44 protein-coding genes, 2 tRNA genes and 1 riboswitch are annotated in these 49,225 nt (G+C 69.4%); of the genes, 23 read left to right on the forward strand and 23 right to left on the reverse strand.

Annotated elements, in window-relative coordinates:
* Positions 1-54 precede the first annotated feature (54 nt).
* Positions 55-498 carry a hypothetical protein gene (locus ABT004_RS20880; protein WP_351338932.1) on the reverse strand — a complete coding sequence of 148 codons (444 nt, stop codon included), beginning with the start codon at positions 496-498 and terminating at the stop codon, positions 55-57.
* 128 nt (positions 499-626) lie between these two features.
* Between ABT004_RS20880 and ABT004_RS20885 the strand changes: the two genes are divergently transcribed.
* Positions 627-1,595 carry a diacylglycerol/lipid kinase family protein gene (locus ABT004_RS20885; RefSeq protein WP_351338935.1) on the forward strand — a complete coding sequence of 323 codons (969 nt, stop codon included), beginning with the start codon at positions 627-629 and terminating at the stop codon, positions 1,593-1,595.
* A 319-nt stretch (positions 1,596-1,914) separates the two neighbouring features.
* On the forward strand, positions 1,915-2,172 hold the full coding sequence (locus ABT004_RS20890) for a WhiB family transcriptional regulator (protein WP_016639615.1): 258 nt from the start codon (positions 1,915-1,917) through the stop codon (positions 2,170-2,172).
* A gap of 206 nt (positions 2,173-2,378) precedes the next feature.
* Here the strand turns inward: ABT004_RS20890 and ABT004_RS20895 are convergent, their stop codons facing one another.
* A complete protein-coding gene (locus tag ABT004_RS20895) occupies positions 2,379-3,845 on the reverse strand; it encodes a sensor histidine kinase (RefSeq protein ID WP_351339033.1) in 1,467 nt (488 codons plus the stop codon).
* Between the two features lie 481 nt (positions 3,846-4,326).
* Between ABT004_RS20895 and nagB the strand changes: the two genes are divergently transcribed.
* A complete protein-coding gene (gene nagB / locus ABT004_RS20900; RefSeq protein ID WP_351338938.1) occupies positions 4,327-5,112 on the forward strand; it encodes a glucosamine-6-phosphate deaminase in 786 nt (261 codons plus the stop codon).
* Between the two features lie 109 nt (positions 5,113-5,221).
* Here nagB and ABT004_RS20905 read toward each other — a convergent pair whose 3' ends face one another.
* From ABT004_RS20905 to ABT004_RS20920, 4 genes are all read right to left on the reverse strand, one after another.
* A complete protein-coding gene (locus ABT004_RS20905; protein WP_351338941.1) occupies positions 5,222-6,712 on the reverse strand; it encodes a glycoside hydrolase family 3 protein in 1,491 nt (496 codons plus the stop codon).
* Positions 6,713-6,721: 9 nt separating this feature from the next.
* Entirely contained in the window at positions 6,722-7,609 is an 888-nt protein-coding gene (locus ABT004_RS20910) for a carbohydrate ABC transporter permease (RefSeq protein ID WP_351338944.1), read from the reverse strand.
* A complete protein-coding gene (locus tag ABT004_RS20915) occupies positions 7,606-8,604 on the reverse strand; it encodes a carbohydrate ABC transporter permease (RefSeq protein ID WP_351338947.1) in 999 nt (332 codons plus the stop codon). The genes ABT004_RS20910 and ABT004_RS20915 overlap by 4 nt, the downstream gene beginning before the upstream one ends.
* Positions 8,605-8,689: 85 nt before the next feature.
* Positions 8,690-9,994, reverse strand: coding sequence for an extracellular solute-binding protein (locus ABT004_RS20920; protein WP_351338950.1), 1,305 nt, complete (start codon positions 9,992-9,994; stop codon positions 8,690-8,692).
* Between the two features lie 341 nt (positions 9,995-10,335).
* On the opposite strand from ABT004_RS20920, the gene ABT004_RS20925 reads away from it, so the two are divergent.
* The 8 genes from ABT004_RS20925 to ABT004_RS20960 all read left to right on the forward strand — a co-directional run bounded on the left by ABT004_RS20925 (position 10,336) and on the right by ABT004_RS20960 (position 20,039).
* Complete coding sequence (locus tag ABT004_RS20925; protein WP_351338953.1) at positions 10,336-11,100, forward strand: GntR family transcriptional regulator; 765 nt, start codon at positions 10,336-10,338, stop codon at positions 11,098-11,100.
* 129 nt (positions 11,101-11,229) lie between these two features.
* Positions 11,230-13,371: a carbon starvation CstA family protein gene (locus ABT004_RS20930; RefSeq protein WP_351339035.1), complete on the forward strand. Its 2,142-nt coding sequence runs from the start codon at positions 11,230-11,232 to the stop codon at positions 13,369-13,371.
* Complete coding sequence (locus ABT004_RS20935; protein WP_351338955.1) at positions 13,340-13,543, forward strand: YbdD/YjiX family protein; 204 nt, start codon at positions 13,340-13,342, stop codon at positions 13,541-13,543. The genes ABT004_RS20930 and ABT004_RS20935 overlap by 32 nt, the downstream gene beginning before the upstream one ends.
* 126 nt (positions 13,544-13,669) lie before the next feature.
* Complete coding sequence (locus ABT004_RS20940) at positions 13,670-13,945, forward strand: DUF3311 domain-containing protein (protein ID WP_351338958.1); 276 nt, start codon at positions 13,670-13,672, stop codon at positions 13,943-13,945.
* Positions 13,942-15,570 carry a monocarboxylate uptake permease MctP gene (gene mctP / locus ABT004_RS20945; RefSeq protein WP_351338961.1) on the forward strand — a complete coding sequence of 543 codons (1,629 nt, stop codon included), beginning with the start codon at positions 13,942-13,944 and terminating at the stop codon, positions 15,568-15,570. The genes ABT004_RS20940 and mctP overlap by 4 nt, the downstream gene beginning before the upstream one ends.
* 105 nt (positions 15,571-15,675) lie before the next feature.
* On the forward strand, positions 15,676-16,176 hold the full coding sequence (locus tag ABT004_RS20950) for a GNAT family N-acetyltransferase (protein WP_351338964.1): 501 nt from the start codon (positions 15,676-15,678) through the stop codon (positions 16,174-16,176).
* Between the two features lie 51 nt (positions 16,177-16,227).
* Positions 16,228-16,358: riboswitch (cobalamin riboswitch) on the forward strand.
* A gap of 307 nt (positions 16,359-16,665) precedes the next feature.
* Positions 16,666-19,023, forward strand: coding sequence for a ribonucleoside-diphosphate reductase subunit alpha (locus ABT004_RS20955; RefSeq protein WP_351338966.1), 2,358 nt, complete (start codon positions 16,666-16,668; stop codon positions 19,021-19,023).
* Positions 19,023-20,039 (forward strand): ribonucleotide-diphosphate reductase subunit beta, encoded by a 1,017-nt coding sequence (locus tag ABT004_RS20960; protein ID WP_351338968.1) that lies wholly within the window; start codon positions 19,023-19,025, stop codon positions 20,037-20,039. Before ABT004_RS20955 ends, ABT004_RS20960 begins: the two co-directional genes overlap by 1 nt.
* Here the strand turns inward: ABT004_RS20960 and ABT004_RS20965 are convergent.
* Entirely contained in the window at positions 20,036-20,203 is a 168-nt protein-coding gene (locus ABT004_RS20965) for a hypothetical protein (protein WP_351338971.1), read from the reverse strand. The two genes, ABT004_RS20960 and ABT004_RS20965, sit on opposite strands and share 4 nt — an antisense overlap.
* Positions 20,204-20,297: 94 nt before the next feature.
* Here ABT004_RS20965 and ABT004_RS20970 point away from each other — a divergent pair, with 94 nt between their 5' ends.
* Positions 20,298-21,260 (forward strand): GlxA family transcriptional regulator, encoded by a 963-nt coding sequence (locus tag ABT004_RS20970; RefSeq protein WP_351338974.1) that lies wholly within the window; start codon positions 20,298-20,300, stop codon positions 21,258-21,260.
* A gap of 17 nt (positions 21,261-21,277) precedes the next feature.
* On the opposite strand, the gene ABT004_RS20975 is transcribed toward ABT004_RS20970, so the two are convergent.
* The 10 genes from ABT004_RS20975 to ABT004_RS21020 form a co-directional block, all read right to left on the reverse strand.
* Positions 21,278-22,663, reverse strand: a complete 1,386-nt coding sequence (locus tag ABT004_RS20975; RefSeq protein WP_351338977.1) for a cytochrome P450 — start codon at positions 22,661-22,663, stop codon at positions 21,278-21,280.
* Positions 22,660-23,805: a terpene synthase family protein gene (locus ABT004_RS20980; protein WP_351338980.1), complete on the reverse strand. Its 1,146-nt coding sequence runs from the start codon at positions 23,803-23,805 to the stop codon at positions 22,660-22,662. The genes ABT004_RS20975 and ABT004_RS20980 overlap by 4 nt, the downstream gene beginning before the upstream one ends.
* Positions 23,806-24,097: 292 nt before the next feature.
* Positions 24,098-24,757, reverse strand: a complete 660-nt coding sequence (gene def, locus ABT004_RS20985) for a peptide deformylase (protein WP_351338982.1) — start codon at positions 24,755-24,757, stop codon at positions 24,098-24,100.
* Between the two features lie 73 nt (positions 24,758-24,830).
* Positions 24,831-25,811: a tetratricopeptide repeat protein gene (locus ABT004_RS20990; RefSeq protein WP_351338985.1), complete on the reverse strand. Its 981-nt coding sequence runs from the start codon at positions 25,809-25,811 to the stop codon at positions 24,831-24,833.
* A 141-nt stretch (positions 25,812-25,952) separates the two neighbouring features.
* The gene (locus ABT004_RS20995) at positions 25,953-27,191 is read right to left on the reverse strand and encodes an HD-GYP domain-containing protein (RefSeq protein WP_351339038.1); all 1,239 of its coding nucleotides are present in this window, start codon (positions 27,189-27,191) and stop codon (positions 25,953-25,955) included.
* Between the two features lie 56 nt (positions 27,192-27,247).
* Entirely contained in the window at positions 27,248-28,579 is a 1,332-nt protein-coding gene (locus ABT004_RS21000; RefSeq protein ID WP_351338988.1) for an HD-GYP domain-containing protein, read from the reverse strand.
* A 132-nt stretch (positions 28,580-28,711) separates the two neighbouring features.
* Complete coding sequence (rsrA, locus tag ABT004_RS21005; RefSeq protein ID WP_351338991.1) at positions 28,712-29,008, reverse strand: mycothiol system anti-sigma-R factor; 297 nt, start codon at positions 29,006-29,008, stop codon at positions 28,712-28,714.
* Entirely contained in the window at positions 29,005-29,679 is a 675-nt protein-coding gene (gene sigR, locus ABT004_RS21010) for an RNA polymerase sigma factor SigR (RefSeq protein ID WP_351338994.1), read from the reverse strand. Before sigR ends, rsrA begins: the two co-directional genes overlap by 4 nt.
* Before the next feature lie 244 nt (positions 29,680-29,923).
* Entirely contained in the window at positions 29,924-30,562 is a 639-nt protein-coding gene (locus ABT004_RS21015; protein WP_351338997.1) for an alpha/beta hydrolase family protein, read from the reverse strand.
* 91 nt (positions 30,563-30,653) lie between these two features.
* A complete protein-coding gene (locus tag ABT004_RS21020) occupies positions 30,654-31,469 on the reverse strand; it encodes an SOS response-associated peptidase (protein ID WP_351338999.1) in 816 nt (271 codons plus the stop codon).
* Between the two features lie 60 nt (positions 31,470-31,529).
* Between ABT004_RS21020 and ABT004_RS21025 the strand changes: the two genes are divergently transcribed.
* From ABT004_RS21025 to ABT004_RS21040, 4 genes are all read left to right on the forward strand, one after another.
* On the forward strand, positions 31,530-32,231 hold the full coding sequence (locus ABT004_RS21025; RefSeq protein ID WP_351339002.1) for a M50 family metallopeptidase: 702 nt from the start codon (positions 31,530-31,532) through the stop codon (positions 32,229-32,231).
* A gap of 36 nt (positions 32,232-32,267) precedes the next feature.
* The gene (aroA, locus tag ABT004_RS21030; protein ID WP_351339004.1) at positions 32,268-33,608 is read left to right on the forward strand and encodes a 3-phosphoshikimate 1-carboxyvinyltransferase; all 1,341 of its coding nucleotides are present in this window, start codon (positions 32,268-32,270) and stop codon (positions 33,606-33,608) included.
* A gap of 12 nt (positions 33,609-33,620) precedes the next feature.
* Complete coding sequence (gene rsgA / locus ABT004_RS21035) at positions 33,621-34,631, forward strand: ribosome small subunit-dependent GTPase A (protein WP_351339006.1); 1,011 nt, start codon at positions 33,621-33,623, stop codon at positions 34,629-34,631.
* A 109-nt stretch (positions 34,632-34,740) separates the two neighbouring features.
* Complete coding sequence (locus tag ABT004_RS21040; protein WP_351339008.1) at positions 34,741-35,064, forward strand: DMT family transporter; 324 nt, start codon at positions 34,741-34,743, stop codon at positions 35,062-35,064.
* A gap of 9 nt (positions 35,065-35,073) precedes the next feature.
* Here the strand turns inward: ABT004_RS21040 and ABT004_RS21045 are convergent, their stop codons facing one another.
* A complete protein-coding gene (locus ABT004_RS21045) occupies positions 35,074-35,655 on the reverse strand; it encodes a TetR/AcrR family transcriptional regulator (protein WP_351339011.1) in 582 nt (193 codons plus the stop codon).
* A 154-nt stretch (positions 35,656-35,809) separates the two neighbouring features.
* Here ABT004_RS21045 and hisN point away from each other — a divergent pair, with 154 nt between their 5' ends.
* Complete coding sequence (hisN, locus tag ABT004_RS21050; protein WP_351339014.1) at positions 35,810-36,610, forward strand: histidinol-phosphatase; 801 nt, start codon at positions 35,810-35,812, stop codon at positions 36,608-36,610.
* Positions 36,611-36,784: 174 nt separating this feature from the next.
* The gene (locus ABT004_RS21055) at positions 36,785-37,186 is read left to right on the forward strand and encodes a CBS domain-containing protein (RefSeq protein ID WP_351339017.1); all 402 of its coding nucleotides are present in this window, start codon (positions 36,785-36,787) and stop codon (positions 37,184-37,186) included.
* Between the two features lie 88 nt (positions 37,187-37,274).
* Here the strand turns inward: ABT004_RS21055 and katG are convergent, their stop codons facing one another.
* Positions 37,275-39,488 carry a catalase/peroxidase HPI gene (gene katG / locus ABT004_RS21060; protein ID WP_351339019.1) on the reverse strand — a complete coding sequence of 738 codons (2,214 nt, stop codon included), beginning with the start codon at positions 39,486-39,488 and terminating at the stop codon, positions 37,275-37,277.
* A gap of 136 nt (positions 39,489-39,624) precedes the next feature.
* Between katG and ABT004_RS21065 the strand changes: the two genes are divergently transcribed.
* The 4 genes from ABT004_RS21065 to ABT004_RS21080 all read left to right on the forward strand — a co-directional run bounded on the left by ABT004_RS21065 (position 39,625) and on the right by ABT004_RS21080 (position 43,031).
* On the forward strand, positions 39,625-40,044 hold the full coding sequence (locus tag ABT004_RS21065; RefSeq protein ID WP_351339021.1) for a Fur family transcriptional regulator: 420 nt from the start codon (positions 39,625-39,627) through the stop codon (positions 40,042-40,044).
* A 180-nt stretch (positions 40,045-40,224) separates the two neighbouring features.
* The gene (locus ABT004_RS21070; RefSeq protein ID WP_351339024.1) at positions 40,225-40,983 is read left to right on the forward strand and encodes an ABC transporter ATP-binding protein; all 759 of its coding nucleotides are present in this window, start codon (positions 40,225-40,227) and stop codon (positions 40,981-40,983) included.
* Complete coding sequence (locus ABT004_RS21075; RefSeq protein ID WP_351339026.1) at positions 40,980-41,846, forward strand: ABC transporter permease; 867 nt, start codon at positions 40,980-40,982, stop codon at positions 41,844-41,846. Before ABT004_RS21070 ends, ABT004_RS21075 begins: the two co-directional genes overlap by 4 nt.
* Before the next feature lie 33 nt (positions 41,847-41,879).
* Positions 41,880-43,031: an ABC transporter substrate-binding protein gene (locus ABT004_RS21080; RefSeq protein WP_351339028.1), complete on the forward strand. Its 1,152-nt coding sequence runs from the start codon at positions 41,880-41,882 to the stop codon at positions 43,029-43,031.
* A 69-nt stretch (positions 43,032-43,100) separates the two neighbouring features.
* Here ABT004_RS21080 and ABT004_RS21085 read toward each other — a convergent pair.
* From ABT004_RS21085 to ABT004_RS21100, 4 genes are all read right to left on the reverse strand, one after another.
* Positions 43,101-43,174: transfer RNA gene (locus ABT004_RS21085), tRNA-Met, on the reverse strand.
* 207 nt (positions 43,175-43,381) lie between these two features.
* Positions 43,382-45,178: a tetratricopeptide repeat protein gene (locus ABT004_RS21090; protein ID WP_351339029.1), complete on the reverse strand. Its 1,797-nt coding sequence runs from the start codon at positions 45,176-45,178 to the stop codon at positions 43,382-43,384.
* A gap of 228 nt (positions 45,179-45,406) precedes the next feature.
* Positions 45,407-45,480: transfer RNA gene (locus ABT004_RS21095), tRNA-Met, on the reverse strand.
* A gap of 47 nt (positions 45,481-45,527) precedes the next feature.
* Positions 45,528-48,431: a UPF0182 family membrane protein gene (locus ABT004_RS21100; RefSeq protein WP_351339040.1), complete on the reverse strand. Its 2,904-nt coding sequence runs from the start codon at positions 48,429-48,431 to the stop codon at positions 45,528-45,530.
* Positions 48,432-48,577: 146 nt separating this feature from the next.
* Here ABT004_RS21100 and ABT004_RS21105 point away from each other — a divergent pair, with 146 nt between their 5' ends.
* Positions 48,578-49,120, forward strand: coding sequence for a PPA1309 family protein (locus tag ABT004_RS21105; RefSeq protein WP_351339031.1), 543 nt, complete (start codon positions 48,578-48,580; stop codon positions 49,118-49,120).
* Positions 49,121-49,225: the final 105 nt, after the last annotated feature.

The following is a 49,225-nucleotide window of genomic DNA, read 5'->3' on the forward strand; positions in this document are numbered from 1 at the left end:
CCCTACGCGGATCCGCGTAGGGCGCCTTCCCGTTACGGGCTTGCGGCTTGCGGGCTACTGCGAGGAACCCGGCGTACGGATGCCCAGCGCGCGCGTGGTCTCTTGGTTGACGAGCAGCACCAGCGAGGCGATCGACACGGCGGCGAGCGCGATGCCGCCCCCGATGGCCATGCTGTCGGCCTGCAGCAGCGTGTAGGCGACCGGCAGCGCCATGATCTGCGTGATGATCGCGGGGCCGCGGCTCCAGCGCTTGAGGGCGAGCAGTCCGCGCGCGGCGAACAGCGGCAGCAGCGCGAGGACGATGAGCGTGACACCACCGGTGGCGGCCTGCTCCGGGTTGTCGGGGTGCCCGGCCAGGCCGGCGACCAGCATGTAGGCACCGCCCACGACGAGCGCGAGCCCTTCGAGTCCGGCCAGGGCCGCGGCGGCGGTCAGCCGGCCGGGTCGCGGGCCGTTTTCTTCGGCGGGTTCGGGGGCGGGGTTCTGCTCTGAGGTCACCTTTGCAGAGTAACCGCCTGCCGACGCCGCCCCGAAGCCCGGACCCCGCGGGCGGAATGCGTGCGAACCCTTACCCGATGCCCACCTCGGCCTGGGCCCGATCAAGGGCGCTGGGTACGCTGCCTTGCATGCGTGCACTTCTCGTCATCAATCCGGCGGCAACCACCACCAGCGCGCGCACGCGTGATGTGCTGATCCACGCCTTGGCGAGCGAGATGAAGCTCGAGGCCGTCACCACCGAGTACCGGGGCCACGCGCGCGACCTCGCCCGGCAGGCCGCGGAGAGCAAGGACATCGAGATGGTCGTCGCCCTCGGCGGCGACGGCACGGTCAACGAGGTCGTGAACGGCCTGCTGTACCACGGCCCCGACCTCGACCGGCTGCCCGGCCTCGCCGTCGTCCCCGGCGGCTCCACGAACGTCTTCGCGCGCGCCCTCGGCCTGCCGAACCACCCCGTGGAGGCCACAGGGCAGCTCCTGGACGCCCTGCGCGAGGGCCGGCAGCGCACGGTGGGCCTCGGCCTCGCCTCGGGCACCGCGGGCACGGAGGACGAGGGCGTGCCGTCCCGCTGGTTCACGTTCGCCTCGGGCCTCGGCTTCGACGCGGGCGTGGTGGGCCGGGTGGAGCAGCAGCGGGAGCGCGGCAAGCGTTCGACACATGCCCTGTACGTGCGACAGGTGGTGCGCCAGTTCCTCGGCGAGGCCGACCGCCGGCACGGCACGATCACGCTCGAACGGCCGGGCGAGGATTCGGTCACCGATCTCGTCGTCTCCATAGTCAGCAACACGTCGCCGTGGTCCTTCCTGGGCAACAGGCCGCTGTATCCGACGCCCCAGGCGTCCTTCGACACCGGCCTTGACGTGCTGGGACTCAAGAAACTCTCCACTCCCGCGGTGGCCCGTTACGGCTCCCAGCTGCTCGCCTCGTCGCCCGAGCGCGGTCCGCACGGCAAGAACGCGGTCACGCTCCATGACCTGACCGACTTCACCTTGCATTCCAAGGCTCCGCTGCCCCTTCAGATGGACGGTGACCACCTGGGACTGCGAACCAGCGTGACGTTCACAGGCGTACGCCGTGCACTGCGTGTGATTGTGTGAGTGGAAGAGACTAAAGTCCTTCATCTCGAACGTTTGGGCCAGCATCCACCCCATGGAAGTACGGCTGTGACCTAGCCGACACCGAGGAATCAAAAAAAACTTTCCGGAAGGGGTTGTATCCGCCGCCGAGGTTTGCGAATCTCTACATGGCGCTCGGGACGGCCCGGAACATCGGCCCCACAGAGAGCCCGAAACCCCTCCTCAAAGCAACGGACCATCGTCGCATATGTGACGTTCGGCCCTTCACTTGTCGGGGGATTCGTGAAAGCGTTCACATTCACAAGCAACTTGCACGTAATACCAAGGAGAGGTAGCAGCCATGGACTGGCGTCACAACGCCGTTTGCCGCGAGGAAGACCCCGAGCTCTTCTTCCCCATCGGCAACACCGGTCCTGCGCTGCTGCAGATCGAGGAAGCCAAGGCCGTCTGCCGCCGCTGCCCCGTCATGGAGCAGTGCCTGCAGTGGGCGCTCGAGTCCGGCCAGGACTCCGGCGTCTGGGGTGGCCTCAGCGAGGACGAGCGCCGCGCAATGAAGCGCCGCGCCGCTCGCAACCGGGCCCGTCAGGCCTCCGCCTGATTTTCCACCCCGTTCGAGCCTGAGCCCGGCGGCGCGTACATCGAGTACGCATCTCCCGCCCCCGAGCCGCAGCGCGCAGTACCCCCGATGCTCCCCAGGCTCAGCCCGGGACACAGCCCGGGCAACGAGACGAACAGTGAGCCCCGGACCGTTCAATGGTCCGGGGCTCACTGCTGTTCGCGCACTGCCGTTCGCGCCTCGTACGGCTATTTGCTGCTGCGTACGGGAATGTCGAGGATGACCTGTGTGCCGCGCTCCGGTGCGGGCACCATGTCGAACGTTCCGCCCAACTCGCCCTCCACCAACGTACGTACGATCTGCAGACCCAGGTTCCCCGCGCGCTTCGGGTCGAAGCCCTCGGGCAGACCGACGCCGTCGTCCTGGACGGTGACCAGGAGCCGGGCCTCCTTGCTGGTGCCGCCGCGCACGGCCGAGACCTCGACCGTGCCGGTGTCGCCCTGCCGGAAGCCGTGCTCCAGCGCGTTCTGCAGCACCTCGGTGAGGACCATGGACAGCGGGGTCGCCACTTCGGCGTCCAGGATGCCGAAGTGGCCGGTGCGCCGGCCCGCCACCTGGCCCGGTGAGATCTCCGCCACCATGGCGAGCACCCGGTCGGCGATCTCGTCGAACTCCACGCGCTCGTCCAGGTTCTGGGAGAGCGTCTCGTGCACGATCGCGATGGAGCCGACGCGGCGGACCGCCTCTTCCAAGGCCTCGCGTCCCCGGTCGGAGCCGATGCGGCGGGCCTGGAGGCGGAGCAGGGCGGCGACCGTCTGCAGGTTGTTCTTCACCCGGTGGTGGATCTCCCGGATGGTCGCGTCCTTGGTGATCAACTCGCGTTCACGGCGGCGCAGTTCGGTGACGTCGCGCAGCAGGACCAACGAGCCGATGCGCGCGCCCTTGGGCTTGAGCGGGATCGCGCGCAGCTGGATCGAGCCCTCCTCGCCCTCGATCTCGAACTCGCGCGGCGCCCAGCCGCTGGCCACCTTGGCGAGCGCCTCGTCCACCGGGCCGCGCGACGGGGCGAGTTCGGCCGTCGTCGTACCGAGGTGGTGGCCGACCAGATCGGCCTGGAAGCCCAACCGGTGGTACGCGGACAGGGCGTTGGGCGAGGCGTACTGGACCACTCCGTCCGCGTCGAGCCGGATCAGGCCGTCGCCCGCGCGCGGGGAGGCGTCCATGTCGACCTGCTGGTCCGGGAACGGGAAGGTGCCGGCCGCGATCATCTGCGCGAGGTCGGAGGCCGACTGCAGATAGGTCAGCTCCAGGCGCGAGGGCGTCCGGACGGTCAGCAGGTTGGTGTTGCGCGCGATCACGCCGAGGACCCGGCCCTCCCTGCGTACGGGGATGGACTCCACCCGCACCGGGACCTCCTCGCGCCACTCGGGGTCGCCCTCGCGCACGATGCGGCCCTCGTCGAGCGCGACGTCCAGCATCGGGCGGCGGCCGCGCGGGACGAGGTGGCCGACCATGTCGTCCTGGTAGGACGTCGGTCCCGTGTTGGGCCGCATCTGGGCCACGGAGACGTATCGCGTGCCGTCGTGGGTGGGAACCCACAGGACGAGGTCGGCGAAGGAGAGGTCGGAGAGCAACTGCCACTCCGAGACCAGCAGATGGAGCCACTCGAGATCGGAGTCACCGAGGGCGGTGTGCTGGCGGACGAGATCGTTCATGGAGGGCACGAGCCGAGCTTAACCGGCGGGTGGCGCCGCCCCGAAAAGACCGACGGGCCGCGGCGCCGGGGGTCGGGACCCTCAGCCCTTTCCCTGGCACCGCAGCCCTTCAGGTGCATCGGCTTCCAGGTGTGCGGTCCCGGCTGCCGATCGAGGATCCGACGCGGTCAGGGCAGAGAGCGTCGGTTCCTCTGTCCGTCCTCCTGTGCGGGGAGGGCGGAAGCCTCAGTTACGCATTGTGGACTAGACCATTCTCCCCTGTCTATGTGTCGGCAGAGGTTACTTCTCGTATGTACCTCTGCACGAGCGCCGGAGCGGGATGGTTCATTTCGCCGCCTCGACGTGCCGAGGCCCGGCGCAGCGCCGAGCATGTACGAAAGGAGCCCGGAAGGGCCTGACCGACCGGGGTTCGCTTTGCTAGATTGGTCTAAACCACACGGCGCGTTTTCCCGTCCCCTCTGACCAGAACGGCAGGCCCAGCGTGGAAGTTGTGATCGTCCCGGACGCCAAGGCAGGCGGCGAGCTGATCGCCGAGGCCATGGCGCAGTTGCTGCGGCGCAAGCCCGACGCGCTGCTCGGTGTGGCCACCGGATCGACTCCGCTGCCCATCTATGAGGCGCTGGCGGCCCAGGTGCGCGCCGGTGCGGTCGACGCGTCGAAGGCGCGGATCGCCCAGCTCGACGAGTACGTGGGGCTGCCGACCGGACACCCGGAGTCGTACCGGGCGACGGTGCTGCGGCAGGTCGTCGAGCCGCTCGGTCTCGGCGAGGCGGCGTTCATGGGGCCGGACGGCAGCGCGGCGGACGTGCAGGCCGCGTGCGAGGCGTACGACAGCGCGCTGGTCGAGGCCGGGGGCGTGGATCTGCAACTGCTCGGGATCGGGACGGACGGGCACATCGGGTTCAACGAGCCGTGCTCCTCGATCGCCTCGCGGACCCGGATCAAGACGCTGACCGAGCAGACCATCGCGGACAACGCGCGGTTCTTCGACGGCGATCTGAGCCAGGTCCCGCGGCACGTGATCACGCAGGGCATCGGGACGATCCTGGAGGCGCGGCACGTGGTGCTGCTCGCCACCGGCGAGGGCAAGGCCGACGCCGTGGCGGCGACCGTCGAGGGCCCCGTCGCCTCCGTGGTGCCGGCCTCCGCGCTGCAACTGCACCCGCACGCGACCATCGTGGTCGACGAGGCCGCCGCCTCAAAGCTGAAACTCGCGGACTACTTCCGCCACACCTACACCAACAAGCCGGAGTGGCAGGGACTGTAGGCCCCCATCAAGCCCCTGCGGCGTTTGAGCAGGTCTTTTAAGCCCCGCTCTTGTGACGAGAGCCAGCGGGGTCCGGGGCGGAGCCCCGTGGCCCCGCCCCCGGGTGGGCTCACACCCCCGTGATCGCCTCCGCCGCAGCGACCCCACACACCCGCGCCGCCCCATACGTGGCCACGTGCAACGCCCCACGCGGCGCCGCCTGTGGCACCCCCATCTCCACGACCACCGTGTCAGGACGCGCGCGCAGCAGCTCGTCCAGGGCCCGGCCCATCCACGGATGCCGATGCTCGTCACGGACCACCGCCACCACTCGCCGCTCCTCCGCGGCAGCCAGCACGGCGGAGCCCGCGTCCGGCCCGGTGTACGAACCCGTGGTGGTTCCGGGCAGCAGGCGTTCGAGCTCGGCGGCGACACCCCAGGGCGTCTCGTCGCCGACCGCGATGTTGGCGACGGCCGAGAAGGCGGCCACGTGCACGGGGCCCGTCACCGGGGTCGCGTGCTCCCCGCGCGTCACCGTGACCGCGCGTCGCGCCGCCACCAGGCCGACCTCCGGGTCCCGCGCCACCGCTCCCGCACCGCCGCGGCCCGACGCCGCCGTCCACTTCGACAGCGCCCGCACCCGCGCTGCCGCGTCCGCGAGCCGCTCCTCCGGAAGTTCGCCGGCGCGCACCGCCCCCACGAGGGCGTCGCGCAGCCGCAGCACCGTGTCGTCGTCGGCGAGCCCGCCGCCCACGCAGATGGCGTCGGCGCCGGCCGCGATGGCGAGGACGCTGCCGCGCTCGATGCCGTACGTACCGGAGATCGCCTTCATCTCCATGCCGTCCGTGACGATCAGGCCCTCGTAGCCGAACTCCTCGCGGAGCAGACCCGTGAGGATGCGACGCGACAACGTTGCCGGGTACTCCGGGTCGAGCGCGGGCACCAGGATGTGCGCGCTCATCACGGCCCGCGAGCCCGCCGCGATCGCCGCCCGGAACGGCGCGAGGTCCCGGGCGTGCAGCACGTCCAGGTCGACGTCGATGCGCGGCACGTCGTGGTGCGAGTCGACCGCCGTGTCGCCGTGTCCCGGGAAGTGCTTCGTGCAGGCGGCGACGCCGGCGGACTGCAGGCCCTCGACGTACGCGGCGGTGTGCCGGGCCACCAGCGTGGTGTCGGCGCCGAAGGAACGCACGCCGATCACCGGGTTGTCCGGGTTGGCGTTGACGTCCGCGGACGGCGCCCAGTTGAGGTTGACCCCGCACTCGGCGAGGCGGCGGCCCAGCTCGGCGGCGACCGAGCGGGTCAGCGCCGCGTCGTCGACCGCGCCGAGCGCGTGGTTGCCGGGGAAGGAGGAGCCGGTGCGGACCTCGAGGCGGGTGACGTCGCCGCCCTCCTCGTCGATGGCGACCAGGACGTCGCCGCGCTCGGCGCGCAACTGGGCGGTGAGGGCGGCCAGTTGCTCGGGGCCCTCGATGTTGCGGCCGAAGAGACCCACCGAGGCGAGCCCCTCGTCGAGGCGTCGCAACAGCCAGTCGGGGGCCGTCGTCCCGGTGAAGCCGGGTTGCAGCACCGTGAGGGCGTCCCGTGTGAGGGTGTCGGTTCCACGTGTCAGTGTCGTCATCGTGCGGCGTTATCCCTTCACGGCGCCGGAAGTGAGACCTGTGGCCATCTTCTTCTGAATGAACATGAAGAAGACCACCACCGGCAGAGCGATCATCGTGGACGCGGCCATCAACGCGCCGTAGTCGGTGCCTCGTTCGGTCGTGAACGTCATCAGCCACACGTTGAGTGTGTACTTCGAGTCCTCGTTCATCAGGATGTACGCGAACAGGTACTCGTTCCACGCGTTGACCAGGGCGAAGATCGAGGAGGCCGCGAGGCCGGGGGCGAGCAGCGGGAAGACGACGCGGCGGAACGCGCCCATCCGCGTACAGCCGTCGACCATCGCCGACTCCTCCAGTTCCACGGGGATGTTGACCACGAAGCCGCGGATCATCACCGTGGCGAAGGGCAGCGTGGAGACGAGGTAGACGACGATGACGCCCCAGTACTCGTTCAGTCCGCCCATCGCGTTGAGCTGGGTGTAGATGGGGATGAGCATCGCGGTCGGCGGCAGCATCTGGACGAGGATCAGCACCATCAGGAGTGCGCGCCGGCCGGTGAAGCGGAAGCGCCCGACGGCGAGCGCCGCGAGGGTCGCGATGATCATGCCGCCGACGACGGCGGTGATCGAGATGATGAGGCTGGACTGGATCGCGGTGCCGAAGTTCGGCTGCTTCACCGCGCGGGCGAAGTTGTCGAAGGTGATCGACGACGGCCACAGCGTCTGGTCGTAGGAGCGGATCTCGTGGTTGGGCCGCAGCGCCGAGATGATCAGCCAGTAGACCGGGAAGGCCATCACGACGGCGATGACGAGCCCGAGGACGTTGTAGCCGAGCCTGGTCTTCTTGCGGTCGGGGCGCAGGTCGGGGCGCAGCCCCTGCTTCACCGGGGTGACCGGAGCTGTGGAGGCGCTCATTCGACCTCTCCTGTCTTCATGAGCTGACGCAGGTAGTACACGGCCACCCCGGAGAGCAGCACCACGGTGACCAGGGCGATCGCGGTGCCCTGGCTGAAGGACGTCGACGTGAACGCCTTGGAGAAGGAGTACAGGCCGAGCGTCTCGTAGTCCGGTTCCGGCTTGTTGCCGCGCAGCAGCCAGATCTGCCCGAAGACGTTGAAGTCCCAGATCACCGAGAGCGTGGTGACCATGATGAAGACGGGCTTGACGACCGGCCAGGTGACGAAGCGGAAGACGCCGAACGCGCTGGCGCCGTCGAGCTGGGCGGCCTCCTCCAGCTCCGCGGGCACCTGGGTGAGGGCCGCGTACAGGGTGATGACGACGAAGGGGACGGCTCCCCAGATGACGAGCGCGGCGATGACCGCGAAGCCCTGCATCGGGTCGAGGAACCAGTTGTGCCCGAGGAAGTCGTCGCCCGCCACCTTGGCGATGAGCGTGTTGATCAGGCCGTAGTCGGAGTCGGCCAGCCACCGGAAGATCGACGCGGCGACGAGCAGCGGCATCGACCAGGCGGCGATCAGCGCCGTGGTGAGCGTGAGCCGCACCCACGTCGTCAGGCGCATCATCAGCAGCGAGATCAGCAGGCCGACCGCCATGGTGAGCGAGACGCAGACCACCATGAAGACCACCGTGCGGACGGTGACCTGCCAGAACTCCGCGTCGCCGAGGATGTTGGTGAACTGGTCGAAGCCGACCCACGGCGGGCTCTCCCCCGTCCACAGCTCGCGGCGCCCCATGTCCTGGAAGGACATGATCACGGTCTTGACCAGGGGGTACGCATAGACGGCGGCCAGCGCGACGATCGCCGGCAGGATCAGGAGATAAGGGAGCGTCGCCCCCTTCTTCCGCTTCGGGCGGCCGGCGCCCGGGGGCTGCTGCGCGGGTGGTCCCCCTTCCGGGGTGTCCGCTGCGCTGAGCGGCGGCCCGGCGGCCTTGGTGTCGGCGGCAGTCACGTGGCTGACCTTTCTCGTTCTCGGCGAACGTTGGTGAGGCGGGGCCGCTCGATGCCGGCCCCGCCCTCCCCGGAGCCCGTCAGGCTCAGGACTCCTTGTTGATCAGCTCGTCGATCTTGGCGTCGGCCGTCTTGGCGGCCGTGGCCACGGACTTGCCCTTGAGGATGTCGAGAAGCATGTTCTTCAGGACCTCCTCCTTCTCGATCGCGGTCCAGCCCGGTGCGATCGGCGTGAACCAGGCGCTCTCCACCGCGTTCGCCGCGGCCTCCGTCTCCGCCTTCTCCTTCAGCGGCTGCAGCTGCTTGGTGTTGCTGGGCAGCACGTTCTTGGAGGTGAGGACCTCCTGGGACTTCTCGCTCGTGAACATGGAGATCCAGTCCTCGGCGAGGTCCGCGTTCTTCGACTTCTGCGTCACCGCGAGGTCGGAGCCGCCGACGAAGGACGGCAGGGTCTTGCCGTTCGGGCCCGGCATGGAGGCGACGGCGATCTTGTCCTTCAGCTTCGGGTTGCCGTTGGCCTTGCCGTCGATGACGGAGCCGGCCTCCCAGCCGTTGCCGTACAGGACGCCGGCCTTCTCGTTGGCCATCACATTGGCGTGGTCCTGCTCGTCCTTGGTGATGTCGCCCTTGTTGTACTTCTTCACCAGGTCGATGAAGTGCTGGATGCCTTCCTGCGACTTGGCGTCGGAGAGGGTGCCCTTCCACTTCTTGGTGCCGTCGTCGTACGACGCGATCTGACCGCCGTACGCCTTGACGTAGGACATGGCGGCGTACCAGTAGCGGCCCGGCAGGTACAGGGACGAGAAGCGCTTGTCCTTGGCGCCCTGCTTCGCCGTCTCCTTGTCCATCGCCTTGAGGAACGCGGTCTCGTCGGTGGGCAGCTCGGCGGAGCCGGTGGCCGACTTCAGCATGTCCTTGTTGTAGATGGCGACGCGCGCGCTGGAGTAGTACGGGACGCAGTACATCTTGCCCTCGAAGGAACAGGTGTCCGCGAGGCCCTTGATCCAGGAGTCGCTGTTGTCGTACTTCTTCGGGTCGATCTCGGCGAGCGCCCCGTTGAGGATGTACTGCATGGTCTCGGTGTTGCCGAGCTCGACGACGTCCGGGAACTTGTCGCCACCCAGGGCGGTGTCGAGCTTCTTGGCCTTGTCCGCCCACTGCTGGTACGAGACGTTGACCTTGACCTTCGGGTACTTCTTCTTGAACTGCGCATTGACGTCCTTGACCAGACCGGGCCAGGTGCTCTGCGCGTCGACCATCAGCCAGACCGTGACGTCGCCCGTGCGGTCCTTCGGGTCCTTGCCCGCGTTGCTGTCGCTCCCGCCCCCACAGGCCGCGACCGCGGACATCATGGCCGCGACACCAACAGCCGCTATGAGCTTGCGCTTCATGTCACCCTCCTCAGGGATGCCTGCAACCCCCCACCCACAGCGATGACATACGGCGCGAACACGCCTTCGTACGCGGATACGGCTGATGGGACTGGGACCTGATCTTTAATGGTGTAGACCAGTACGGGGAGCTTGGCCCAGACCAATAGGGCTGTCAAGAGTGGCCGAGAGAGGTCTCCGCGTCCGTTATCGGAACGACACCCGGGCCGCATCCGCCAAGCAGGGCAAGGGCGTTGGCCACCTGCGAATACCCTCGGCGGGTGGACTAGACCAGACGGCCACCGGGCGGTATAAGGAGGGGTCACGGAGTCGCATCGGCACCGGAGCCGGGAAGGCGGAGCATGAGCACCGACGTCAGCAGTGCGGAGAACGAGAGCGGGGCGCCCGTCCGCACCGCACGCGTGCCCAAGTACTACCGCCTCAAGAAACATCTGCTCGACATGACGGAGACGCTGCCGCCCGGCACCCCGGTCCCGCCCGAGCGCACGCTCGCCTCCGAGTTCGACACCTCCCGCACGACCGTCCGGCAGGCCCTTCAGGAGCTCGTCGTCGAGGGCCGGCTCGAGCGGATCCAGGGCAAGGGCACCTTCGTCGCCAAGCCCAAGGTCTCCCAGGCGCTCCAACTCACCTCGTACACCGAGGACATGCGGGCGCAGGGCCTGGAGCCGACCTCGCAGCTGCTCGACATCGGCTACGTCACCGCCGACGACTCGCTCGCGCACCTGCTCGACATCTCCGCCGGCGGCCGCGTCCTGCGCATCGAGCGGCTGCGCCTCGCGAGCGGCGAGCCGATGGCGATCGAGACCACGCACCTGTCGGCCAAGCGCTTCCCCGCGCTGCGCCGCAGCCTCGCCAAGTACACCTCGCTCTACACCGCGCTCGCCGAGGTCTACGACGTGCGCCTCGCCGAGGCCGAGGAGACCATCGAGACCTCCCTCGCGACGCCGCGCGAGGCGGGCCTGCTCGGCACGGACGTGGGCCTGCCGATGCTGATGCTCTCCCGCCACTCGATCGACGGCTCGGGACAGCCGGTGGAGTGGGTCCGCTCGGTCTACCGTGGCGACCGCTACAAGTTCGTGGCGCGACTCAAGCGGCCCACCGACTGACACCGCCGACCCGCCCTCAACTCCCTTGCCCCATAACGGAGTAGACGCTTTCCCGCACGCGGTGTAGCGCAGCTCACATTCTCTGGCTTACGGTCCTCCCGTCGTCGCATGGACGGGGAGGACACACCGGTGCGTACCGCTTCTCCTAGAACCATCATTCTGTGGACCGTCGTCGCCCTGGCGGGCGCGGCCGGCTGGTCCGTACTCGCGCTCTCCCGCGGCGAGGAGGTCTCCGCCGCGTGGATGGTCGCCGCCGCCCTCGGGTCGTACGCCATCGCCTACCGCTTCTACGCGAAGTTCATCGCGAACAAGGTGCTGAAGGTCGACGCGAAGCGGGCCACGCCCGCCGAGCGCCTTGGCAACGGCATGGACTTCCACCCCACCGACCGCCGCGTGCTGCTTGGCCATCACTTCGCCGCCATCGCCGGGGCTGGCCCGCTGGTCGGACCCGTGCTCGCGGCGCAGATGGGGTATCTGCCGGGCACCATCTGGATCATCGTCGGCGTGATCTTCGCGGGCGCCGTGCAGGACATGGTCGTGCTGTTCTTCTCGACGCGGCGCGACGGGCGTTCGCTCGGGCAGATGGCGCGCGAGGAGATCGGCCCGTTCGGCGGGGCCGCCGCCCTGGTCGCCGCCTTCGCCATCATGATCATCCTGCTCGGGGTGCTCGCCCTGGTCGTGGTGAACGCGCTCGCCGAGTCGCCCTGGGGCACCTTCTCCATCGCGATGACCATCCCGATCGCGCTGCTCATGGGCTTCTACCTGCGCGTGCTGCGCCCCGGACGGGTCTCCGAGGTGTCGCTCATCGGCGTCGCGCTGCTGTTGATCGCGCTCATCGCCGGTCGCTGGGTCGCCGAGTCCTCGTGGGCGGACACCTTCACGCTGGCGCCGTCGACGCTCGTGATCTGGATGGTGATCTACGGGTTCGTCGCCTCGGTCCTGCCGGTGTGGATGCTGCTCGCGCCGCGCGACTACCTCTCCACGTTCATGAAGCTCGGCACCATCGCGCTGCTCGCCATCGGCGTCGTGGTCGCGCTGCCGACGCTGAAGATGGACCCGGTCACCGACTTCGCCTCGCGCGGCGACGGACCGGTCTTCGCGGGCTCGCTGTTCCCCTTCGTCTTCATCACCATCGCCTGCGGCGCGCTCTCCGGCTTCCACGCGCTGATCTCCTCCGGCACGACGCCGAAGATGATCCAGAAGGAGACGCAGGTCCGGATGATCGGCTACGGCTCCATGCTGATGGAGTCGGCCGTGGCCGTGATGGCGCTCGTCGCCGCTTCGATCATCGACCCGGGCCTGTACTTCGCGATGAACGCGCCCGCCGGAGTCATCGGCGACAGCGTGCAGTCCGCGTCGCAGGCCGTGGCGGGCTTCGGATACTCGATCTCACCGGCGGAACTCGCGCAGGCCGCGAAGAACGTCGAGGAGGCGAGCCTGCTGTCCCGTACGGGCGGCGCGCCGACCCTCGCCGTCGGAGTCTCGGAGATCTTCTCGCAGGTGACCGGGGGCGGACTGCGCGCCTTCTGGTACCACTTCGCGATCATGTTCGAGGCGCTGTTCATCCTGACCGCGCTCGACGCGGGCACGCGCGTGGGCCGCTTCATGCTCCAGGACATGCTCGGCAACGTCTACAAGCCGTTCAGGAACATCAGTTGGAAGCCGGGGCTCCTGCTCACCAGCGCCGTCGTCGTCGGCCTGTGGGGATACTTCCTGTGGATCGGCGTGCACGAGCCGCTCGGCGGGATCAACCAGCTCTTCCCGATCTTCGGCATCTCCAACCAGCTGCTCGCCGCCGTCGCCCTCGCCGTCTGCACGACGCTGCTCGTGAAGTCGGGGCGGCTCAAGTGGGCCTGGATCACCGGGATCCCGCTGATCTGGGACACCGTCGTGACGCTGACCGCCAGTTGGCAGAAGGTGTTCTCGTCCGATCCGCGCGTCGGCTTCTTCCAGCAGCGCTCCAACTACCAGGACGCCATCGACGCCGGAAAGGTACTGCCGCCCGCGAAGTCCATGGACGACATGCACACCGTGGTCACCAACTCCACGGTCGACGGCGTCCTCACCGCCGCGCTCGCCCTCCTCATCGTCGTGGTGGTTCTCGACGCGCTACGGGTATGTGTGAAGCACGTACGGAACCCGCAGTCGTCCAAGCTGAGCGAGGCGCCGTACGTCGAGTCCACGCTGGTGGCACCGGCCGGACTCGTCCCCACGCAGGAGGAGAAGGCGGAGGCGCGCGATGCCGGCGTCGGCAGTTCTACGGGTGGCTAGGTATGTGCGGTGGTTCGTCCGGGAGTTGACGGACGAGAGCGCGTACGAGCGGTACGTGGCGCACGTCGGGGAAACCCACCCCGGTGCGCCCGTGCCGTCCCGGCGCGACTTCGAACGCATGCGGACGGACCGGCAGGAAGCGGATCCACGACAGGGGTTCCGCTGTTGCTGAACGGGCCCGCGTACCCATCCGTTATCCGGACAGGGGTTCCGTAGATCAAGACTCTCGCTTAGATTTCCCGCACGTTAAGCATGAGATAAGTGGGATCTCTGATCAGCGAGGGGAACGGAACCGCGAATGTCCGATGCGCCGCCTGAAGTGAAACAACCGGTGGTCACGCCGGTCCGCGTGATCATTGCACTGTGTCTGGTCGCACCGTTCGTCGCGATGCTCTGGGTCAGCTCCTACGCCAAGGTCGAACCGACCCTCATCGGCGTCCCGTTCTTCTACTGGTACCAGATGCTCTGGGTGCTCATCTCGACCGCGCTCACCATGCTCGCGTACAAGCTGTGGCAGCGCGATCAGCGCGCCCGTGAGACCTCTCAGGCTTCCCAGGAAGGGGCGGGCGCGTGAACGGCGGCGTCAACGGTGTCGCGCTCACCGTCTTCATCATCTTCTTCGTGGCCGTCACGGTCATGGGCTTCCTCGCCGCGCGCTGGCGGAAGGCCGAGAACGAGGCGTCCCTGGACGAATGGGGCCTGGGCGGCCGCTCGTTCGGCACCTGGGTCACCTGGTTCCTGCTCGGCGGCGACCTCTACACCGCGTACACCTTCGTCGCCGTGCCCGCGGCGATCTACGCGGCCGGCGCCTCCGGCTTCTTCGCGGTGCCGTACACGATCCTGGTGTACCCGCTGATCTTCACGTTCCTGCCGCGCCTGTGGTCGGTCTCGCACAAGCACGGGTACGTGACGACGTCCGACTTCGTGCGCGGACGCTTCGGCTCCAAGGGCCTCTCGCTCGCGGTCGCGGTCACCGGCATCCTCGCCACGATGCCGTACATCGCACTCCAACTGGTCGGCATCCAGGCCGTTCTCGACGTCATGGGCGTCGGTGGGGGTGAGGGCACCAACTGGTTCGTCAAGGACCTGCCGCTGCTGATCGCCTTCGGCGTGCTGGCCGCGTACACGTACTCCTCGGGCCTGCGGGCGCCCGCGCTGATCGCGTTCGTCAAGGACGGCCTGATCTACCTCGTGATCGCGGTCGCCATCATCTACATCCCGATCAAGCTGGGCGGCTTCGAGCACATCTTCGCCGCGGCGAACGACAAGTTCGACGCCGCGAACGACGCGGCGGGCAAACCGGTCGCCGGGCTCGCGCCGGGCTCCTCGGGCACCTGGACGTACGCGACGCTCGCCATCGGGTCCGCCCTGGCGCTGTTCATGTACCCGCACTCGATCACGGCGACGCTCTCGTCCAAGAGCCGCAACGTGATCCGTCGCAACACCACGATCCTGCCGCTGTACTCGCTGATGCTGGGCCTGCTCGCGCTGCTCGGGTTCATGGCGATCGCGGCCGGAATCAAGGTGCAGAACGGGCAGTTGGCGATTCCGCAGCTGTTCGAGGACATGTTCCCCGACTGGTTCACGGGCGTCGCGTTCGCGGCCATCGGCATCGGCGCGCTGGTCCCCGCGGCCATCATGTCCATCGCCGCCGCGAACCTGTTCACGCGCAACATCTACAAGGACTTCATCAAGCCGGACGCGACGCCCGCGCAGGAGACCAAGGTCTCCAAGCTGGTCTCGCTGCTCGTGAAGGTCGGCGCGCTCGTCTTCGTCCTGACCATGGACAAGACGGTCGCCATCAACTTCCAGCTGCTCGGCGGCATCTGGATCCTGCAGACCTTCCCGGCCCTGGTCGGCGGCCTGTTCACGCGCTGGTTCCACCGCTGGGCGCTGCTCGCCGGCTGGGCCGTCGGCATGGTCTACGGCACGCTCGCCGCGTGGGGTGTCGCGTCGCCGACGCAGAAGCACTTCGGCGGCTCGTCGGCGGAGATCCCCGGCATCGGCGAGATCGGCTACATCGGCTTCACGGCGTTCGTCCTCAACATCGTCGTCACCGTCGTCCTGACCTTCGTCCTCAAGGCGGTCAACGCCCCGGACGGCGTCGACGAGACGACCGCCGAGGACTACACGGCCGACGCCGGCGACAAGGGCGTCAAGCGCGACCTGCCGACGGTCGGCGCGGGCGCTGGTCACTAAGCACGCCCTTCCGTACGTGTGTCGGGCCCCTCCGCTTCGGAGGGGCCCGACACATTTTCCGGAAAGCGTTGCGGCCACGGCCCGGGGTCGCGTAACCATGGCGTCGTGATCAGAACAGTGCGCCCCGATGAATACGCCGTACTGGGCGAGTTGAGCGCCCGCGCCTACCTGGGCAGCGGCCTCCTCGCGTTCGGCGAGGACGACTGGTACGCCGCAGAACTGCGCGACGTCGAGAAACGCGCCGGTCAGGCCGAAGTGCTCGTCGCCGAGGACCCCGACGGCCGCGTCCTCGGCGGCGTCACCTACGTCCCCACGCACGACCACCCGTACGCGGACCTCGCGCGCCCCTCGGAGGCCGAGTTCCGGATGCTGGCCGTCGACGTGGAGGCGCGCGGGAAGGGCGTCGGCGAGGCGCTCGTGCGGGCCGTGATCGACCGGGCCCGGTCAGCCGGGAAGTCGGCGGTGGTGCTGTGCACGCAGCCGCTCGCCACCGCCTCCCACCGCCTCTACGAGCGCCTCGGCTTCACCCGGATCCCGGACCGCGACTGGTCGCCGATCCCGGAAGTGACGCTGCGGGCGTACGAGTTGAAGCTGGCGGCAGACTGACGGTTCGGTCGGCCGACACAACATATGGGGCTGAAGCGAAAGCCCGACACAACATGTATGCTCACTCTCGCTGTCACCACAGGGGAATCCGGTGCGAATCCGGAACTGTCCCGCAACGGTGTGCGTAGGCGTACAAAAACGCCCGCGTGAGTCCGATGACCTGTCGACGGCACGCCCGAGCCGACCGGCCCGGGCGTCGAAGACGTCCGGGCCTCGCGGAAAGGGCCGGTGGACGAGGGCCCGCCCTGCGCGTGCGCGGCCCGCGCTGCCACCTCCTCCCCGCAGGCCCGCGGGGCCTTTCGGCACACTCGCGTCTGCCCCGCGGCGTCTGGCACGCACGCTCGCGGCGTTGCCGGACAGACCTAGTAGCTCCGCTACGAGGCCCGTCCGGCGCCTTGCGATCGCACGCACCAGACACCGCGGGGCCGCCCTTCGGGCGACGACGCGAGTGTGCCGAAAGGCCCCGCCCGAGCGAGGGAGAGCCTCCACGTGACCATCGCGCCCGCCGAACCGGTCTCAGCCACCCCCCAGGACGGCCCGGGTGCCGCACTCCTGCGCACCCTGACCGAGCTGACCGCCGACCTCCCCGACGCCGACCCCGGCCGGATCGCCGCCGCCGCGCTGCGCGGCCGTTCGGCGCGGGCCGATGAAGCGGAGCTGCGCGATCTCGCCACCGAGGCCGCCGCCGGACTGATCTCCGAGGACCCCGCCTACTCCCGGCTCGCCGCCCGCCTGCTCACCCGCTCCATCGCCGCGGAGGCCGCCTCACAGGGCGTCACGAGCTTCACCGAGTCGGTCGCCGTCGGCCACCGCGAGGGCCTGATCGCGGACCGCACGGCCGCATTCGTACAGGGGCACGCCGCGCGCCTCGACGCGCTCATCGACGTCGCGGGCGACGACCGCTTCGGCTACTTCGGCCTGCGCACCCTGCACAGCCGCTACCTGCTGCGCCACCCGATCACGCGCTCCGTCATCGAGACGCCGCAGCACTTCATGCTGCGCGTGGCCGCGGGCCTCGCCGAGGACGACTCCACCCGCGCGCTCGACGAAGTGGCCGCCCTCTACGGCCTCATGAGCCGCCTCGACTACCTGCCCTCCTCCCCCACCCTCTTCAACTCCGGCACCCGCCACCCCCAGATGTCGAGCTGCTACCTCCTCGACTCCCCGCTCGACGAGCTCGACTCGATCTACGACCGGTACCACCAGGTCGCCCGCCTCTCGAAGCACGCAGGCGGCATCGGCCTCTCGTACTCCCGCATCCGCAGCCGCGGTTCACTGATCCGCGGCACGAACGGGCACTCCAACGGCATCGTCCCGTTCCTGAAGACGCTCGACGCCTCCGTCGCCGCCGTGAACCAGGGCGGCCGCCGCAAGGGCGCCGCCGCGGTCTACCTGGAGACCTGGCACTCCGACGTCGAGGAGTTCCTGGAACTGCGCGACAACACCGGCGAGGACGCGCGCCGCACCCACAACCTCAACCTCGCGCACTGGATCCCGGACGAGTTCATGCGCCGCGTGAACGCGGACCAGCCGTGGTCGCTGTTCTCGCCGGCCGACGTGCCCGAGCTCGTCGACCTGTGGGGCGAGGAGTTCGACGCCGCGTACCGAGACGCCGAAACCCGCGGGCTGGCCCAGAAGACCATCCCCGCCCGGGACCTGTACGGCCGCATGATGCGCACCCTCGCGCAGACCGGCAACGGCTGGCTGACCTTCAAGGACGCCGCCAACCGCACCGCCAACCAGACGGCCGAGCCAGGCCACACGGTCCACTCCTCCAACCTCTGCACGGAGATCCTCGAGGTGACGGACGACGGGGAGACGGCCGTCTGCAACCTGGGCTCGGTCAACCTCGGCTCCTTCGTCGACACGAAGACCGGCGACATCGACTGGCAGCGCCTCGACGACACCGTCCACACGGCCGTCACCTTCCTCGACCGCGTCGTCGACATCAACTTCTACCCGACCGACCAGGCGGGCCGCTCCAACTCCCGCTGGCGACCGGTGGGCCTGGGCGCGATGGGCCTCCAGGACGTCTTCTTCAAGCTCCGCCTGCCCTTCGACTCGGCCGAGGCCAAGGCCCTCTCCACCCGCATCGCGGAACGCATCATGCTCGCGGCGTACGAGGCGTCGGCCGACCTGGCCGAGCGCAACGGCCCCCTTCCCGCCTGGGAGAAGACCCGCACCGCACGCGGCGTGCTGCACCCCGACCACTACGGCGTCGAGCCCACCTGGCCGGAGCGCTGGGCGGCACTGCGCGAGCGCATCGCCTCCGTCGGCATGCGCAACTCCCTCCTCCTCGCCATCGCGCCGACGGCCACCATCGCCTCCATCGCCGGCGTCTACGAGTGCATCGAGCCGCAGGTCTCCAACCTCTTCAAGCGGGAGACGCTGTCGGGCGAGTTCCTCCAGATCAACTCGTACCTCATCGAGGAACTGAAGGCGCTCGGTGTCTGGGACGCCAGGACCCGCGAGGCGCTGCGCGAGGCCAACGGCTCGGTGCAGGGCTTCACCTGGGTCCCGGAGGAACTCCGCGCCCTCTACCGCACGGCCTGGGAGATCCCGCAGCGCGGCCTCATCGACATGGCCGCGGCACGCACCCCGTACCTCGACCAGGCCCAGTCCCTCAACCTCTTCCTGGAGACGCCGACCATCGGCAAGCTCTCCTCGATGTACGCGTACGCCTGGAAGTCGGGCCTGAAGACCACGTACTACCTGCGCTCGCGCCCCGCGACGCGCATCGCGCGGGCGGCGGGCAACAGCACCGTCCCCGCGCAGACCGCGACGCCGGAGCCGGACGCGGTCGCCTGCTCCCTGGAAAACCCCGAGTCCTGCGAGGCCTGCCAGTGATGTCCACCTCTCCCGAAAAGAACCTGCTCGACCCGGGCTTCGAACTGACCCTGCGCCCCATGCGCTACCCGGACTTCTACGAGCGCTACCGCGACGCCATCAAGAACACGTGGACGGTGGAGGAGGTCGACCTCCACTCGGACGTCGCCGACCTCGCGAAGCTGTCGCCCGGTGAGCAGCACATGATCGGCCGCCTGGTCGCGTTCTTCGCGACGGGTGACTCGATCGTGTCGAACAACCTCGTCCTCACGCTCTACAAGCACATCAACTCCCCCGAGGCACGCCTGTACTTGTCCCGCCAGCTGTTCGAGGAGGCCGTGCACGTCCAGTTCTACTTGACGCTGCTCGACACCTACCTCCCCGACCCGGAGGACCGGACGGCGGCGTTCGCGGCGGTGGAGAACATCCCCTCGATCCGCGAGAAGGCGGAATTCTGCTTCCGCTGGATGGACTCGGTCGAGAAGATGGACCGCCTGGAGTCCAAGGCGGACCGCCGCCGCTTCCTCCTCAACCTCATCTGCTTCGCGGCGTGCATCGAGGGCCTGTTCTTCTACGGGGCGTTCGCGTACGTCTACTGGTTCCGCTCGCGCGGGCTGCTGCACGGGCTGGCGACCGGGACGAATTGGGTCTTTCGAGACGAAACGATGCACATGTCCTTCGCGTTCGACGTGGTCGACACGGTCCGAAAGGAGGAGCCCGGGCTCTTCGACGACGAGTTGGAGCAGCAGGTCACCGACATGTTGCGCGAGGCGGTCGACGCCGAGCTGCAGTTCGGCCGCGACCTCTGCGGCGAGGGGCTGCCCGGTATGAACACCGAGTCGATGCGCCAGTACCTGGAGTGCGTCGCCGACCAGCGCCTCCAGCGCCTCGGCTTCGCGCCGGTCTACGGCTCGGAGAACCCCTTCTCCTTCATGGAACTCCAGGGCGTCCAGGAGTTGACCAACTTCTTCGAGCGCCGCCCCTCGGCGTACCAGGTGGCAGTCGAGGGCTCGGTCGGGTTCGACGAGGAGTTCTAGGCCGCTTCGGTGAACTCGGCGTGGCGGGGCGGCTGTTCGGCGTTCCGCCGCGCCTCGCGGAGCTGGCGGTCGATGCGGCGGTCGTGGGCCATGCCGTACAGGGAAGGGGACGCCAGGAGGAGGAAGACGAAGAGGACGGCGAGGTAGTTCATCGCTGTGTTCATGTCCTCCACTCTCCGCCGGGCCGCGCTCGCGCGGCAGTGGCAGGACCGCCAGCAACCCTCGAATAACTGCCACGTATGCGGCACACTGACAGGCATGCTGAAAAACGTGGCCGCCGTGCTGCTGGACGGCGTGCATCCCTTTGAACTCGGCGTCGTCTGCGAGGTGTTCGGCCTCGACCGGAGCGACGCCGGGCTGCCCGTGTACGACTTCGCGGTCGCCTCCGCCGAGGGCCCCTCGCTCACCACGCACGTACCCGGCATGACGATCTCCACCCCGCACGGCCTCGAACGGCTCGCGGAGGCCGACCTCATCACGATCCCCTCGGCGGGGCGGCGGTTCGGCGAGTACCCGCCGGAGCTGCTCGACGCGCTGCGAGAGGCGGTCGACCGGGGCGCGCGCGTGCTCAGCCTCTGCGCGGGCGTGTTCGTGCTCGGTGAGGCCGGCCTCCTCGACGGACGCCGCTGCGCGGTGCACTGGCGCTACGAGCGCGAGCTCGCCGTCCGCTTCCCGCGCACCCGCGTCGACCCGGATGTGCTGTACGTCGACGAGGGCCCGGTCATCACCTCCGCCGGGACGGCCGCGGGCATCGACGCCTGCCTGCACATCGTGCGGACCGAGCACGGCGCCGAGGTCGCGAACACGATCGCCCGCCGCATGGTCGTACCGCCGCACCGGGACGGCGGGCAGGCCCAGTTCGTGGAGCGCCCGCTGCCGACGACGCGCTGCGACACGGTGGGCGAGGTGCTGTCCTGGATGGAGCGGCACCTGGACGAGCCGGTCACCGTGGAGGAGCTCGCGGCGCGGGCCCACATGTCGCCGCGCACCTTCGCCCGGCGCTTCCAGCAGGAGACGGGCACGACGCCGTACCGCTGGCTGCTGCGCCAACGGGTGCTGTTCGCCCAGGAGTTGCTGGAGCGTACGGACGAGACGGTGGACGCGATCGCCGCGCGCGCCGGGTTCGGCAACGCGGCGGCGATGCGCCATCAGTTCATGAAGGCGCTGGGCACGACGCCCAACGCCTTCCGGAGGACGTTCCGGGTGAGGCTCGCCTCCTAGGCCCTGGTGACGGACGGTCAGCCGCGGGCCTTCACCCGCAGATTCCCGTTCTTGGGGCCGATGGTGATCCCCAGTTTCGCCGTCGCGTTCGTCCCGGGGACCTCTTCGAACCGCCACCGGGACACCAATGTGCCCAGTATCAGGGCGAGTTCGACCATGCTGAAGTGATCGCCGGGGCACTTGCGGTTGCCGGTGCCGAACGGCTGGTGCGCCACGTTCGCCACGTCCGTGACGCGCTCCGGCAGCCAGCGGTCGGGGTCAAAGACGTTCACGTCGTCGAACGAGCGCGGGTCGTGCTGCATCGCGTACGGGCTGTAGACGATGTCCGTCCCGGCCGGAATGCGATACCCACCGAGCACCGTATCGACCGCCGAAACGCGCGTGAATATCCACACGCTGGGGCGAATGCGCATCGACTCGTTGAGAAGGTTCCGCATATATGCGAGTTTCCCGATGTCACCAAAAGCCACCTGCCTGTCGCCACCGGTAGCCGATTCAACCTCTTCGTACAACCGGCTTTCGTGGTCCGGGTGTTCGGCGAGGAGTCCGAGCGTCCATGCCAGCGTCTTGGAGACATTCTCGCCACCGGCCAACAGGAGGGCGAGAACCTGATCGTGGATCTCTTGGTCGGTGACCGCTTCGCCGTCATCGTCGTGTGCGTCGAGCAATGCCGCGAGAAGGTCCCCTGTGTCGATTCCTTCGGCCGCCTGGGCCCTTCGCTCGACGATGATCTCGTCGACCATGCGGTGCAATTCGGCCATGGCCCGCTCGAAGCGCCGATTGGCCGGCAGGGGCAGCCGGTACAGCGGCCCGAAGGAGAGGATCATCCGCCGGTACATACCGGCGAAGACCGTGCCCATGGTCTCGCCGAGGCGGTCCGAGCGGTCGTCCTCCGCGTCGATGTGCAGCATGGCGCGGGCCGTGATCCGGGCCGCGAGGCGGAACATCTCGGCGTTGATGTCGACGGTCTGCCCGTCCTGCCAGCGGTCGGCCGCGGCCTGCGCCTCCTCCGCCATCAGCGACGCGTAGTCGGCCATCCGCTCGGCCCGGAACGCAGGCTGGATGGCGCGGCGCTGGCGCCGGTGCTTCTGCCCGTTGCTGCTCGCCACGCCCTCGCCGAGGAGCACCTCGAGCGCGTCCCACATGGCGCCGCCTATGAGGAAGTCCGGGCTCTTGAGCAGCTTCTCGACCAGCACGGGGTCGCAGACCGCGAAGACCGTCTTGGGGCCGAGCCGCAGCCGGACCACGTCGCCGCCGTCCCGCAGCCGGGTGAGGAACGCCAGTGGGTCGCGGAGCATCTGGGGGGCGTGGCCGAGCAGCGGCGCGCCGCCGGGTGCGAGCGGCGGCAGCGACGCTCCCGCCTGGCCGGGCGCCGGGGGCGGCAGCGTGGATTCCACGGTCATGCGCACTCACCTGCCTGTTCGTGGACCCCCTCGGGGATCCGGTGGGGGGCCTGCCTCGGGACGCGAGCCGCGCCGGGCGCGGTGTCGGCGCCGACCGGCTCGTCACTGACGTACGGCGGGTTGCTGCGGTCCTCCCAGTCGTCGACCTGATAGCGGCCCGATTCGTGGTGGAACCAGTAGACGGAACTGAACCAGTTCCGCATGTTCTCCAGACATGACCTCATGGCCACGGAGAGGTCTTTTCCTTTTTCTCCGAGCGTCTCGACGCCGTCCGCGATGTTCCCGACCTCGATTTCCGCCGCAAGGAAATCGTCGACGCATCCGAGGACTCGGCTACGCACTTCCGCGGCGGCTTGGACGACGGAAAGTCCCTCGTGCTCGATGAGGCTTATCCCGAGGTTGTGTAATTCTTTTCCTGCGAGTTCCTTGGGGAGCGAACAAAGGTCGTTGTACCAGGCAGAGAAGTCCTGGACGGCAAGCGCCGCACGCATGAACGCGGGTGTTTTGCGCACCCACGCGGGGAGTTCGTACTGCGCCGTCGCCTCGAGCAGGTCTATCCAAATCCAGTGCGCGAAGGTCTGCCTGCGCAACTCTATGTACGCGTCGACGTCGGGCACGGTCCCCGTCGTCCGGTTCCTGAACTCCTGGTCGTACGCGTCGATCACCGGGTGGAAATGCCGGGCGAACCGGAGGTTCCAGGTGTGGCTCAGTGAGCCGTAGAACCGCTGGAGGCAGTCGGCGAACCCCGCGACCAGCGGATCCCTGTGGCCCAGGTGGAGTTCGGGCGCCTCGGTCGCCGCGTGCAACTGGGCGACGAGCCGCCGCCAGTTGTCCGCGCGACCGTGGATCACGTCGCGGTCGTGCCGGTCGTCCCAGGCGAAGAACCACGCGCTGTAGTCGCTGATCGTCGCGAGCAGTTCGTCGGGGGCGCCGAGGTAGTAGCCCGCGACGAGGTCCGAATAACACAGGTCGTCGGCGTACTTGGCCACCTTGTCGGGTGGCATGAGCCCCATTTCGAGGAGCCAGGACCTGGTCCTCCCTTGGAGCTTTGGCCAATACGGGTGCAGTCGGCGAGGAAACCCATCCTCGACCACCGGAAGTGCCACAGCCGTCGGAACCGACGTATGTGAGAAAGCAGGCACGTAGTAACCCCTCTCTGTGGCCTGCAGCGCGCGCCTCCCGCTGTGCCGGTCGCGCGCCGTCGTGTAACCCCGCGCTTTCTATTCAGCACCATAACTGACCGCCGTGGGAACAGATTTGCTCCCCTCACTACCCCGCACTTCCTGATTCTTCACGTGCCATGACCGGATTCGGGCGGTACGCGGCCGGGCCGCATGCCTCTGCCCGCACATGCGAACGGCGCCCGGCCGGAGGTCACTTCCGTACCGGGCGCCGCATGACGCCTCAACTCCCTCAAGGGGAAACCACAGTTGCTCAGACGTTGGGGACCACCGGGTAACGCGGCGTCCCCTCCTCCATCTGCTTCAACGCGCCCTTGCGCTCCCGCTTCGACAGCCGGTCGATGTACAGGTACCCGTACAGGTGGTCCGTCTCGTGCTGCAGGCAGCGCGCGAAGTAGCCGGTGCCGCGCACGGTGATCGGGTTGCCCTTCTCGTCCTGGCCGTCGACCACCGCGTAGTCGGGGCGCGCGAGTTCGGCGTACGCCGTCGGCACGGACAGGCAGCCCTCGTTGGAGTCGTCGAGGCGCCGCTGCTCGGCAGGCAGCTCGCGCAGGACCGGGTTGCAGACGACGCCGGTGTGCCGCACGCCGTCGTCGTCCGGGCAGTCGTACACGAAGACCTTCAGGTCGACGCCGACCTGGTTGGCGGCGAGGCCCACGCCCTCGGCGGTGTGCTGGCTCGCGAACATGTCGTCGACGAGCTTCGCCAGCTCGTCGTCGAACGCGGTGACGTCCTTGCACTCCGTGTGCAGCACCGGGTTCCCGACGACAGTGATCGGCCGCGACGCGCCGCGCTCGCGGTACGCGGCCTCCCGCGCCTCGCAGTCCTCGGTGTCGACGACGAATCCCTCGTCGTCGACGGGGAGCACGGCCTCGCCCGTTGCGTGTCGCTGATCGGTGTCCTGCTGAGCCATGACGGGCGTAAGCCTTCCTGGGAAACGGGGTGAGAATGCTGGTTAACAGGGTACGGGGGCCCGGCCGCGCCGCTCAGCACACCTCTTCGAGGTCCCGCCAGTCACGCGAGTCCGGCGAATCCGCGACCCACCCGTCGAGCAACCCCCGCACCAGCGAGGCGGGCGCGGCCACCCCGCACTCCCGCTCCGGCACCCACAACTGCCCGTCGGTCCGATGCCCCAGCGGCCCCGGATGGCCCGGCTCGCTGTGGTCGTGCGGATCGACGTGCGTGCCGTCCCCCTCGTCGGACGGCATCCGCGACTCCGAGCACGTCCGGCAGAGCAGCCGGACGGAGGACGACCAGTCCTCGGCGGCGTAGCCCGCGTCGGCGGCCAGCCGCTCCAGCGCGTCCCGGTCGTCCTCGGTGGCGGCCTCAAGGAGGACCACCCAGGTGGGGACCGGCGAGGGCGCCCACAGCTCGATCTCGTCGAAGACCGGGTACGAGTTCCCGGACGCCGTGGTCCGCTCGCCGTGCGGGACTCCGTCGTGCAGCACGACCTCGCCCCAGCGCCGCCCGGACGACGGCAGCGGGATGGAGAGCAGCTCGATGCGCGCGGGGTCGAGCCTGCGCCCCCACACGACCTCCGCCTCGCCCTCGGGCGAGAGCCGCACGGCGGCGCTCCCGAGGTCCATCCCGGTCGGCTCACCGGCAGCGGCGACGCCGCCCGGCACCTTCAGCCCGTACGCCTGCCAGGCCCTGCGCGCGAGCGGCCAGTCCTGCAGGGCGGTGGCGGCGATGCCCACGTTCCACCAGTCCGGTGCCCCGCCCTCCTTCTCGAGCAGGGCGACGGCCCGCAGGCCGGTCGAGCGGGCCTGCTCCCAGTCGTGCCGGAACTTGTGCAGCAGCGCGAGGTTGAACCAGGATTCGGACAGCCAGGGCTCCAGGTCGGCGGCCCGCGTGAGCAGCGCTCCCGCGTCCTCGTACCGGCCGTCGCCGATCAGCGTGAACGCGCGATCCGTGGCCTGCCGCCAGGAGGCGGAGGGCCGGTGCCGTCCCTTGCCGAAGATCCTCACGATTCCCGCCTGCCGATACTCGAGGCCTGGGCCCCCGGACTCTGAGTCTCTGCGTGTTCCGCGTGCCTTGCCTGTTCTGCGTTTTCTGGGTTGCTTCGCATCCAACCACGTACGTTCGGACGACCGCTCATTACCCATGGGTTACCCAACCGACCCTAGGCTCAGACCGGGGCTCGCGACCACCCTGGCCAGCGCTTCGACGACCTCCGGCTGGTAGTCGCGCCCCGTGGCCAGACGGAGGCTTTCCAGGGCCCTGAGCGGCCCCTGAGGTCCCTGTTCCCTCGCCATCTCGTCGTACGCGTTCGCTGTCCGCACAATCCGGGCGGTGAGCGGCTGCTCGCGGTACGGGTCTGCCTGCCGCTCGACCACCACGGCCACCTGGGTGTCGACCCCGGTCTGGCGGACGACGGCGCCGCCGAGCAGGGCTATCCGGCGCTGCTGGGCGGGCGGCAGCGCGGCGGTGGCGCCCTCGGTCACCGGGTCGACGAGCGAGAGCTGCCCGATGTCGTGCATCAGCGCCGCGTACTCGAGGACCGACAGGTCCGGCTGCGAGAGCCCCAGGTCGCGGCCGACGGCCCGGCTGAGCGCGGCGACCCGGCGGGCGTGCCCGTGCGGGGTGTAGCCGGCGATCTCGGTGGCACGGGCCAGTGAGGTGATGGTCTGCCGGTATGTGGCCTTGACGACGGAGTACCGGCGGAACGCCAGCTGGGTGAGGAGCAGCGGCAGGCTGATCAGCGGCAGCGCCCACAGCCCGGCGACGGCGACGGCGAGCGCCATGACGGCCCCGGTCGCGCACACGGCCGATCCGATCCCGAGCATCGCCCGCAGTTCGTCGCGCAGCAGCGGGCCGAACGGCCAGCGCGTCCTGGCGTGCGCCATGGTGGCGGCGAGCACGGCATCGCACAGCGCGGTGAGCACAAGCAGCCCGACGAGCAACAGCGCGTAGTACGCGCCGTCCCCTGGCCACTCCGTCAACACGCCTTCGTTGTAGAGCGGTTGGAAGCAGACGGCGGCGAAGGCGACGGTGAGCACGCGCCGCGTCACGTGGTCGAGCGAGGCGCCCTTGCCGCGCGCCACATGCGGTATGCAGCCGACGAGCGTGCCCGCGACGACGATCGCGACGACCTGTAGCGCGCCATGGTGCGTGGGCCGCCCCGCGACCTCTCCGAGCAACGCGTACGCGAGCGCCCCCGCGGCCCCGAGCGGCGCGGCCTCCCGGTCCTCGGCGCCGCCCCACCGGGCCAGCTCCCCCACGGCGACGAGGACCCCGAACGCCAGTGCGTTCCCCCGCTCGACGACGCCGTGCCAGACGGTGTCCCCGAGCGCCACGGCGGCGACCGCCACGGCGACCCCGAACACCATCACCAGCACCCCGGACATCCGGCCCGCCTTGGGCACGCCGCCCGTTTCGGCGCGGCGCTCCGGCTCCGTCCCCGTCACAGGGAGGCCGCCCCCGGCGCGGCAACGCCTTCCGTGCGGGCCGGGGGCACCACCGCCTCGTCCGCCGTGACCACGGGATGCCACCCGTCCCGCTGAAGCACCCGCACCAACGCCCCCACCATCACCGGATCGAAATGCGAACCCGCGCACCGCTCCAGCTCCGCCATCGCGACCGTCACGGGACGCGCCCGCGCGTACGTACGCGTGGAGGTCATCGCGTCGAAGGCGTCCGCGACCGCCACCACGCGCGCGAACTCCGGAATCTGCGCCCCCGCGAGCCCGTACGGGTACCCGCTCCCGTCGAGCCGCTCATGGTGGTGCAGGATCGCCGCCCGCGCCTCGCCCAGGAACGCGATTCCCCGCACCATCTCGTGCCCGTACTCGGGATGCAGCTGGATGACCTCGCGCTCCTCGGGTGTCAGTGGCCCGTCCTTCCGCAACAACCGCGTGGGCACGCCGAGTTTCCCCACGTCGTGCAGGATCCCGGCGAACCGCAGGGCCTCCACCCGCTCCCCCACCATCCCGAGTTCGCGGGCGATCATCATCGAGGCCTGCCCGACCCGCTCGCTGTGCCCGCGCGTGTATCCGTCCTTGATGTCGACGGCCTGCACGAGCGCCCGGATCGTCGCCTGGTGGGCGGACCACTCCCGCTGGTACTGGGCGAACACCCAGCAGGAGATGTACATCGGCAGGAGCACGAGCAGCGCGGCGAGCGGACCGTACGAACTGGTCCACATGGTCGCCATCACGAGCCCGGCGAGCCCGTGCGCGGCCACCGGCGCGAGCATCCGCAGGAAGAGCCCGCGCCAGGCGCCGCGCAGCGGAACCCGCTCCGCGGTGGCGAGCACGCCCCCGTCGAGCACGGTGAGCGCGGCGCAGAACGCGAGGACGGCGGCGCCTCCGGGCACGAGCGCGTAAGGGAACCGGGGGTCGGCGACCGCCTCGGGCCCGCCGAGCGCGCCGAAGACCCGCGCCGCGGCCCAGGTGGCGAGGGCGAGTTGGGCCGCGCGCCACACCTTGCGCAGCCACGCGGGCCGCCGCTCGACGGAGGCGAGCAGGGCACCGGGCAGGGCGACGAGCGCGGCGGCGGCCGGCGGCAGCAGAAACGCCCCGGCGAGCAGCACGGGAAAGAAGGTGCCCATCCCCTTGGGCGCGCGCCGCCCGACCAGCCGGCAGCGGCCGAGCTGCTCACACCCCGCGTAGAGGAGCGCGAGCAGCGCGACGCCGGGCCACGACGTGGCGGCGGAGAACGCGGGGGCGGCGCAGACCACGGCGAAACCGGCGGTCAGGAGCACATACGCACGGGCCACAGGCGGAACCGACCGCATGCCCCAACTCCCTCCCCAAGGCGTTCAGTTCAGGGAGGATAGGACGCGCGGGAGGGCGCTCGCGCGGCATCGCGGGGATTGCCGGGGCCGGGGGCCCCGGATTCGCACGATCGGGTGAACAAGCAGCTCGGCTCAGGCGAGCGGGTTGCCCATGCCCTCTTCGGGCGTGGCCTGGCCGGAGCGGATCACTTCGATCCGCCCCATGACCTTGGCCCGCAGATCGGTGGGCACGTCGTCATGACCGCAGCACCGCTTCACCAGCTTCTTCACGGCCTGCTCCAGGCCGTACTTCTCCAGGCACGGGGAGCACTCCTCGAAGTGCACCTCGAACTTGGTGCAGTCACTGTCCGGCATCTCATGATCGAGAAACTCGTAGAGATGATCGAGAACTTCACTGCAGTCCGTTTCGTGCGGCTCTCCGCAGCTCATGAGCCCGAGCCTTTCGCTTCGTTCGCCTGACCGGCACCGGCCGGGACGAGCCCGCGGTCACGGGCATAGTCCTCGAGCATGCCGCGCAGCTGGCGACGGCCACGGTGCAGCCGGGACATCACCGTACCGATGGGTGTTCCCATGATGTCCGCGATCTCCTTGTACGCAAAGCCCTCTACGTCCGCGAGATAGACCGCGATGCGGAATTCCTCGGGGATCGCCTGCAGGGCCCGCTTCACGTCCGAGTCGGGCAGGTGGTCGAGCGCCTGCGACTCGGCGGAGCGCAGACCGGTCGACATGTGCGACTCGGCGCGGGCCAGCTGCCAGTCCTCGATCTCCTCGGCGGCACTGCGCTGGGGCTCGCGCTGCTTCTTGCGGTACGAGTTGATGAAAGTGTTCGTCAGGATCCGGTACAGCCACGCCTTGAGGTTGGTCCCCTCGCGGAACTGGTGGAAGGACGCGTACGCCTTGGCATACGTCTCCTGCACCAGGTCCTCGGCGTCGGCCGGGTTGCGCGTCATGCGCAGGGCCGCCGAATACATCTGGTCGAGAAATTCCAGCGCGTCCCGCTCGAAGCGGGCATTGCGCTCGGCGGTAGTCTCCGCCGGCTCCGGGCGCTCGTCCGCCTGGCCGTGCTCGGTCCCTGCGTCGGTCCCTGTGACCGGACCCACCTCCTCAAGCGACGTAGCGGGGACAAACGAGACCCCGCTCGAATCGGAGGATAGACGACGATCCGGTCCGCCCGCCGCCCGAATAGGAGCGGTCTTGGCCGCGCTCAGCACGCTCCACTCCAGGTCAGGAGTGGTGGCACGGCTGGGGCAAGCGACTGAACCCATGCGGCGGACTTCCTCTCGTACGATCACTGTGCACCGACAGTCACCACAACAGTCGTCCCGCCCTCAACATTCCCGGCGACTAGACGAGTGATCCGGTCCACTTCGTGACGGCGTCGGTGATGACGGCGAGGGCCTCGTCCTGGGTGATGTCCGCACGCTTCGGGACGGCGAAGCCATGGTCCCCGTAGGGGACTTCAGCGAGTTCATACGCGCCGTCACCCTCCGGGAACTCAGCGGGCTTCCCGAAGGGATCGTTGCCGCCCTGTACGACGAGGGTGGGTACGCCCGCGCCGAGGAGTTCGTCGGCGCGGGACTTCTCCGGCTTGCCCGGCGGGTGCAGCGGGAAGCTGAGGGCGAGCACGGCGGCGGCGCCGAGCTCCCCCGCGGTGCGGCAGGCGACACGAGCGCCCGCACTCCGCCCCGCGGCGATCACCGGCAACCCGGGCTTCTCCAGCGCGGGCCACAGCCCCCGCCACCCCTTGTCGAGCGTCTTCGGGGCAGGCGCGAGCTTCTTCCCCGCGACACGCCACGGCTGCTCGACGAGCGCGACGGTCACTCCGTGGGCGGGCAGAGCGGCGGCGATGGCCTGCAGGTCCCGCGCCTCGATGCCGCCCCCGGCACCGTGACTCACGGCCAGGACGAGCTTCGGCTTCTTGGCGGCGTGCCAGGTGATGCGGGCGTCGCCGGTCTCGGTGGAAACGATCTCTATACGGGTCACGCTGCCATGGTGACCCACGATTAAGCCCCTGCGGCGATTGAGCAGCGGGGTCCGGGGCAGAGCCCCGTGACGTCAACCCCGTACGACCGCTTCAGAACAGCGTCCCTTCCTCCGGCCCCTCCAACTCCTTCAGCAAATCGGCCCCGTTGTTACGCACATTGCTCACCGCCGTGGACACGGGATACGCCCGCATCAACCCCTCCCGAGGCGGCGCGAGGAGCCCACGAAGGTCCTCCACATCCGTACGCCCCGGGTCCAACCACGAGTCCCACCGGTCAGGCGTCAGCATCAACGGCATCCGAGGATGAATATCGGCAAGCGACCTCGGCCCCTCCTCCGGCGCAACCCCGAGCGGCGCGCTCTCCGCCTCCGTAGTGATCACCGTGCACGTCACCCACCAGGCAAGAGGATGCTCGTCCGGGAGCGTCCGGTCGTGCCAGAACTCGTAGAGCCCGGCCATCGCGAAGACCGAACCGTCCGCGGGCGTCACGAAGTACGGCTGCTTGCGGGGCCGCTTCTTCTTGCCCTCGACCTCCAGGTCGCGCTCGGCCGTCGCGGTCACCCACTCGTAATAGCCGTCCGCGGGCAGGATGCAGCGCCGCGTGGTGAAGGCCCGGCGGTACGAGGGCTTCTCGTGCACCGTCTCGGCCCGCGCGTTGATCATGCGGGCGCCGCCCTCCGGCGTCTTGGACCACGACGGCACGAGCCCCCACTTGAGCTTGCGCAGCTGGCGAACCGGACCGGGGGTATCCGCGTCCTTCACAGGGCGGTCGAGAACCGCGTAGACCTCCTTGGTGGGAGCCACATTGAAGTCGGCCTCATAGGCCTCCTCCGGCTCCCACTTCTCGATCTCAAAGATTCCTGCGAGATCCTCGGGCCTGCGACTCGATGCATAACGTCCGCACATACGTGCCACAGTGCCAGATGCCGACCCGCCACCGAACCCGAACGGGAGCAGCCGAAACACATGGACGCCAGCCTCTGGGACCGGATCTTCGGGACCCAGTCCGACCCCGATCAGTGGGTGACGATCGCCACGGCCGTCGTCGCGCTCGCCGCGATCGTCCCGCACGCCGTCTGGCGGCTGACCCGGAACGCCATCACGATCGCCCACGAGGGCGGCCACGGCCTGATCGCGCTCCTCATGGGCCGCAAGCTGGACGGCATCCGGCTGCACTCCGACACCAGCGGTCTGACCGTCAGTCGGGGCAAGCCGACCGGGCTCGGCATGGTCCTGACCGCGGCCGCCGGGTACACGGCCCCGCCGCTGTTGGGCCTCGGTGGCGCGGCGCTGCTCTCCGAGGGACACATCACGCTGCTGTTGTGGCTGGCGACGGCGCTGCTCGTGGTGATGCTGGTAATGATCCGGAACGCGTACGGGGCGCTGACCGTGGTGGTCACGGGCGGCGCCTTCGTCCTCGTCTCCTGGCTCGCGGGGCCGCAGGTCCAGGCGGCCTTCGCGTACACCGTCGTCTGGTTCCTGCTCATCGGCGGCGTACGCCCCGCCTTCGAGCTGCAGCGCAAGCGCCGCAGGGGTGGCGCGGGAGACTCGGACGCCGACCAACTCTCGCGCCTCACGCACGTCCCCGCGGGCATGTGGTTCTTCTTCTTCCACGCCGTCTCCCTGTGCTCACTGCTCGGCGGTGGCCGCTGGCTGCTGGGGCTGTGAGCAGGTGCCTTCCCGGGGGCCGACTAGAGTTGGGGCATGACCTCGAACCCGGCCCACACCGCCCTCTGGCCCGCCCCTCTCGCGAGGGGAGCCGTCGACGCGACTGTTCAGGTGCCGGGATCCAAATCCGTCACCAACCGGGCGCTCGTGCTCGCCTCGCTCGCCGCGGAGCCGGGCTGGCTGCGCCGCCCGCTGCGCTCCCGCGACACGCTGCTGATGGCGGCCGCGCTGCGCGAGATGGGTGTGGGCATCGAGGAGACGGTGTCGTCGAGCTCCTCCGGCGCCGGCGGGTCAGGTGAGGCGTGGCGCGTCATCCCGTCCGGCCTTCAGGGGCCCGCCACGGTCGACGTCGGCAACGCGGGCACGGTGATGCGCTTCCTGCCGCCGGTCGCCTCGCTCGCCGACGGGGAGATCCGCTTCGACGGCGACCCCCGGTCGTACGAGCGTCCGCTGCACGGCGTGATCGACGCGCTGCGCGCGCTCGGCGCACGCATCGACGACGAGGGGCGCGGCGCGCTCCCGCTCACGGTGCACGGCGGGGGCGCCCTGGATGGCGGCCCGGTGGAGATCGACGCCTCGTCGTCCTCCCAGTTCGTGAGCGCCCTGCTGCTGTCGGGCCCGCGCTTCAACCAGGGCGTCGAGGTCCGGCACACCGGCTCGGCGCTGCCCTCCATGCCGCACATCCGCATGACGGTCGACATGCTGCGTGCGGTCGGCGCCCAGGTCGACACCCCGGAGTCGGGCGGCGAGCCGAACGTGTGGCGGGTCACGCCCGGCGCCCTGCTCGGCCGGGACATCACCATCGAGCCGGACCTCTCGAACGCCCAGCCGTTCCTGGCCGCGGCCCTGATCACCGGCGGCAAGGTGACGATCCCCGACTGGCCGGAGCACACGACGCAGCCCGGCGACGCGCTGCGCGACATCTTCACGCAGATGGGCGGCGGCTGTGAACTGACCGAGCGTGGGCTCGAGTTCACCGGCTCCGGCAGCGTGCACGGCATCGACGTCGATCTGAGCGAGGTCGGCGAGCTGACCCCCGGCATCGCCGCGGTGGCCGCCCTGGCCGACTCCCCGTCCACCCTGCGCGGCGTCGCCCACCTGAGGCTGCACGAGACGGACCGGCTCGCCGCCCTCACCAAGGAGATCAACGAGCTGGGCGGTGACGTGACGGAGACCGCCGACGGTCTGCACATCCGCCCGCGCAAGCTGCACGGCGGGATCTTCCACACGTACGACGACCACCGCATGGCCACCGCGGGCGCGATCATCGGCCTCGCGGTCAGGGACGTACAGATCGAGAACGTGGCGACCACCGCGAAGACGCTGCCGGACTTCCCCGACATGTGGGCCGCGATGCTCGGGACCGACCGGGCGTAGGGGCACACCGCGATGCGCCGCTACGGCAAGCACACCGACGAGGACGACATCCGCCAGCGCCCGAACCGCAAGGGCAACCGGCCGCGGAGCAACATCCGTCCCAAGCACGACGACGCGGCCGAGGGCATGGTCCTCACGGTCGACCGCGGCCGCCTCACCGTCCTCATCGACGACGTCCCCGTGACCGCGATGAAGGCCCGCGAGCTGGGCCGCAAGGCGGCGGTCGTCGGCGACCGGGTCTCCGTGGTCGGCGATCTGTCCGGCAAGAAGGACACGCTCGCGCGCATCGTCCGCATCGGGAGCCGCAGCTCCCTGCTGCGCCGCACGGCGGACGACGACGACCCGTACGAGCGGGTGGTCGTCGCCAACGCCGACCAGCTGGCCATCGTCACGGCGCTCGCCGACCCCGAGCCGCGCCCGCGCATGATCGACCGCTGCCTGGTGGCGGCGTTCGACGGCGGCCTCACCCCGCTCCTCGTCCTGACGAAGTCGGACCTGGCCCCGCCGGACAAGATGCTCGACCTGTACGGGGCGCTCGACATCCCGTACGTCGTCACGAGCCGCACGGAGCTGGAGGACGGCACGGCCGTGGAGCGGGTGCGCGCGCAGCTCGACGGGAAGATCACGGCGTTCGTCGGCCACTCCGGTGTCGGAAAGACGACGCTGGTCAACGCCCTGGTGCCGGACGATCAGCGGCGTACGACGGGGCATGTCAACGCGGTGACGGGACGTGGCCGGCACACGACGACGTCGGCGCTCGCGCTGCCGTTGTCGGGGGACGCGGGCTGGGTGGTCGACACGCCCGGCGTGCGGTCGTTCGGACTGCACCACGTGGACCCGTCGCGCGTCATCCACGCCTTCCCGGACCTGGAGCCGGGCACGGAGAACTGCCCGCGCGCGTGCAGCCACGACGAGCCCGACTGCGCCCTGGACGCCTACGTGGAAGAGGGGCACGCGGACCCGGCCCGGCTGTACTCGCTTCGCCGCCTCCTCGCGACACGGGAGCGCCGGGAGGGCGACTGAACTCGCGCTTGTTTGCTGCCACGCCACACAGGTAAGGGCATAATCGCACCAAGCCGGACGCAAGATCACAGACATTCAGAGATCAGTGGAACGCGGGAGGCACAAGGACATGGCGTGGCTGCTGGTCGTCGTCGCGGGGATCCTGGAGACCGGATTCGCCGTCTGCCTGAAGCTCTCCCACGGCTTCACGCGGCTGTGGCCGACGATCGCGTTCGCCGCGTTCGCCCTCGGCAGCTTCGGGCTCCTCACGCTCTCCCTGAAGAAGCTCGACGTGGGTCCCGCCTACGCGGTGTGGACGGGCATCGGCGCGGCCGGCACGGCGATCTACGGCATGGTCTTCCTCGGCGACGTGGTCTCGGTCCTCAAGCTCGTCTCGATCAGCCTGGTGATCGCGGGCGTCATCGGCCTCCAGCTGTCGGGCTCGGCGCACTGAGCGACCGCGCTACCGGCGTACGACCTCCCGCACCATCCGCGCGACCCCGCCCTCTCCCGGCGGCGCCAGTACGCAGGACAGCGCGAGCCGCACCGCCACCTCGCAGTCCCGCGCCAGCGCCTCCGCCTCGCCCTTCGCCGCGCCCGGCACCCCGAGCGCGGCCACGCTCCGGTCCCGCACCGCAACCACGAAGTCACCGGGCGCAGGCAGCGGCCCGTCCGCTCGACGCTGGGCCGGCACGGACGAGGAGGACGGCACGGCGGACAGCGTCGGCGAGGGCAGGCGCTCGCTCCAGCACCCCGTGAGCGCGGCCCGCACGAGCGGGTTGCGCCGCGCGCCGGCGACGGTCCACTCGGCCACGGCGTCGAGCCCGCCCTCCTTCAACGCCCGGTCCACGCCCGCCAGATAGGCGTCGGCCTCCCGGCGTACGAGGGCGCGTGCGAGCCCTTCCTTGCTGCCGAACTCGTTGTAGAGGGTCTGCCGGGAGACCCCGGCGACCGCCGCCACGTCGACCATCCGCACCGCGTCCCACGGTCGCCGAGCGAGCGCCGTGTAGGCCGCTTCCAGAAGGGATTCCCGCGCTGCAGGCATCGTCGCCTCCCCGGTTCGCCGGGTTCCATAAGGCCTGTGTGGCCACAGTTGACGCGCTCGTACGCGGTGTCAAGGCCCCTCGTCGGGCACACCGGGCCCGCCGTCGGATCGGTCCCTGTAGCAGTCGGCGTACCACGATCGATACTGTGCACTCATGCCCGACTACCAAGATGATCTGCGGCTCGCCCACGTCCTCGCGGACGTCGCCGATGCCGCGACGATGGACCGGTTCAAGGCTCTCGACCTGAAGGTGGAGACCAAGCCGGACATGACTCCGGTGAGCGAGGCGGACAAGTCCGCCGAGGAGTTGATCCGCGGCAACCTCCAACGGGCTCGGCCGCGCGACGCGATCTTGGGCGAGGAGTACGGGATCCAGGGCACGGGCCCGCGCCGCTGGGTCATCGACCCGATCGACGGGACCAAGAACTACGTGCGGGGCGTCCCGGTCTGGGCCACGCTGATCTCCTTGATGGAGGCGGGCGAGGGCGGTTACCAGCCGGTCGTCGGCGTCGTCTCCGCCCCGGCGCTGCAGCGTCGCTGGTGGGCGGCGAAGGGAGCGGGCGCGTACACGGGCCGCAGCCTGACCTCCGCGTCGCGCATCCACGCCTCCAAGGTGGGCCGCCTGGAGGACGCCTCGTTCGCGTACTCCTCGCTGACCGGCTGGGAGGACGAGGGCAGGCTGGACGGGTTCCTCGACCTGACGCGGGCCGTGTGGCGCACGCGCGGCTACGGGGACTTCTGGCCGTACATGATGGTCGCCGAGGGTTCGGTCGACCTGTGCGCCGAACCGGAGCTCTCCCTGTGGGACATGGCGGCGCCGTCGATCATCGTCTCCGAGGCGGGCGGCAGCTACACCGGGCTCGACGGACGCCCCGGCCCGCACAGCGGCAACGCGGCGGCGTCGAACGGCCTGCTCCACGACCAGTTGCTGAGCTACCTGCGCGCTTCGGTGTGAGGGTGAGCGCGGGTTGAGCTGCTCGCGCGCCTGAACTCACCTCTCGCGCCCTCTTGTTGGCGTTCCCTTTACCTGCAACTCTGAGAGTCCCCCCACTTGTGAACTTGTGAACCGTTTCTCGTTCCATACGGGCCCGGTGCAACAAGTACCTCACACAGGAAGGTGGCTCCATCCATGCTCGTCCGTGACGCCATGAGCACGATGGTCCTCACCATCGGCCCCGACCACACCCTGCGCCAGGCGGCCCGGCTGATGTCCGCGCGCCGCATCGGCGCCGCCGTCGTCCTCGATCCGGACGGCTGCGGCGTCGGGATCCTGACCGAGCGCGACATCCTCAACGCCCTGGGCCAGAACCAGGATCCGGACCTCGAGACCGCCGGCGCCCACACCACCACGGACGTCGTCTTCGCCGCGCCGTCGTGGACCGTGGAGGAGGCGGCCGCCGCCATGGCGCACGGCGGCTTCCGTCACCTCATCGTGCTCGACGGGCAGGAGCCGGTCGGCATCGTCTCGGTCCGCGACATCATCCGCCGCTGGGCCCCGGCCCGGCGGCAGCCCGCTCCGCTCCCGGCGTAGACACGGCTCCCGGACATGACAGAGAGGGCCGGTCCCCTTGAAGGGGACCGGCCCTCTCTGTCAACGATCCGCGATCAGCGGGTTTCGATCAGCGCACGTCGAACCGGTCCAGGTCCATGACCTTGGTCCACGCCGCGACGAAGTCCTTCACGAACTTCTCCTTGGCGTCGTCGCTCGCGTACACCTCGGCGACCGCGCGCAGCTCGGAGTTGGCGCCGAAGACCAGGTCGGCGCGGGTGCCGGTCCACTTGACCTGCCCCGATCCGTCACGGCCCTCGAACTCGTCCTGCGCGGACGACGTCGACTCCCACTGGGTGTCGATGTCGGTGATGTTGACGAAGAAGTCGTTGCTCAGCGTGCCCGGACGGTTGGTCAGGACGCCGTGCTTCGACCCGCCCGTGTTGATCCCGATGGTTCGCAGACCGCCGACGAGGACGGTCATCTCGGGCGCACTGAGGGTCAGCAGGTTCGCCTTGTCCGTGAGCAGGAACTCCGCCGGGAGGCGGTTGGCCTTGCCCACGTAGTTGCGGAAGCCGTCGGCCTTCGGCTCGAGGGCCGAGAAGGACTCGATGTCCGTCTGCTCCTGCGTGGCGTCGACACGGCCGGCCGTGAACGGCACCTCGATCTCGACGCCGCCGTCCTTGGCGGCCTGCTCGACGGCCGCGGAGCCCGCGAGCACGATCAGGTCGGCCAGGGAGACCTTCTTGTCGCCGGTGGCGTTGAAGGACTCCTGGATGCCCTCGAGCACACGGAGCACCTGCGCGAGGCTCTCCGGGTTGTTGACCTCCCAGCCGCGCTGCGGCTCGAGGCGGATCCGGGCGCCGTTGGCCCCGCCGCGCTTGTCGCTGCCGCGGAAGGAGGAGGCCGAGGCCCAGGCCGCGGACACCAGCTGCGGGACCGTGAGGTCCGAGGCGAGGATCTGCTGCTTGAGCGTGGCGATGTCGGAGGCGGTGACGACCAGGCCCTCGTGCGCCGGCAGCGGGTCCTGCCAGGGCAGCACCTCGGAGGGGATCTCCGGGCCGAGGTAGCGGACGGCCGGACCCATGTCACGGTGCGTCAGCTTGTACCAGGCACGGGCGAAGGCGTCCGCAAACTCCGCCGGGTTCTCGTAGAAGCGCCGCGAGATCGGCTCGTAGATCGGGTCGAACTTCAGCGAGAGGTCCGTGGTGAGCATCGTGGGCAGCCGCTTGACCGAGGAGTCCTCGGGGTCCGGGATGATCGCCTCGGCGTTCTTCGCCACCCACTGGTTGGCGCCGGCCGGCGACTGCGTGAGCTCGTACTCGTACTCGAAGAGGTTCTTGAAGAAGTAGTTGCTCCACTGCGTGGGCGTCTCGGTCCAGGTCACCTCGAGGCCGGAGGTGATGGCGTCGCGGCCCTTGCCGGAGCCGTGTCCCGACTTCCAGCCGAGGCCCATCTGCTGCATGGGCGCGCCCTCGGGCTCGGCGCCGACCAGGTCGGCGTCGCCCGCGCCGTGCGTCTTACCGAAGGTGTGGCCACCGGCGATGAGGGCGACGGTCTCCTCGTCGTTCATCGCCATGCGGCGGAACGTCTCACGGATGTCGCGGGCCGCGGCGATCGGGTCCGGGTTCCCGTTGGGACCCTCGGGGTTGACGTAGATGAGGCCCATCTGGACGGCGCCGAGCGGGTCCTCGAGGTCACGGTCGCCCGTGTAGCGCTTGTCGTCGAGCCAGATCTGCTCGGGGCCCCAGTAGACGTCCTCGTCCGGCTCCCACACGTCGGGACGGCCGCCGGCGAAGCCGAAGGTCTCGAAGCCCATGGTCTCCAGGGCGACGTTGCCGGTGAGGATCAGAAGGTCGGCCCAGGAAATGTTCTGCCCGTACTTCTTCTTCACGGGCCACAGCAGCCGGCGGGCCTTGTCCAGGTTCCCGTTGTCCGGCCAGCTGTTGAGCGGGGCGAAACGCTGCTGACCCGCGCCCGCGCCACCGCGGCCGTCGCTGATCCGGTACGTACCGGCCGAGTGCCAGGCCATACGGATCATCAGCGGGCCGTAGTGCCCGAAGTCGGCCGGCCACCAGTCCTTCGAGGTGGTCAGGACCTCGGCAATGTCGCGCTTCACCGACGGGAGGTCGAGGGAGCCGAACGCCTCGGCATAGTCGAACTCCTCACCCAGCGGGTTCGCCACGGCCGGGTTCTTCGCAAGGATCTTCAGATTGAGGCTCTCGGGCCACCACTGCCGGTTGCCGCCCCCTTGCGTCGGATGCGCGGCTCGGCCGTGCGCGACCGGACAACCACCCGCCTCCGCGTTGGGGTCCGTGACAAATTCTTCGTGATTCTCGGACATTTGGGGCCCTTCCCGAGTCGTCCTGCCGCTTGGCTATAGCCGAACCTGATCCTACAATGGACAATGTCTAAGTCAAGGAAAGCTCCAAAGTCACATCCGATCGGGGCCAAGGTCCCCTGACTGTTAGGCTGGCCCTATGAGTGACCTGCTGGAACGACTGCGTGGACGCGGCTGGCGCATGACTGCCCAGCGGCGCGTCGTGGCCGAGGTACTCAATGGGGACCACATGCATCTCACTGCCGACGAGGTGCACTCCCGCGCGACGGCGAAGCTCCCCGAGATCTCCCGGGCCACCGTTTACAACACGCTGGGCGAGATGGTCTCGCTCGGCGAGGTGATCGAGGTCGCGACGGACAAGCGCGCCAAGCGCTACGACCCGAACGCGCACCGCCCGCACCAGCACCTGGTCTGCGACGTGTGCGGCCAGATCCGCGACGTGCACCCGACGGGCAATCCGCTCACCGCCCTGCCGTCCGACGAGCGCTTCGGCTTCACCATCTCGGACGTCGAGGTCACATACCGGGGACTGTGCCCGAACTGCGCGGCGAAGGCGTAGCTCCGCCCCCCCCCACCTGCTCCACTGGGCCCGCACCGTATGGTGCGGGCCTTTGTGCTGTGCGGCCACCGGTCGGGCGCCCTTCAGTGCATGCGTCAACCACGCACCCCCTTCCGCAATCTGACGGGTCGTCATATTCTCGCGGTCGCCCACGAGAATCCGCCGCACCCCGGAGGGCCCATGCATCCCAAGCTCCAAGCCCGCGCACTCACCAGGACTTTCGGCACCACGCACGCCCTCGGACCACTCGACCTGACGGTCACCCCCGGCGAGTTCGTCTGCGTCGTCGGCCCCTCGGGCTGCGGAAAGTCCACCCTGCTCCGGATAGCCGCAGGCCTCACCCGCCCCTCCAGCGGCACCCTGGAGATCCGCACGACGAGCCCCCGCCCGGCAGCCATGATCTTCCAGGACTACGGGATCTACGACTGGAAGACCGTCCTGGCCAACGTCCGCTTCGGCCTCGACATCCAGAAGACCCCGCGCAAGGAGGCGAACGCCCGCGCCCGCGACTGGCTCGCCCGGATGGGCCTCGCCGACTTCGCCGACGCCTACCCGTCCGCCCTCTCCGGCGGCATGCGCCAGCGCGTCGCGATCGCGCGGGCGCTGGCAGTGGAGCCAGAGATCCTCCTCATGGACGAGCCCTTCGCGGCCCTCGACGCCCAGCTCCGCACGATCCTCCAGGACGAGCTCCTGGCGCTCACGCAGACGACGCGGACCACCACACTCTTCATCACGCACAGCCTGGAGGAGGCGATCGTCCTCGGCGACCGGGTCCTGGTGATGTCGGCCCGGCCGGGACGCGTGATCGCCGAGCGTCGGCCGCCGTTCGAGCGCCCCCGCACCGGCGACATCCGCGATGCCCCCGAATTCACCTCCCTGAAGGGCGAGTTGTGGGACCTGCTGCGCGGCGAGGTGCACCAGGAGGCGGTCCCGGCATGAGCTCGCTCACCTCGACGAAGGCCCCGGACGACCTGCTGGTCCGCGCTCCGGGCCCGGAGGAACTCCACCCCACCCGCGCTCGCCACCGGCGCCGGGCCCTCGAACTCTCCCTCGCGATCGCCGTCCCCGTGGTCCTGATCCTGCTCTGGCAGCTCGCGGCCTCCCAGTCCTGGATCGACGAGCGCATCTACCCGGCCCCGTCCACGATCCTCGCCGACGGCTGGCAGCGCGCGGCCGACGGCGAACTGTGGCCGGACGTCTGGGCCACCCTGAAGCGGGTCCTCGCCGGCTACGTCATCGGTACGGTGTCGGGCTACCTCCTCGGTCTTCTCATGGGCTCGATCTCCCTGGTCCGCGCGGCGCTCGAACCGCTGCTCGACGCCCTCTACGTAGTGCCGAAGCTCGCTCTGCTGCCGGTCTTCCTGAACATGTTCGGCCTGGGCGAGGGGCCGCAGATCGCCCTCGTCGCGGCAACGGTCTTCTTCTTCGTGTGGATCTCGACGATGGCGGCGGTCATCTCCGTCCCCACCGGGCACCGGGACGCGGGGCAGGTCTTCGGCGCGTCCCCCTGGCAGATGTTCCGGCACATCCTGCTACCCGCCTCGCTCCCCGCCGTCCTGGTCGGCGCCCGCATCGCGGCGGGTGTCGCGGTCCTGGTCATCGTCGCCTCGGAGCAGATCGCCGCGAACGACGGCCTGGGCCATCTGATCTTCGACGCCCGCGCCCTCTTCCAGAACGACGTGATGTTCGTCGGCATCGTCTGTGTCGCCGCCCTCGGTGTCCTCTTCTCCGAACTGGTGCGCCTGGCAGGCCGGTTCCTCACCCCCTGGGCCCCACGCGACCGCGGCCGCGGCCAGTCCTGACTCCTGCCACCCACATTCTTGTACGGAGGACCCATGCGCACCAGATACGTAGGTACGACATACCTGGGTACGACCCTGCTCACGGTCGGCGCCCTGCTGCTCGGCACGACGTCCTGCGCCAAGACCGACACCCCGTCCGACTCCGCGGCCGGGCCTCGCGCGATCAAGGCGGTCGCCGGCTGCGCAGAGGGCTCCTGGACCGATCCGAAGGACCGCTCCCCCGACCGGAAGCCGGCCCGCTGCGACAAGGGGGCGCCGGCTCCGGTCAAGCTCGCCAAGCCGCGCAAGCTGACCATCGCGACGGGCACGCTGAGCGCGGAGTACGTGGCCCCGCTCGAGATGGCCGTCAAGAAGGGCGAGTTCAAGAAGGAGGGCCTGGATGTGAAGCTCAAGGTCCTCCCGACGCCCGACGCCCTCCCCCTCCTCGCCAAGGGCGAGATCGACGCGCAGTGGGCCGCCCCGGAAGCGGCGGTCATGAACGGCATCCTCGGCGGCTTCGACATCAAGTGGGTGTCCGGCAACTTCTCCCCCGACCCCAAGTCCAAGAGCGGACTGTGGGTGCGCCTCAAGGAAGGGCAGAGCGCCGCCCAGGTCCGGATGGCGGGCAAGAAGATGGGCACGCTGATCGGCAAGGGTTCGGTCGCCTCGTATCCGATGAACATCGCCCTGAAGAAGCACGGCGGCGACCTCGACAAGATCCAGTTCCAACAGCTCGGCTCGGCCGACGTGTTGACCGGGCTGCAGAACGGCGGGGTCGACTCGGCCTGGCTCCTCGACCCGATCTGGCGCAAGGTCGACGGCGACAAGCGCTACGCGTTCCTCGGCGGCCAGCCGCAGGGCGAGCCGCTCGGCGGCCTCCTGTACGGGCCGAACCTCCTCAGCAAGGACCCGGACGCGGGCGTCGCGTTCCTGCGCGCGTACATCCGCACCGTGAACACGTACTTCCGGGACGACTACAAGAAGGACCCCGCCTTCGTGGCCGAGCTGGCCCGCCTCCTGAAGACGGACAAGAAGGTCCTGGAGGAGACGCCGTCCCTCCGGATGGACTGGGAGATCCGCTCCGGCACGACGGACCGGCTGCAGGCCGCGTACAAGGCGGCCGGCGTCTCCGAGGGCGATCCGCTGCCGGAGTCGAAGACGGTGAACAGGAAGCTGTACGAGGAGGCGGTCGGCCACAAGCCCTGAGAACGCCCCAAAAATGCCTGAGGCCCGAATCCGTACGTACTGTACGAATTCGGGCCTCAGGACTTTCAGTAGCGGGGACAGGATTTGAACCTGCGACCTCTGGGTTATGAGCCCAGCGAGCTACCGAGCTGCTCCACCCCGCGCCGTTGTGTTCACAACTCTACGGTACGCCCCCGACCAGCGCAAACCGCTCCGCGGGGACCGGGGACGCAGGCCGCACGGAGCGCTGCCACCGCCTTGGGCAATCTGCCGCCTTGGGCGGCAAGGTGGGCAAGGCGGTGCCCCGGTGCAGGCTGCACACACGTCCGGCCTCGGCCCCTCCGCAGCCGGAAGCCCGGCACGGTCCGGCGCTACGCCGACAGCTCCTGCCGCAGCGCGTCCCGCAACCGCCCGGCGCGCTCCGCGACCTCCGCGGGGCCCAACTCGACCGCCCGGGACGCCCACTTCTGCCCTTCGGCGAGGTCACCGCGCCGCGCGCACAGCAGCGCGAGCCGAAGCGCCGCACGCCCGTGGCCGGCATCGGCCGCCCGCGTCCACCAGAGCGCCGCCTCCGGCCCACTCCCCTCGCGGGCGAGCAACAGCCCAAGGTTGAACGCCCCGTTGCGCGACCCGGCCTCCGCGGCCTCCCGGTACCACCGCGCCGCCTCCACCACATCGCCCCGCGCGGCGGCCAGCATCCCGACCCGGACCTGCGCCCTGCGATGCCCGTGCTCGGCAGCCCGCTCGTACCACTCCTCGCACTCGCTCTTCTCGGTGACGGGCTCCCCCAACTCGTGCCGAACGGCGGGCGGCCGCCGCACATCGAGCAGCGAGGCGAGCCGATATGCGGCCTCGCCGCTGCCGCCCCCAGCCGCACACCGCAGGTGCCGCTCGGCGGCCTGCTCGTCGCCCTCGCGCTGCCGCGCGATCCCGGCCTGCAACGCCGCCTCGGTGTGCCCACCGGCCGCGGCACGCTCGTACCACTGCAACGCGGCCGCCTCGTCGTCCCGACTCGCGTACAGGATCCCGAGGTTGAACGCCGCGTCGACGCTTCCGGCCTCCGCCGCCTTGGAGAACCAGGGTTCGGCGCCGACCGCGTCCCCGTTCTGCAGGAGCAGCACCGCCAGCGCGTTGGCCGCCTCGCGGTGGCCCGCGTAGGCGGCACGGCGGTACCAGCCCTCGGCCTGCGCGGTGCGCTGCTGCTCGGCGCAGAGCAGGCCGAGGTTGTACGCGCCGTTGTTGTCGCCCGCGTCCATGGCAGCGCGGTACCAGCGCTCGGCGGTCTGCGTCTCGCCGCGCTCGGCGTGCAGGGCGCCCAGTGCGTTCGCCGCGTTGCCGTCGCCGTCCTGGGCGGCCCGCAGCCACCACACGGCGGCGCTCTCCTCGTCGCCCGCGTCGCGCAGCAGGAACGCGAGGGCGCACGCGGCGCGCGCCTCACCGTCCTTGGCGGACGTCAGGTACCAGCGCCCGGCCTCCTTCAACTCGCCGCGCTTCTCCAGGATCGAACCGAGGTGCAGCGCGGCCCGCCGGTGCCCGCGCGCGGAGGCCTGCCGGTACCACTGCTCGGCCTCCTCCGCCGGGGCCTTGCCCTCGCCGGAGACGAGCACGTCGGTGCCGCCCTTGCGGTCGAGCGCGCGGGCGAGCCGGTACGCGGCCTCCCGGTGCCCGCGCTCCGCGGCGACCCGCATCCAGCGCTCGGCACCGACGTCGCTGCGGTGCTCCAGTAGATCGGCGAGCGCGTACGCGCCCAGGGTGTGGCCGTGCTCTGCGGCCTGGCGCAGCCAGTACTCGGCGGCGGGTTCGTCCCCGCGCTCGCGGAAGTGCCGGCCCAGGGCGTGCGCGGCGGGCGCGGAACCCGCGACGGCGGCGATGCGCCACCAGCCGGCGGCCTCGTCCGCGTAGCCGCGCTGGTGGAGCAGGACGCCGAGGTTGTTGGCCGCGGCGCGGTCACCGGCGCCGGTGGCAGCACGCAACAGGGGCTCGGCGCCGCCGAGATCTCCGCGGCGCAGCAGCATGGCGCCGAGGACACTCATCGCCTCGACGTCGCCGGCCTCCGCGGCCAGCCGCTGGCGTACTTCTTCCGCAGCCTCGCCCGGTTCATCCCGATCTGTCGGCTGCACAAACCGCCCTGTCTCCAACAGAGTTGCCTTGTCCCCCATAACGTCCATCGTCGCACCACCTGCAACCTGGGTACACCTGGTATACCGCAGCCAGTGAGGTCACTTCAGCGTTTTGTCGACATGCCCACAGGGCGACAAGTGAAACACGGAATTCTCAACTCCCCCCGAGGGGGGCATCGTTCGCACACGCTTCGCACATGCCGGTGGCTCATGACAGCAGGGGCCACGACGCACCGAAGGCCCGGAAGCCTTAGCTTCCGAGCCTTCGATCATCAGTAGCGGGGACAGGATTTGAACCTGCGACCTCTGGGTTATGAGCCCAGCGAGCTACCGAGCTGCTCCACCCCGCGCCGTTGTGTCCAAACCGTACCACGGCGCGGAGGGGTCATCTGACCGGTCAGCCGCCGGCCGCCTCCTTGTTGTCGCCGCTTCCGCTGTTCTTGTCGCTCTTGTTGTCCCCTGCCGCCTTGTCGGCCTTGGTCTGCGCGTCCTCGGCACGCTGCAAGGCGTCCTGCAGCCGGTCCTGGGCCTTGCCGTAGGCGGTCCAGTCGTTGTCCTTCAGGGCCTCCTGGCCGTCCTTGAAGGCCTCGTCCGCGTCCGCGAGCGCGTCCTTCACCGTCGAGTTCTCGGGCGGCTCGGTGCCGCCGGGTTTCTCCGGCTCGGCAGGCGTGTCCCCGTCCACGTCGAAGGCCTGGTTGAGCGCCTCGGACAGCGAGTCCGCGAACCCGATCTTGTTGCCGTACGAGACCGCGACCTTGCGCATGAGTGGGTACTCGGCATTGCGGCCCTGGGCGTAGATCGGCTCTACGTAGAGGAAGCCCTTGTCGAGCGGCACCGTCAGCAGATTGCCGTACAGGACCGTCGAGTCGGCACCCTTCATATCGCGCACCCAGTTGGCCACGGAGCCCGAGGAGTTGAGCGTGTTCTGTACCTGCTCGGGCCCTGCGACCTTGTCCTCGGTGACTCTGAGCAGCCTTATGGCGCCGTAGTCCTTGCTCGTCGCGTCGGCGTCGACCGCCATGAAGGCTCTCAGGTTGGGCCGCCCGCTCGGCGTGAACGTCGTCGTCAGCGAGAACTGCTGGCTGGTCTGACCCGGCATCTTCATGGACAGGTAGTACGGCGGGACCGCACTGTTGTCCTTCTTGGTCGGGTCGTTCGGCACCTGCCACGCGTCGGACGCGTTGTAGAACTGGTTCGAGTTGGTCACGTGGTAGAGGCTGAGCAGCTCACGCTGGACCTTGAACATGTCCTGCGGATAGCGCAGGTGCTCCTTCAAGGAGGCCGGGATCTCGCTCTTGTCCTCGACCGTGCCGGGGAACGCCTTCTTCCAGGTCTTCAGGACCGGGTCCTTGTCGTCCCACGTGTAGAGCTTGACCTCACCCGTGCCCGCGTCGACGGTCGCCTTCACCGAGTTACGGATGTAGTTGACCTGGTTCTGCTGGGCCACCACGGCGCGCTGGCTGTCCGCCTCGTTGAGCGAGTCGGCGGTGCTGTCGCCCAGCGTCGTACGCGACGCGTAGGGATAGCCGTTCGACGTCGTGTAGGCGTCGATGACCCACTTGATCTTGCCGTTCACGACCGTCGGATACGGGTCTCCGTCGATCGTCAGCCACGGCGCGACCGCCTCGACGCGCTCCTTGGGAGTGCGGTTGTAGAGGATCCGCGAACCCTCACCGATGGCCCCCGAGTAGAGGATCTGCGGCTCACTGAAGGCGACGGCGTACGCGGCGCGGTTGAGCGGGTTCGCCAGATTGACGCCGCCCTTGCCCTTGTAGCTCGTCGTCTTCTGAGTGCCGTCGTCCTGCTCATAGTCCAGCTCCTTCTGCGGCCCACCGACGATCGAGTACTGCGACGTCTTCTCGCCGTAGTAGATGCGCTGGTTGTAGTCGCCGAGGTCGCCGGTGGTCGGCAGGCCCGACTCGGTGAACTGCGGGGCGCCCCCGGAGGTCGCCGTGCCCTTCGCCGTCACGGCCCCGTAGCCGTGCGTGTAGACGAAGTGGTCGTTGATCCAGTTGCGCTTGTCGAGCTTGCTCAGGTTCAGCTCGCGCAGGCCGGTCACGGTGTCCTGGCCGTTGTAGCGGTCCACGTCCAGGGTCGTCGGGAACTGGTAGTACTTCCGCTGCTGCTCGAGCTGTTGGAAGGTCGGCGAGACGATGTTCGGGTCGTTGAGCCGGTAGCTGGCCGCCGAATCGGACTCCGTCCGCTGCTTCTTGGCGTCGTCCGAACCCTTGCCCTTGTAGTCCACGGGCTTGGCCTTGTCGATGCCGTACGCCTTACGGGTCGCCTCGATGTTCTTCTTGATGTACGGGGCTTCCTTGGACTGCTCGTTCGGCTGGACCTGGAACTTCTGGACGATGGCCGGGTACAGGCCACCGATCAGGATCGCCGAGAGCACCATCAGGCCGAAGCCGATGACCGGCAGCTGCCAGGTGCGCCGCCACAGGGTCGCGAAGAAGAGGATCGCGCAGATGACGGCGATGCAGAACAGGATCGTCTTCGCCGGCAGATACGCGTTCGCGTCGACGTACCTGAGGCCCGTCCAGTTGTCCGTCGCCTTGAAGTCGCTCTGCTTCACCGCGAGCCCGTACCGGTCGAGCCAGTACGCGACCGCCTTCAGCGCGACGAACACGCCCAGCAGGACGGAGAGGTGCCCCGTCGCCGCGGCCGTGGCCCGCGCCCCCGGGCTGGTGATCCGCAGGCCGCCGTACAGGTAGTGCGTCAGCGCCGCGGCGACCAGGCCGATGACGGCTGCCGCGAACCCGAAGCCGAGCAGGAAGCGGTACCAGGGCAGATCGAACGCGTAGAAGGACACGTCCATGTGGAACTGCGGGTCCTTCTGGTTGAACGGCACGCCGTTCACGAACATCAGCCACGTACGCCACTGGCTGGCGGCCGATGCTCCCGCGATCAGACCCACAAGGGCGGTGATGCCGACGAGCAGCCAGCGCTTGAAGGGCGCGATACCCATTCTGTAGCGATCGAGGCTCTGCTGCTCCATCGACATGGCGCTCAGCGGCGGGCGCAGCCGGTGCGCCAGCCAGACGTTCACGCCGACGGCGAGCGCCATCAGCAGTCCGAAGACGAAGAAGAGTCCGATCTTCGTCCACAGTTGAGTCGTGAAGACGGAGGAGAACTTGACCGAGCGGTACCAGAGCCAATCGGTCCAGAATCCGGCGAACATGACGAAGACCATGCCGAGCACGGCCAGGACGCCCAGCGTCAACAACAACGTTCGAGCACGCCGGGAGGGTCGGCCGACTCTGATCCGCGGTCCCGTCGGGCCACCGCCGCGGTCCGGCATCTGGAAAGCCAAGGTGTGCACCTCGAAGTTCGGTATTCGGTCGGTCGGTCGGTCGGGCCCGGAGATCGCGGACCCATCACCTATGCAACTTACTCACGCTTTACTCAGTTCCCGGTTCGGGGCAGGAACGAGGCAGGATTGTGACTATGTCCAACACTCCCATGGCAGCGAGCCCCCTCACCCGAGCCGTACTCGAGATCGACGAGTACGCCGCCGGGCTTGGCTGGGACCAGCCCGCTCGCCTCTTCGCCCTCGTCGACACCGCCGCGCTGCGCGCCCAGGAACCCGCTCTCGCCGCCCAGCTGGGGCTCGAGGGCGAGCAGGAGGCCCCCGGCCTCACCCCGATCGAGCAGGACGAGATTCCTGCCGGAAAGCCGCTGGACGAGTTCCTCGGCACCATCGCGTGGCCCGACGCCGTGGTGGGCTGCGCGCTGACGGTCGAGCGCCTCATGCTGCCGCCCTCCGCGGAGGCGTCCGTCCCGGCGGGCCTCAGCGACGCGAAGCTCACGAAGTGGGTGGCCGAGCACCCGGACCGCCAGGAGGTCCGGATGACGGTCGGCGTACTGCGCGACGGCACCCGCGACTCGGCACTGCGGCTGCGTGAGAAGGACGCGACGACGGAGGTCCTCACGGGCTCGAACCTCGTACCGGGACTCGCGGAAGCCCTGTCGGTGACGTTCGCCGAGTAACGCTCTCCTCGTCTACGTAGAGGGGCGCCACCGGGGTAATGCCGGTGCGCCCCACAAAGGAATTCGGGGTTTTAGCCAATTAAACCCAATGGGGGGGACGAGGTC

The organism is Streptomyces sp. NPDC002790 (assembly GCF_040295505.1).
In the GTDB taxonomy this organism is placed as follows: domain Bacteria; phylum Actinomycetota; class Actinomycetes; order Streptomycetales; family Streptomycetaceae; genus Streptomyces.

Excerpts from the sequence above, each read along its gene's own strand:
- ABT004_RS21090 (WP_351339029.1), bottom strand. The coding sequence starts at position 45,178 with ATGGACGTTATGGGGGACAAGGCAACTCTGTTGGAGACAGGGCGGTTT.
- ABT004_RS21100 (WP_351339040.1), bottom strand. The coding sequence starts at position 48,431 with ATGCCGGACCGCGGCGGTGGCCCGACGGGACCGCGGATCAGAGTCGGC.
- rsgA (WP_351339006.1), top strand. The coding sequence starts at position 33,621 with ATGCGCCGCTACGGCAAGCACACCGACGAGGACGACATCCGCCAGCGC.
- ABT004_RS21070 (WP_351339024.1), top strand. The coding sequence starts at position 40,225 with ATGCATCCCAAGCTCCAAGCCCGCGCACTCACCAGGACTTTCGGCACC.
- ABT004_RS20970 (WP_351338974.1), top strand. The coding sequence starts at position 20,298 with ATGCTGAAAAACGTGGCCGCCGTGCTGCTGGACGGCGTGCATCCCTTT.
- ABT004_RS20960 (WP_351338968.1), top strand. The coding sequence starts at position 19,023 with ATGTCCACCTCTCCCGAAAAGAACCTGCTCGACCCGGGCTTCGAACTG.
- ABT004_RS20975 (WP_351338977.1), bottom strand. The coding sequence starts at position 22,663 with ATGACCGTGGAATCCACGCTGCCGCCCCCGGCGCCCGGCCAGGCGGGA.
- ABT004_RS20940 (WP_351338958.1), top strand. The coding sequence starts at position 13,670 with ATGTCCGATGCGCCGCCTGAAGTGAAACAACCGGTGGTCACGCCGGTC.
- ABT004_RS21080 (WP_351339028.1), top strand. The coding sequence starts at position 41,880 with ATGCGCACCAGATACGTAGGTACGACATACCTGGGTACGACCCTGCTC.
- ABT004_RS20885 (WP_351338935.1), top strand. The coding sequence starts at position 627 with ATGCGTGCACTTCTCGTCATCAATCCGGCGGCAACCACCACCAGCGCG.
- ABT004_RS21065 (WP_351339021.1), top strand. The coding sequence starts at position 39,625 with ATGAGTGACCTGCTGGAACGACTGCGTGGACGCGGCTGGCGCATGACT.
- ABT004_RS20925 (WP_351338953.1), top strand. The coding sequence starts at position 10,336 with ATGAGCACCGACGTCAGCAGTGCGGAGAACGAGAGCGGGGCGCCCGTC.
- ABT004_RS20890 (WP_016639615.1), top strand. The coding sequence starts at position 1,915 with ATGGACTGGCGTCACAACGCCGTTTGCCGCGAGGAAGACCCCGAGCTC.
- ABT004_RS20995 (WP_351339038.1), bottom strand. The coding sequence starts at position 27,191 with ATGTCCGGGGTGCTGGTGATGGTGTTCGGGGTCGCCGTGGCGGTCGCC.
- def (WP_351338982.1), bottom strand. The coding sequence starts at position 24,757 with ATGGCTCAGCAGGACACCGATCAGCGACACGCAACGGGCGAGGCCGTG.
- ABT004_RS20965 (WP_351338971.1), bottom strand. The coding sequence starts at position 20,203 with ATGAACACAGCGATGAACTACCTCGCCGTCCTCTTCGTCTTCCTCCTC.
- ABT004_RS21000 (WP_351338988.1), bottom strand. The coding sequence starts at position 28,579 with ATGCGGTCGGTTCCGCCTGTGGCCCGTGCGTATGTGCTCCTGACCGCC.
- ABT004_RS21020 (WP_351338999.1), bottom strand. The coding sequence starts at position 31,469 with ATGTGCGGACGTTATGCATCGAGTCGCAGGCCCGAGGATCTCGCAGGA.
- ABT004_RS20920 (WP_351338950.1), bottom strand. The coding sequence starts at position 9,994 with ATGAAGCGCAAGCTCATAGCGGCTGTTGGTGTCGCGGCCATGATGTCC.
- ABT004_RS21105 (WP_351339031.1), top strand. The coding sequence starts at position 48,578 with ATGTCCAACACTCCCATGGCAGCGAGCCCCCTCACCCGAGCCGTACTC.
- ABT004_RS20905 (WP_351338941.1), bottom strand. The coding sequence starts at position 6,712 with ATGACGACACTGACACGTGGAACCGACACCCTCACACGGGACGCCCTC.
- ABT004_RS21045 (WP_351339011.1), bottom strand. The coding sequence starts at position 35,655 with ATGCCTGCAGCGCGGGAATCCCTTCTGGAAGCGGCCTACACGGCGCTC.
- ABT004_RS20935 (WP_351338955.1), top strand. The coding sequence starts at position 13,340 with ATGCCGGCGTCGGCAGTTCTACGGGTGGCTAGGTATGTGCGGTGGTTC.
- ABT004_RS20895 (WP_351339033.1), bottom strand. The coding sequence starts at position 3,845 with ATGAACGATCTCGTCCGCCAGCACACCGCCCTCGGTGACTCCGATCTC.
- aroA (WP_351339004.1), top strand. The coding sequence starts at position 32,268 with ATGACCTCGAACCCGGCCCACACCGCCCTCTGGCCCGCCCCTCTCGCG.
- ABT004_RS21025 (WP_351339002.1), top strand. The coding sequence starts at position 31,530 with ATGGACGCCAGCCTCTGGGACCGGATCTTCGGGACCCAGTCCGACCCC.
- ABT004_RS21055 (WP_351339017.1), top strand. The coding sequence starts at position 36,785 with ATGCTCGTCCGTGACGCCATGAGCACGATGGTCCTCACCATCGGCCCC.
- ABT004_RS21075 (WP_351339026.1), top strand. The coding sequence starts at position 40,980 with ATGAGCTCGCTCACCTCGACGAAGGCCCCGGACGACCTGCTGGTCCGC.
- ABT004_RS20910 (WP_351338944.1), bottom strand. The coding sequence starts at position 7,609 with ATGAGCGCCTCCACAGCTCCGGTCACCCCGGTGAAGCAGGGGCTGCGC.
- hisN (WP_351339014.1), top strand. The coding sequence starts at position 35,810 with ATGCCCGACTACCAAGATGATCTGCGGCTCGCCCACGTCCTCGCGGAC.
- rsrA (WP_351338991.1), bottom strand. The coding sequence starts at position 29,008 with ATGAGCTGCGGAGAGCCGCACGAAACGGACTGCAGTGAAGTTCTCGAT.
- ABT004_RS21040 (WP_351339008.1), top strand. The coding sequence starts at position 34,741 with ATGGCGTGGCTGCTGGTCGTCGTCGCGGGGATCCTGGAGACCGGATTC.
- katG (WP_351339019.1), bottom strand. The coding sequence starts at position 39,488 with ATGTCCGAGAATCACGAAGAATTTGTCACGGACCCCAACGCGGAGGCG.